General features: G+C 60.3%; 58 protein-coding genes (1 of these 58 cut by a window edge). 30 read left to right on the forward strand and 28 right to left on the reverse strand.

Annotation, left to right across the window (positions count from 1 at the left end):
• Window positions 1–289: 289 nt before the first annotated feature.
• The gene (gene rho / locus C8N35_RS06495) at window positions 290–1,555 is read left to right on the forward strand and encodes a transcription termination factor Rho (protein ID WP_107988721.1); all 1,266 of its coding nucleotides are present in this window, start codon (window positions 290–292) and stop codon (window positions 1,553–1,555) included.
• Between the two features lie 156 nt (window positions 1,556–1,711).
• Window positions 1,712–2,338: a GNAT family N-acetyltransferase gene (locus C8N35_RS06500; RefSeq protein ID WP_107988722.1), complete on the forward strand. Its 627-nt coding sequence runs from the start codon at window positions 1,712–1,714 to the stop codon at window positions 2,336–2,338.
• Between the two features lie 31 nt (window positions 2,339–2,369).
• Here C8N35_RS06500 and C8N35_RS06505 read toward each other — a convergent pair whose 3' ends face one another.
• Entirely contained in the window at window positions 2,370–4,382 is a 2,013-nt protein-coding gene (locus C8N35_RS06505; RefSeq protein ID WP_107988723.1) for a thioredoxin domain-containing protein, read from the reverse strand.
• Window positions 4,383–4,527: 145 nt separating this feature from the next.
• Here C8N35_RS06505 and mnmE point away from each other — a divergent pair, with 145 nt between their 5' ends.
• The 5 genes from mnmE to C8N35_RS06530 all read left to right on the forward strand — a co-directional run bounded on the left by mnmE (window position 4,528) and on the right by C8N35_RS06530 (window position 10,595).
• Complete coding sequence (mnmE, locus tag C8N35_RS06510; protein WP_107988724.1) at window positions 4,528–5,865, forward strand: tRNA uridine-5-carboxymethylaminomethyl(34) synthesis GTPase MnmE; 1,338 nt, start codon at window positions 4,528–4,530, stop codon at window positions 5,863–5,865.
• Between the two features lie 272 nt (window positions 5,866–6,137).
• Window positions 6,138–8,027 (forward strand): tRNA uridine-5-carboxymethylaminomethyl(34) synthesis enzyme MnmG, encoded by a 1,890-nt coding sequence (gene mnmG, locus C8N35_RS06515; protein ID WP_107988725.1) that lies wholly within the window; start codon window positions 6,138–6,140, stop codon window positions 8,025–8,027.
• 4 nt (window positions 8,028–8,031) lie between these two features.
• The gene (locus C8N35_RS06520) at window positions 8,032–8,676 is read left to right on the forward strand and encodes a 16S rRNA (guanine(527)-N(7))-methyltransferase RsmG (RefSeq protein WP_107988726.1); all 645 of its coding nucleotides are present in this window, start codon (window positions 8,032–8,034) and stop codon (window positions 8,674–8,676) included.
• A gap of 26 nt (window positions 8,677–8,702) precedes the next feature.
• Window positions 8,703–9,521: a ParA family protein gene (locus tag C8N35_RS06525; RefSeq protein WP_107988727.1), complete on the forward strand. Its 819-nt coding sequence runs from the start codon at window positions 8,703–8,705 to the stop codon at window positions 9,519–9,521.
• Window positions 9,522–9,671: 150 nt separating this feature from the next.
• Window positions 9,672–10,595: a ParB/RepB/Spo0J family partition protein gene (locus C8N35_RS06530; RefSeq protein WP_210203397.1), complete on the forward strand. Its 924-nt coding sequence runs from the start codon at window positions 9,672–9,674 to the stop codon at window positions 10,593–10,595.
• 156 nt (window positions 10,596–10,751) lie between these two features.
• Here C8N35_RS06530 and C8N35_RS06535 read toward each other — a convergent pair whose 3' ends face one another.
• The 6 genes from C8N35_RS06535 to C8N35_RS06560 form a co-directional block, all read right to left on the reverse strand.
• The gene (locus C8N35_RS06535; protein WP_107988729.1) at window positions 10,752–11,333 is read right to left on the reverse strand and encodes an NAD(P)H-dependent oxidoreductase; all 582 of its coding nucleotides are present in this window, start codon (window positions 11,331–11,333) and stop codon (window positions 10,752–10,754) included.
• Between the two features lie 4 nt (window positions 11,334–11,337).
• The gene (locus tag C8N35_RS06540) at window positions 11,338–12,744 is read right to left on the reverse strand and encodes an FAD-binding oxidoreductase (protein ID WP_107988730.1); all 1,407 of its coding nucleotides are present in this window, start codon (window positions 12,742–12,744) and stop codon (window positions 11,338–11,340) included.
• Window positions 12,741–14,090, reverse strand: a complete 1,350-nt coding sequence (locus C8N35_RS06545; RefSeq protein ID WP_245926681.1) for a cytosine deaminase — start codon at window positions 14,088–14,090, stop codon at window positions 12,741–12,743. Before C8N35_RS06545 ends, C8N35_RS06540 begins: the two co-directional genes overlap by 4 nt.
• Before the next feature lies 1 nt (window position 14,091).
• A complete protein-coding gene (locus C8N35_RS06550) occupies window positions 14,092–14,958 on the reverse strand; it encodes an ABC transporter permease (RefSeq protein ID WP_107989129.1) in 867 nt (288 codons plus the stop codon).
• Between the two features lie 2 nt (window positions 14,959–14,960).
• Window positions 14,961–15,683, reverse strand: a complete 723-nt coding sequence (locus C8N35_RS06555; RefSeq protein WP_107989130.1) for an ATP-binding cassette domain-containing protein — start codon at window positions 15,681–15,683, stop codon at window positions 14,961–14,963.
• 276 nt (window positions 15,684–15,959) lie between these two features.
• Window positions 15,960–16,964, reverse strand: coding sequence for an ABC transporter substrate-binding protein (locus tag C8N35_RS06560; protein ID WP_107988731.1), 1,005 nt, complete (start codon window positions 16,962–16,964; stop codon window positions 15,960–15,962).
• Window positions 16,965–17,379: 415 nt separating this feature from the next.
• On the opposite strand from C8N35_RS06560, the gene C8N35_RS06565 reads away from it, so the two are divergent.
• The 3 genes from C8N35_RS06565 to C8N35_RS06575 are packed head-to-tail and all read left to right on the forward strand — an operon-like array spanning window position 17,380 to window position 19,959.
• Window positions 17,380–17,769: a RidA family protein gene (locus tag C8N35_RS06565; protein WP_107988732.1), complete on the forward strand. Its 390-nt coding sequence runs from the start codon at window positions 17,380–17,382 to the stop codon at window positions 17,767–17,769.
• Window positions 17,770–17,813: 44 nt separating this feature from the next.
• On the forward strand, window positions 17,814–19,151 hold the full coding sequence (locus C8N35_RS06570; protein ID WP_107988733.1) for an 8-oxoguanine deaminase: 1,338 nt from the start codon (window positions 17,814–17,816) through the stop codon (window positions 19,149–19,151).
• A gap of 49 nt (window positions 19,152–19,200) precedes the next feature.
• A complete protein-coding gene (locus tag C8N35_RS06575; RefSeq protein WP_107988734.1) occupies window positions 19,201–19,959 on the forward strand; it encodes a sulfite exporter TauE/SafE family protein in 759 nt (252 codons plus the stop codon).
• 41 nt (window positions 19,960–20,000) lie between these two features.
• Here C8N35_RS06575 and chrA read toward each other — a convergent pair whose 3' ends face one another.
• A complete protein-coding gene (gene chrA, locus C8N35_RS06580; protein ID WP_107988735.1) occupies window positions 20,001–21,200 on the reverse strand; it encodes a chromate efflux transporter in 1,200 nt (399 codons plus the stop codon).
• 83 nt (window positions 21,201–21,283) lie between these two features.
• A complete protein-coding gene (locus C8N35_RS06585; RefSeq protein ID WP_107988736.1) occupies window positions 21,284–21,898 on the reverse strand; it encodes a putative metalloprotease CJM1_0395 family protein in 615 nt (204 codons plus the stop codon).
• Window positions 21,899–22,118: 220 nt separating this feature from the next.
• Here C8N35_RS06585 and C8N35_RS23585 point away from each other — a divergent pair, with 220 nt between their 5' ends.
• The 3 genes from C8N35_RS23585 to C8N35_RS06590 all read left to right on the forward strand — a co-directional run bounded on the left by C8N35_RS23585 (window position 22,119) and on the right by C8N35_RS06590 (window position 23,543).
• Window positions 22,119–22,361, forward strand: a complete 243-nt coding sequence (locus C8N35_RS23585; RefSeq protein ID WP_146177353.1) for a hypothetical protein — start codon at window positions 22,119–22,121, stop codon at window positions 22,359–22,361.
• A complete protein-coding gene (locus C8N35_RS23590) occupies window positions 22,358–22,540 on the forward strand; it encodes a hypothetical protein (RefSeq protein WP_146177354.1) in 183 nt (60 codons plus the stop codon). The genes C8N35_RS23585 and C8N35_RS23590 overlap by 4 nt, the downstream gene beginning before the upstream one ends.
• A gap of 202 nt (window positions 22,541–22,742) precedes the next feature.
• Complete coding sequence (locus C8N35_RS06590) at window positions 22,743–23,543, forward strand: creatininase family protein (protein ID WP_107988737.1); 801 nt, start codon at window positions 22,743–22,745, stop codon at window positions 23,541–23,543.
• Window positions 23,544–23,577: 34 nt separating this feature from the next.
• Here the strand turns inward: C8N35_RS06590 and C8N35_RS06595 are convergent, their stop codons facing one another.
• The gene (locus tag C8N35_RS06595) at window positions 23,578–24,657 is read right to left on the reverse strand and encodes a Leu/Phe/Val dehydrogenase (protein WP_107988738.1); all 1,080 of its coding nucleotides are present in this window, start codon (window positions 24,655–24,657) and stop codon (window positions 23,578–23,580) included.
• Between the two features lie 468 nt (window positions 24,658–25,125).
• Here C8N35_RS06595 and C8N35_RS06600 point away from each other — a divergent pair, with 468 nt between their 5' ends.
• The 3 genes from C8N35_RS06600 (at window position 25,126) to C8N35_RS06610 (ending at window position 27,709) form a co-directional block, all read left to right on the forward strand.
• A complete protein-coding gene (locus C8N35_RS06600) occupies window positions 25,126–25,800 on the forward strand; it encodes a DUF1007 family protein (RefSeq protein WP_107988739.1) in 675 nt (224 codons plus the stop codon).
• A gap of 41 nt (window positions 25,801–25,841) precedes the next feature.
• Entirely contained in the window at window positions 25,842–26,852 is a 1,011-nt protein-coding gene (locus C8N35_RS06605) for a nickel/cobalt transporter (protein ID WP_107988740.1), read from the forward strand.
• A gap of 197 nt (window positions 26,853–27,049) precedes the next feature.
• Window positions 27,050–27,709 carry a carbonic anhydrase gene (locus C8N35_RS06610; protein WP_107989131.1) on the forward strand — a complete coding sequence of 220 codons (660 nt, stop codon included), beginning with the start codon at window positions 27,050–27,052 and terminating at the stop codon, window positions 27,707–27,709.
• Window positions 27,710–27,737: 28 nt separating this feature from the next.
• Here the strand turns inward: C8N35_RS06610 and pqqE are convergent, their stop codons facing one another.
• The 6 genes from pqqE to C8N35_RS06640 all read right to left on the reverse strand — a co-directional run bounded on the left by pqqE (window position 27,738) and on the right by C8N35_RS06640 (window position 32,262).
• Window positions 27,738–28,820, reverse strand: a complete 1,083-nt coding sequence (gene pqqE / locus C8N35_RS06615) for a pyrroloquinoline quinone biosynthesis protein PqqE (RefSeq protein ID WP_107988741.1) — start codon at window positions 28,818–28,820, stop codon at window positions 27,738–27,740.
• Window positions 28,817–29,140, reverse strand: a complete 324-nt coding sequence (gene pqqD, locus C8N35_RS24165) for a pyrroloquinoline quinone biosynthesis peptide chaperone PqqD (RefSeq protein WP_107988742.1) — start codon at window positions 29,138–29,140, stop codon at window positions 28,817–28,819. Before pqqD ends, pqqE begins: the two co-directional genes overlap by 4 nt.
• Before the next feature lie 3 nt (window positions 29,141–29,143).
• A complete protein-coding gene (gene pqqC, locus C8N35_RS06625; RefSeq protein ID WP_107988743.1) occupies window positions 29,144–29,980 on the reverse strand; it encodes a pyrroloquinoline-quinone synthase PqqC in 837 nt (278 codons plus the stop codon).
• Complete coding sequence (gene pqqB, locus C8N35_RS06630; RefSeq protein ID WP_107988744.1) at window positions 29,977–30,918, reverse strand: pyrroloquinoline quinone biosynthesis protein PqqB; 942 nt, start codon at window positions 30,916–30,918, stop codon at window positions 29,977–29,979. The genes pqqC and pqqB overlap by 4 nt, the downstream gene beginning before the upstream one ends.
• 16 nt (window positions 30,919–30,934) lie before the next feature.
• Complete coding sequence (gene pqqA, locus C8N35_RS06635; protein ID WP_107988745.1) at window positions 30,935–31,036, reverse strand: pyrroloquinoline quinone precursor peptide PqqA; 102 nt, start codon at window positions 31,034–31,036, stop codon at window positions 30,935–30,937.
• Between the two features lie 194 nt (window positions 31,037–31,230).
• Window positions 31,231–32,262, reverse strand: coding sequence for an aspartate-semialdehyde dehydrogenase (locus C8N35_RS06640; RefSeq protein WP_107988746.1), 1,032 nt, complete (start codon window positions 32,260–32,262; stop codon window positions 31,231–31,233).
• 506 nt (window positions 32,263–32,768) lie between these two features.
• Here C8N35_RS06640 and C8N35_RS06645 point away from each other — a divergent pair.
• Window positions 32,769–34,748 carry a methyl-accepting chemotaxis protein gene (locus C8N35_RS06645; protein WP_107988747.1) on the forward strand — a complete coding sequence of 660 codons (1,980 nt, stop codon included), beginning with the start codon at window positions 32,769–32,771 and terminating at the stop codon, window positions 34,746–34,748.
• A 14-nt stretch (window positions 34,749–34,762) separates the two neighbouring features.
• Here the strand turns inward: C8N35_RS06645 and C8N35_RS06650 are convergent, their stop codons facing one another.
• The 6 genes from C8N35_RS06650 to ftsE form a co-directional block, all read right to left on the reverse strand.
• Entirely contained in the window at window positions 34,763–35,179 is a 417-nt protein-coding gene (locus C8N35_RS06650) for a hypothetical protein (RefSeq protein WP_107988748.1), read from the reverse strand.
• Between the two features lie 113 nt (window positions 35,180–35,292).
• On the reverse strand, window positions 35,293–35,670 hold the full coding sequence (locus tag C8N35_RS06655) for a hypothetical protein (RefSeq protein WP_107988749.1): 378 nt from the start codon (window positions 35,668–35,670) through the stop codon (window positions 35,293–35,295).
• A gap of 183 nt (window positions 35,671–35,853) precedes the next feature.
• Window positions 35,854–36,633, reverse strand: coding sequence for a lysophospholipid acyltransferase family protein (locus C8N35_RS06660; protein ID WP_107988750.1), 780 nt, complete (start codon window positions 36,631–36,633; stop codon window positions 35,854–35,856).
• A gap of 50 nt (window positions 36,634–36,683) precedes the next feature.
• A complete protein-coding gene (locus tag C8N35_RS06665) occupies window positions 36,684–37,421 on the reverse strand; it encodes a YdcF family protein (protein ID WP_210203399.1) in 738 nt (245 codons plus the stop codon).
• A 171-nt stretch (window positions 37,422–37,592) separates the two neighbouring features.
• Window positions 37,593–38,720 carry an ABC transporter permease gene (locus tag C8N35_RS06670; RefSeq protein ID WP_210203400.1) on the reverse strand — a complete coding sequence of 376 codons (1,128 nt, stop codon included), beginning with the start codon at window positions 38,718–38,720 and terminating at the stop codon, window positions 37,593–37,595.
• Between the two features lie 8 nt (window positions 38,721–38,728).
• Window positions 38,729–39,388 (reverse strand): cell division ATP-binding protein FtsE, encoded by a 660-nt coding sequence (ftsE, locus tag C8N35_RS06675; RefSeq protein ID WP_107988751.1) that lies wholly within the window; start codon window positions 39,386–39,388, stop codon window positions 38,729–38,731.
• Window positions 39,389–39,733: 345 nt separating this feature from the next.
• Between ftsE and C8N35_RS06680 the strand changes: the two genes are divergently transcribed.
• From C8N35_RS06680 to C8N35_RS06690, 3 genes are all read left to right on the forward strand, one after another.
• Window positions 39,734–40,693, forward strand: coding sequence for a zinc-ribbon domain-containing protein (locus C8N35_RS06680; RefSeq protein ID WP_107988752.1), 960 nt, complete (start codon window positions 39,734–39,736; stop codon window positions 40,691–40,693).
• A 15-nt stretch (window positions 40,694–40,708) separates the two neighbouring features.
• Window positions 40,709–41,251, forward strand: coding sequence for a hypoxanthine phosphoribosyltransferase (gene hpt, locus C8N35_RS06685; protein ID WP_107988753.1), 543 nt, complete (start codon window positions 40,709–40,711; stop codon window positions 41,249–41,251).
• A 157-nt stretch (window positions 41,252–41,408) separates the two neighbouring features.
• Window positions 41,409–41,807: a response regulator gene (locus C8N35_RS06690; RefSeq protein WP_107988754.1), complete on the forward strand. Its 399-nt coding sequence runs from the start codon at window positions 41,409–41,411 to the stop codon at window positions 41,805–41,807.
• A gap of 25 nt (window positions 41,808–41,832) precedes the next feature.
• Here the strand turns inward: C8N35_RS06690 and C8N35_RS06695 are convergent, their stop codons facing one another.
• A complete protein-coding gene (locus C8N35_RS06695; RefSeq protein WP_107988755.1) occupies window positions 41,833–42,807 on the reverse strand; it encodes an NADPH:quinone oxidoreductase family protein in 975 nt (324 codons plus the stop codon).
• 156 nt (window positions 42,808–42,963) lie between these two features.
• Between C8N35_RS06695 and C8N35_RS06700 the strand changes: the two genes are divergently transcribed.
• The 6 genes from C8N35_RS06700 to C8N35_RS06725 all read left to right on the forward strand — a co-directional run bounded on the left by C8N35_RS06700 (window position 42,964) and on the right by C8N35_RS06725 (window position 47,875).
• The gene (locus tag C8N35_RS06700) at window positions 42,964–43,515 is read left to right on the forward strand and encodes an RNA methyltransferase (RefSeq protein ID WP_107988756.1); all 552 of its coding nucleotides are present in this window, start codon (window positions 42,964–42,966) and stop codon (window positions 43,513–43,515) included.
• Window positions 43,516–43,712: 197 nt separating this feature from the next.
• Window positions 43,713–44,222: an invasion associated locus B family protein gene (locus tag C8N35_RS06705; RefSeq protein ID WP_211200023.1), complete on the forward strand. Its 510-nt coding sequence runs from the start codon at window positions 43,713–43,715 to the stop codon at window positions 44,220–44,222.
• A 163-nt stretch (window positions 44,223–44,385) separates the two neighbouring features.
• Window positions 44,386–45,666, forward strand: coding sequence for a dual-specificity RNA methyltransferase RlmN (gene rlmN / locus C8N35_RS06710; RefSeq protein ID WP_107988757.1), 1,281 nt, complete (start codon window positions 44,386–44,388; stop codon window positions 45,664–45,666).
• A 10-nt stretch (window positions 45,667–45,676) separates the two neighbouring features.
• Window positions 45,677–46,192, forward strand: a complete 516-nt coding sequence (locus C8N35_RS06715; protein WP_107988758.1) for a hypothetical protein — start codon at window positions 45,677–45,679, stop codon at window positions 46,190–46,192.
• A 98-nt stretch (window positions 46,193–46,290) separates the two neighbouring features.
• Window positions 46,291–47,268: a WD40 repeat domain-containing protein gene (locus tag C8N35_RS06720; RefSeq protein WP_107988759.1), complete on the forward strand. Its 978-nt coding sequence runs from the start codon at window positions 46,291–46,293 to the stop codon at window positions 47,266–47,268.
• 79 nt (window positions 47,269–47,347) lie between these two features.
• A complete protein-coding gene (locus C8N35_RS06725; RefSeq protein ID WP_107988760.1) occupies window positions 47,348–47,875 on the forward strand; it encodes a DUF2937 family protein in 528 nt (175 codons plus the stop codon).
• A 38-nt stretch (window positions 47,876–47,913) separates the two neighbouring features.
• Here the strand turns inward: C8N35_RS06725 and C8N35_RS06730 are convergent, their stop codons facing one another.
• A complete protein-coding gene (locus tag C8N35_RS06730) occupies window positions 47,914–48,468 on the reverse strand; it encodes a DUF2585 domain-containing protein (protein ID WP_107988761.1) in 555 nt (184 codons plus the stop codon).
• Between the two features lie 198 nt (window positions 48,469–48,666).
• Between C8N35_RS06730 and C8N35_RS06735 the strand changes: the two genes are divergently transcribed.
• A complete protein-coding gene (locus C8N35_RS06735; protein WP_107988762.1) occupies window positions 48,667–50,256 on the forward strand; it encodes a gamma-glutamyltransferase family protein in 1,590 nt (529 codons plus the stop codon).
• 5 nt (window positions 50,257–50,261) lie between these two features.
• On the opposite strand, the gene gluQRS is transcribed toward C8N35_RS06735, so the two are convergent.
• Entirely contained in the window at window positions 50,262–51,164 is a 903-nt protein-coding gene (gluQRS, locus tag C8N35_RS06740) for a tRNA glutamyl-Q(34) synthetase GluQRS (RefSeq protein ID WP_107988763.1), read from the reverse strand.
• Window positions 51,165–51,344: 180 nt separating this feature from the next.
• Here gluQRS and C8N35_RS06745 point away from each other — a divergent pair, with 180 nt between their 5' ends.
• Entirely contained in the window at window positions 51,345–51,917 is a 573-nt protein-coding gene (locus C8N35_RS06745) for a DNA-3-methyladenine glycosylase family protein (RefSeq protein WP_245926683.1), read from the forward strand.
• A gap of 39 nt (window positions 51,918–51,956) precedes the next feature.
• On the forward strand, window positions 51,957–52,349 hold the full coding sequence (locus tag C8N35_RS06750; RefSeq protein ID WP_107988765.1) for an MAPEG family protein: 393 nt from the start codon (window positions 51,957–51,959) through the stop codon (window positions 52,347–52,349).
• 52 nt (window positions 52,350–52,401) lie between these two features.
• Here the strand turns inward: C8N35_RS06750 and phbB are convergent, their stop codons facing one another.
• The gene (gene phbB, locus C8N35_RS06755; RefSeq protein ID WP_107988766.1) at window positions 52,402–53,130 is read right to left on the reverse strand and encodes an acetoacetyl-CoA reductase; all 729 of its coding nucleotides are present in this window, start codon (window positions 53,128–53,130) and stop codon (window positions 52,402–52,404) included.
• A 124-nt stretch (window positions 53,131–53,254) separates the two neighbouring features.
• Window positions 53,255–54,439: an acetyl-CoA C-acetyltransferase gene (locus tag C8N35_RS06760; RefSeq protein ID WP_107988767.1), complete on the reverse strand. Its 1,185-nt coding sequence runs from the start codon at window positions 54,437–54,439 to the stop codon at window positions 53,255–53,257.
• Window positions 54,440–54,882: 443 nt separating this feature from the next.
• Here C8N35_RS06760 and phaR point away from each other — a divergent pair, with 443 nt between their 5' ends.
• Window positions 54,883–55,497 carry a polyhydroxyalkanoate synthesis repressor PhaR gene (gene phaR / locus C8N35_RS06765; RefSeq protein ID WP_107988768.1) on the forward strand — a complete coding sequence of 205 codons (615 nt, stop codon included), beginning with the start codon at window positions 54,883–54,885 and terminating at the stop codon, window positions 55,495–55,497.
• 164 nt (window positions 55,498–55,661) lie between these two features.
• On the opposite strand, the gene C8N35_RS06770 is transcribed toward phaR, so the two are convergent.
• Window positions 55,662–55,757: the final stretch of a GlcG/HbpS family heme-binding protein gene (locus C8N35_RS06770; protein ID WP_107988769.1), read on the reverse strand. It continues 339 nt past the right edge of the window; only the last 96 of its 435 coding nucleotides appear in the window; its start codon lies beyond the right edge, outside the window; it ends in the stop codon at window positions 55,662–55,664.

Consider the following 55,757-nt stretch of genomic DNA (forward strand, 5'->3'; position numbering starts at 1 on the left):
TCGATTTTTAAATACCTGATTTAAAAAGGATATTTTATCGAATAGCTTCCTCACATGTTTTCATTGCGACGAATTGGCCGGTACGGGCTTGACCCCTTGTCGGTGCCACCAAAAGTGATTATGTTCGCGATACCCCACGACATGCAGACAGGCGTCCGGCGTTCTTGAACCGAGGCGCCAACGCGGCGGTTCAAAACCCGCGACAAGATCTGCTAACTCCCCATAACGCTTTCATCTTGCCGGCGTGTCCCATCCTCTGCTGGCTTAAATGCGGACCAAGATCCAGCCCATGCGGGAAATGAAACTTCAGGACCTCAAGTCCAAATCCCCCACCGAATTGCTCGCTTTTGCCGAGGAATTAGAAGTCGAAAATGCCAGTACCCTGCGGAAGCAGGAGCTGATGTTTGCGATTCTCAAGCAGCTCGCGACCCAGGACGTCATCATTATTGGCGAGGGTGTGGTCGAGGTTTTGCAAGACGGTTTCGGCTTTTTGCGCTCCCCGGACGCGAACTATCTGCCTGGACCGGACGATATCTACGTGTCGCCGTCACAAATCCGACGGTTCTCGTTGCGCACAGGCGATACGGTGGAAGGACAGATCCGGTCACCCAAAGACGGTGAGCGGTATTTCGCCCTGCTCAAGGTCAATTCGATCAATTTCGAAGATCCCGAAAAGACCCGGCACAAGATCCACTTCGACAATCTGACGCCGCTTTATCCGGAAGAACGGTTCCGGATGGAAGTGGAGAATCCGACGATCAAGGATCTGTCGCCTCGCGTCATCGATCTTGTCGCGCCGCTCGGCAAAGGCCAGCGCGCGCTGATCACGGCGCCGCCGCGCACGGGTAAGACGATGTTCCTGCAGAACATCGCGCGTGCCATCACAAACAATCATCCGGAATGCTATCTCATCGTTCTGCTGATTGATGAGCGTCCCGAAGAAGTCACCGACATGCAGCGAACGGTCGATGGCGAGGTCGTGTCGTCGACATTTGATGAGCCGGCAGCGCGTCACGTCCAGGTCGCGGAAATGGTGATCGAAAAGGCAAAGCGTCTTGTCGAGCACGGTCGCGATGTCGTTATCCTACTGGATTCTATCACGCGACTTGGGCGCGCCTACAACACGGTTGTTCCTTCTTCCGGCAAGGTGCTGACCGGTGGTGTGGACGCAAACGCCTTGCAGCGGCCGAAGCGTTTCTTTGGCGCCGCGCGCAATATCGAGGAAGGCGGCTCGCTCACGATCATCGCGACAGCACTCATCGATACCGGTTCTCGTATGGATGAGGTGATCTTCGAAGAGTTCAAGGGCACCGGCAATTCCGAAATCATCCTCGACCGCAAGGCCGCGGACAAGCGCGTCTTCCCGGCAATCGACATTCAGCGCTCCGGTACGCGCAAGGAAGAGCTGCTTGTTGCTCCGCAGGAGCTCAAGAAGATGTATGTGCTGCGCCGGATCCTCAATCCGATGGGGACGACGGATGCGATCGAGTTCCTGCTAGACAAGCTTCGGCAGACGAAGAGCAATCAGGAATTCTTCGACAGCATGAACACCTGACCTTTGAAGTGGTCTGATTGAGGGTCACGGTTTCGTCCAGGGACGATTCACGTGAAACGGAAATGCGAAACGCGCCGGATGGAAGCCCCGTCCGGCGCGTTTTTGTTTCACGTGAATCATTCGGTTCGGATCCGAACTGATCGTTGAGAGAGCATCATGATCGAAGACTGCCGCGGAGCCGACTTTCGTATCGAGACAGATCGTCTGGTCATTCGAGGCTGGAAACCGGATGACGGTAAACCCTTTGCCGAACTCAATGCTGATCCGAGGGTGATGACCTATTTCCCTCGCTGTCTGAAAGCAGAAGAGACCCTCGCGATGATCGGCAAGTTGCGCGAGAAGATCGCCGCGGATGGTTTCACCTTTATGCCTGTTGAGGAAAAGGGCAGCGGCCGCTTTGTCGGTATTGTTGGCCTCAACAGACCGGTGTTCCCGCAACCCGTTTCCATTGCGCCTTGCGTTGAAATCGGCTGGCGACTGACGCCTGCCACATGGGGACGGGGATATGCGACCGAGGCCGCGAGAGCCTGGCTCCGATTCGGTTTCGAAACTTTGCGGCTCGATGAGATCGTCGCATTTACCGTCGTCACAAACGAATGTTCCCGAGCGGTCATGCGCTGCCTTGGAATGACCGAACGAGGACATTTCGATCATCCTTCCGTGCCAGAGGATCGGTCAGACCTGAAAGTTCATGTTCTTTACAGGATGAAATCAGTGGACTGGAAGGGGGCTTCCAACGGCAAGGGGAAGGGGGCCGACGGCGATCGTCAGGATCCGATGTAAACGGGCCCTGCGAAGGAGGTGCCGCGGGGGGTCAACGTAGAAGTCTCAACAGAGGCTCGATCTCTGTGAGGGGAAGGGAGCACGTTTCGCCCTCGCACAGATAGGCAGTCGGCTTGCCGGGTTCGAGTTGTGTCTTTCCAGATGCAGGATGAGTTGGACCAAGCTCCTCGCTTTCCCCTGGTCGAAGCAGAACAAGGTTGAAGGATGTGGTCTGGCGCATGACGTTGGAGAATATTTCCGCTTCTGTATCGGCCAATATCACGAGCTGTCGTGCGTTGATCCGAAAATCGAAGGCATTAAGGAGACTGGTGCTCGCAAACGCGTTTTTAAGTATCTGACCGGTGAACGTCTCGAGGATTTCGTCCGCGCGATCCCGATAGGTCTCGTTCCCACTCAGATGCCAGAGCTCGATCAGATTGCACGCCATGATGCCATTGGCGTTCGGTACCGCATCGTCGGCGGCGCTTTTGGGGCGCACGATCAGGTCATCAGTATCGCTTGCGGTGAGAAAATAACCGCCTTCTTCTTTATCCCATTGATAATAATAAAATATTTCTTCAAAGGCTTGCGCTGTCGTCAGATATTCCCGTGTCTGGGTAACCCGATAGAGTTCCAATGACGCCTTGATAACGTTCGCGTAGTCGCTGGCGAGCCCAGGTGTTCCAAGCCGTCCCTGTCGCCAGGCATGCCCGAGCCGACCGTCTCGGGTCATCGATTCGGTTATGAAATGGAATGCTTCCTCGGCCTTCGAAAGCCAATCCCTTCTATCAAAAACTTCGGCGGCTCGAGCCAGGGCAGAAATCATGAGGCCATTCCAATCAGCGAGGATCTTGTCGTCGAGGTCCGGGCGTGGTCGGGCTTCTCGCGCGTCCAGCAGCTTTCCGCGCATATGAGCAAGGCGATCCTCGAGTTCCTGATCGAAGAGCGCTGTCGACCGAAGGCGGTTCAATATGACTTTGCCTTCCCAGTTACCGCTTTTGGAGACGTCATAGGCACTGGCAAACAGCTCATAGTCGACCGCTCCGAGGACACTTTCGATTTCGCGCGCATCCCAGACATAGAAGCGGCCTTCCTCTCCTTCGCTGTCAGCGTCCAGGGACGCGGCAAAGGCACCCTGTGGTGTCGTCATCTCCCTGGTGAGCCAACCGATGGTCTCCTCGATTCGGATACGGAACAGGTCGTTCCGGGTCGTCACATACGCTTCACTAAGGAGGTAGACGAGCTGCGCGTTGTCGTAGAGCATCTTTTCGAAATGCGGGGCGAGCCAGTGTTCATCAACCGAGTAGCGGGCAAACCCGCCTCCCAGATGATCGTAGATGCCTCCTGAACAAATGCGCTCCAATGTGGTGAGTACGATTTCGCGGAACCGGTCGTTGCCCGTTCTGGCTCCGGCGCGCCATAGCAGCTCGAGCAGAGAGCCCTGGGGGAATTTTGGCGCGCCGCTAATACCGCCGTTCAACGGATCCATGACGCTGAGCAATCGATTCGCCGCCGTATCGAGCAGCTCCGGCGTCAACTGTTCCGCGGACCTTGACGCTATGCTTGCCTCCCGGAGGACCTGCATGAGGGCTGAGGCATTCGACGTGACCTTGCCGCCTTCCTTGTCGTGAATTCTCGCGATCTGCCGGACAACGTCGATGAAGCCAGGTCGTCCCCATTTGGCCTGCTTGGGGAAATAGGTTCCCCCCCAGAACGGTTCGGCGCTAGGGGTGAGGAACATCGTCAGGGGCCAGCCTCCCTGTTGGCCCAATGCGTGGAGCGCATTCATATAGATCTGATCGACGTCAGGGCGTTCTTCCCGGTCTACCTTGATCGGGATGAAATGCTCGTTGATCACCGCGGCGGTCGCCTCATCCTCGAAGCTTTCATGAGCCATGACGTGGCACCAGTGACAAGCGGCATATCCAACCGACAACAGGATGGGCTTGTTCTGCGAACGGGCTTCGGCGAGGGAAGAGGCATTCCAGGCACGCCAGTGGACAGGGTTGTCCTTGTGCTGAAGGAGATAGGGACTGGTTTCGTTTGCGAGCTGGTTCCTCGACATGGCGGTGTTTTCAGACCCCTATCGTTGTTGGTCAGAGCATCAAGCGAACAGCTTGGGTTTCTCCTGAAATAGGGTTATCTCCGTGTCCTTCAACGCGGGATATGTCCAACGGCGTTCGGCTTGATCGAAGAAAGGAAGCTCGGCTGTGCAATGGGATCCGGAACGCGACACGATCTATGCGCTTTCAAGCGGTGGGTTGCCATCCGGTGTCGCGGTCGTAAGGCTGTCCGGCCCTCGTGTTCGATTCGTCGTCGAAACGCTATGCGGTGCCGTGCCGGAGGCGAGACGGACGAGCCTTCGGCGGCTTCGCGATCCCGTCGATGGAAGCGTTCTGGATGAGGCGCTGGTGATCGTATTCGAGGGGCCGGCAAGCTTTACGGGTGAGGACGCTGCCGAGTTCCATCTTCATGGCGGACGGGCGGTGGTAGCCGCGGTCTTGAGAGTCCTGGAGACATTCGATGGTGTCGCGGCCGCAGAGCCCGGAGCGTTCGCCCGGCGGGCCTTTGAGGCGGGACGCCTCGATCTGACGGAAGTGGAGGGGCTTGGGGACCTCGTCCAGGCCGAAACGGAGGCACAGCGACGGCAGGCATTGCGGCAGATGGGGGGTGAACTTGGAGCTCTCTACGATCATTGGCGAGCGACGCTTGTCAGATGCCGGGCGATGATCGAGGCGGAACTCGACTTCGCCGATGAGGATGATGTTCCGGGTACGGTCAGTGACTCGATTTGGGACGATGTGATTCGGATCCGAGACGAGATCACGAACCACCTTGAAGATAATCGGCGAGGAGAGCGCTTGCGGTCGGGACTTCAGGTGGTTCTTCTGGGTCCGCCGAATGCGGGCAAGTCGAGCCTGATGAACGCGCTGGCTCAAAGGGATGTGGCGATTGTTACGGAAGAAGCCGGGACGACAAGGGATCTCATTGAGGTCCACTTGGATCTCGCTGGGTTTCCGGTGACACTCGTGGATACGGCAGGGTTGCGCGGGGAGGGCGCGGGGAGGGTGGAGCGGGAGGGAATACGGCGGGCACTTGAACGCGCGAAGACAGCCGATCTCGTGCTGTGGCTTCAGGACGCGCGAGAGCCCACCAGATCGGATGTACCCGTGGCGTTGGGACAGCAAGGGGTGTGGCGGATCGCGACCAAGTGGGATCTCTATGATGGAAGCGCAAGGACCGACGAAATTCCCTCTTCTGTTGAGGTCATCGGGGGTCTTGATGGTCTGCTGGACGAGCTCGGAAGATTCGCGTCCGAGACAATCGGGCACGCGGAAGCGCCGGTGCTTACCCGGGCGCGTCACAGGGAGGGTCTGCGTCGGTGTCTCGATGGCCTTGGAAGATCTCTGGAGGGAGAAGCGAGGGGCCTTGAGCTGAGAGCGGAGGACTTGAGATTGGCGACTGATGGGCTCTCCCGGATTGTCGGGAAGACCGATGTCGAGGATCTGCTCGACGTTATTTTCCGGGATTTCTGTATCGGCAAATGATGGGGATGGCTTGTGGATTACGTCTGGATTGATGGGGATGTTTCACGTGAAACACAGTGAATCCGGTTTTGATTCGGACCCGGTTCAACCCCGACAGCCCTGGGGATAAACCGCTCCGCTCTCTGATCTCCGATATTGTCTCCTGGGGTAGCAAAAGCCCGGATATGCGCTGGTTCCTTTTGACCAGCACCGGGCCTTGCGCTATGTGAGGTCCTATCCAGTCTCCTTTTCAAACTATGAATAAGAACTCGTGCGCGAGGGGCGTGCAATCCATGGCGGCTTTTGATGTGATCGTTATCGGCGGCGGACATGCCGGTTGCGAGGCTGCCGCAGCCGCCGCACGCGTTGGTGCGCGTACGGCGTTGCTAACGCACTCTGCGGCGACCATTGGCGTGATGTCCTGCAATCCGGCAATCGGTGGCTTGGGAAAAGGTCATCTCGTTCGGGAGATCGATGCCCTGGATGGTTTGATGGGCCGCGTTGCGGATGCCGCCGGCATACAGTTTCGCATGCTCAACCGACGCAAGGGGCCTGCCGTACGTGGTCCTCGGGCTCAAGCCGACCGCAAGCTCTATCGAGAAGCAATGCAATTCACGATCGCTGCGACCGAAAATCTATCGGTCATCGAGGGTGAGGCCGACGATCTCGAGATCGTTGAAGGACGCGTTCGTGCCGTCCTTACGAAGGATGGACGTCGATTCGGATGCGGTTCGGTTGTTCTGACCACCGGCACCTTTCTGAAGGGCCTTATCCATATCGGGGACGTACAAATCCCTGCCGGCCGGGTGGGAGAACAACCGGCCATTGGCTTATCGAACACGCTTGCAGCGATCGGGTTCCGTCTCGGGCGGTTGAAGACCGGTACTCCCCCTCGACTTGACGGGCGCACAATCGATTGGACGCAGCTTTCCGAACAGCCTGGTGACGATGAACCGGTTCCGTTTTCGACTCTGACAGAGCGGATCGTGACACGGCAGGTCCCGTGTCATATCACACGAACCACACCGGCCGGGCATACGGTGATCCGCGACAATATCCATCGTTCGGCAATGTACTCAGGCAACATCACGTCGACCGGTCCGCGCTACTGTCCGTCTATCGAAGACAAGATCATGCGTTTCGGCGAGCGCGACGGACACCAGATTTTCCTCGAGCCAGAGGGACTGGATGACCCGACGGTCTATCCAAACGGAATATCCACCTCTTTGCCGGAAGAGGTCCAGTTGGCCTTCTTGAAGACAATTCCGGGATTGGCAAATGTCGACGTGATCCGGCCTGGCTACGCGATCGAATATGATCATGTGGACCCCCAGGAATTGCAGACCTCCCTGGAAACGAAGCGGGTCGAAGGACTTTTCCTTGCCGGACAGATCAATGGCACAACGGGATACGAGGAGGCGGGTGCGCAGGGACTTCTGGCGGGTGTGAACGCGGCACTTCGGGCGGGGGGCGGGGATACGCAAACGATTGGCCGAGCCGACGGATACATAGGCGTGATGGTCGATGATCTCGTCACCCGGGGTGTCAGCGAACCGTACCGGATGTTCACGTCCCGAGCGGAGTACCGGTTGACGTTGCGGGCGGACAATGCCGATCAGCGGCTGACGTCAATGGGGCTTTCATTGGGGTGTGTCGGGCGCGAACGTCGATTCGCTTTCGAAACGAAAATGAATGCTCTTGAGACAGCGCGGGCGCGGGTCTCGGAGCTTTCGTTATCTCCCGCAGAAGCGCGCCGGCACGGGCTCGAGATCAATCAGGACGGCGTGAGGCGCAGTGCTTTTGATCTTCTCTCGTACACCTCAATTGATGTTCCCAGGCTTGCGTCTATCTGGCCAGAGCTCGCGGTGATGCCTGCGGCAATCGCGGAGCAGATCAAGATCGACGCGACCTATTCGGTCTACCTCGATAGGCAGGATGCGGATATCGCCGCATTGCGTCGAGAAGAAGCACTGCCCATTCCGGCGAAATTCGACTATGCACAGCTCTCGGGCTTGTCGAACGAGCTCAGACAGAAACTCGAACGCGTCCGCCCGGCAACGCTGGCACAGGCGGGTCGGATCGATGGGATCACACCTGCGGCTCTCACGCTCATTCTGGCGCATATAAGGCGCGGGGAGGCGGCTGCGTCTACAGAAGGGACAAAGGCACGTGGTACAGCCTGAGACGATGCGTGACGGACCCGAGACGCTCGATGCCTATTTCCCTGTTTCACGTGAAACGCGGGATCGGCTGGTCATCTACGTGGATCTGGTTCGGCGCTGGCAGAAGGCGCAAAACCTCGTATCTCCGTCCACACTCCCGCACATCTGGTTGCGCCACGTGGCCGACAGCATGCAGATCCACCAGCTTGCTCCGGATATTCGACTCTGGATCGACTTTGGCGCCGGTGCCGGATTTCCCGGTCTTGTGACAGCAATCCTCCTTGCCGATGAGCCATCGGCGATGGTTCATCTGGTTGAAAGCAATCAACGCAAAGCGGCGTTCCTTCGAGCCGTCATTCGGGAAACAGACGCTGCGGCGTGCATTCACGCTGATCGAATCGAATCCGTTACGGACCATTGGGATGAAGCGAAGGACGGGGTGATCGAGGGTGTCTCGGCACGGGCGTTGGCGGATCTTGAGGCCTTGTGCGGCTTCGCGCGGCCGTTCGTGGCACGAGGCGCGCGTGGTTTTTTCCACAAAGGACGGGATTCGCGTTCAGAGATTGTTAAAGCATCTCACACCTGGAACCTGGATCTGGTAGAACATAGAAGTCTCATCGATCCGCAGAGTGCAATTCTCGAGATCCACCGGATCGACCCCTTTGTGTAAATGGTGAAGGCGAGGGCGTTGACCGCATGAGTGTGCTTCCAAAATCTCCGCGCGTGCTCTCGCTCGCAAATCAGAAGGGCGGCGTCGGAAAGACGACGACGGCAATCAATCTGGGAACCGCGCTCGCCGCCATCGGTGAGCGGGTCCTAGTGATTGATCTCGATCCTCAAGGCAATGCCTCGACAGGTCTTGGTATCGAACGTTCCCAACGGACCGTTTCAACCTATGAGGTGCTCTACGGTGAAGCGTCTCTGAAAGACGCCATCAGGGAGACGGCCGTGCCCCGCTTGTGGGCTGCGCCATCCACGATGGATCTGCTTGGGCTGGAACTGGAGATTGCGGATTCTCCTGACCGCGCGTTCCGGCTGCGCAAGGCGATTGCTGACTACGTAGCCGAGCACGATCAATCGGATTTCAGCTATATTCTGGTGGACTGTCCGCCTTCGCTCAATCTGTTGACGATCAATGCGCTCAGCGCCTCGCACTCCATTCTGGTGCCGCTGCAGTGCGAGTTCTTCGCGCTTGAAGGCCTCAGCCAGTTGCTCAGCACTGTCGAACAGGTCAAGCAGGCGCTCAACCCGGAACTGAGCATCCACGGTATCGTGCTGACCATGTATGACAGCCGCAACAACCTGTCGACGCAGGTGGTCGCCGATGTGCGGGAGACTATGGGCGAAGCGGTCTACGATACGGTTATCCCGCGCAACGTGCGCGTGTCCGAGGCCCCGTCCTATGGCAAGCCTGTTTTGCTCTACGACCTGAAGTGTCCGGGTAGTCAGGCCTATCTGCGGTTGGCTTCCGAAATTATTCAGCGAGAACGGAAAATTCGGAAGGCCGCGGCCTGATGCGTGCTTTGCCGGGGATCTATCCGAACCCGAAACCGGCTATTTGAAGATACGGCGTTTGCCGATACCGGTCCGATTCGGAACCGAACCAAAACATGAAAAGCGAACGACAGCCAAAAGCTGCGTCCTAGGTAAGCGGGAACTATGGCCATGGCGGATGAAGCCGGTGGTGCACGAAACAAGAGACTGGGGCGCGGACTTGCCGCGTTGATCGGCGATGTGGGAAGCGAGGCGCCGAGCAGCAGCGATGTGGAAGAAGGCGCGGGCGCACATCGCTATGGCATCCGCAAGATTCCGATCGAGCACATTCGTCCCAATCCGCGGAACCCGCGCAAGACATTCAGCGAGGACGATCTTTCCGACCTGATAGAGTCGGTGCGCGAAAAAGGCGTCGTTCAACCGATACTTGTGCGCCCTTCGGCAGCGGACAAGGGGACGTTTGAGCTCATCGCCGGCGAGCGGCGGTGGCGTGCGGCGCAGAAGGCGGGCCTGCATGATTTGCCCGCGCTGGTGCGTGACGTCACCGATCAGGAGGCGCTGGAACTCGCGATCATTGAGAACGTACAGCGCGCGGATCTCAATCCGATCGAAGAGGCGTTGGGCTACGACCAGCTGGTCGCGGAATTCAACTACAGTCAGGTGGCGCTCGCCAAAGTCATCGGCAAGAGCCGTTCGCATGTGGCGAACACGATGCGTCTGCTGAAGCTGCCGAACGCGGTCAAGGACTATCTGGCGGAAGGCCTGCTTACCGCAGGGCATGCGCGCGCTTTGATCACGGTTGATGATCCCGCAGCGCTTGCGGAGATCATCGTGGAGAAAGGCCTGAGCGTTCGCGATGCGGAGAAGCTTGCCCAGGATCCCGAGGCGCTCAAGAAGGCCAAGGGTGGGGCTGCGAAGCAAAAGGCACCGAAACCTGCGGATACGGTCGCGCTTGAGCGCCGTCTTTCCGACGGGCTCGGTCTCGCGGTCGCGATCAACCACAAGCCGAATGCGGATTCGGGCGAGTTGAAGATAAAGTACAAGTCGCTGGAACAGCTCGATCAGGTTTGTCGGCTTCTAGGAATTAGTAACTAATTGATTTAATTAAAAATTCCCATCTCAAGGGGCAGGGGAGCTGAATTTCGCCTCTGGTGAAAGAGAGCGGGCGGCCGGATTTCCTGTAGTACTGTCCGGCGGGGCGTTGCCGCCGCCCGACAAGTGTCCGAGATCCGGATTTTGGGGGCCACGCGGTCAGAATCGAGTCATTTTCGCTTCGACTTTTTTCAGGAAGGTCCTGCGGTCTTCATCCGTGGCCCGGTTCATGTCATAGAGTGCGAGATAGGTGACAGGCGCGAATGGCTTGATCACCGCTCGCAGCACCCGCATGACGCTCTTGCGTGGTGGATCTCCGGCGAGAAACGCCCGCATCCGGGTGCCGCCATAATGCGTCACGGCGGCCATCTTGGTGATGTTGTGGAGGCTCGGGACGACCTTGCCGCCCTCCATCTTGAACGACACGCCCGGCAGGAAAACCCGGTCCAGAAAGCCCTTCAGCATTGCGGGGAAGCCGAAATTCCACACCGGGTAGCACAGCACCAGCGCTTCCGCCCATTCCAGTCGCCTAACGTAGTCCGCGACGTTGGCGCGATTTCGATCCGGATCGTGATAGTCAATGCGTTCCTGGCGGGTGAGCGCCGGCTCAAACCCTTCCGCGTACAGGTCGCAATCGTCGACGTCATGACCCGAGGCCTTGAGCGTCCGCACCACCGCCTCGTGCAGGGATGCATTGAAGCTGGTTTCGACCGGATGTGAATAGAGAACGAGAATACGCACGCGGCTACCTCAAACCCTGGAAGAGAAACGGTCCATCAGCCGAGAAATCGAAATCGGGATCGTCCCAGGCGATCATCTTTCCGGGGTTGAGCAGACCCTTTGGATCAGACTCCCGCTTGAACGCGAGCTGCTGCTCGTCGGTCTGCTTCATGCCACCTTCTTCAAGCGTGTAACGATGCGGATTGAATACGGGGCAACCAGCTTCCTCGTGCAATCGGATGATCTCCTCGAGGCGTTCGTCGCTGGTGTAGCGGACCACAGGAAGACCGAAGCAGGTGACGTTGCCATCGAAGCGGACAAACTCCAGATGGCCGGGCAACTCGTCGCCGAAGAGCTTCGTCATCGCGTCGACCTTCTTCATCTGGTCAGGATACGGGTAGAGGATCTGAAGATAGGTGATGGTCGAATCCACGCGCAGGCCACGCAAGGTCGTGTGGTTCCACGACAATTCGAAGACTGGCGGCAGCCCCTTCTTCTCGTCGGCTTCTGCCGTATCCGCGCGGTAGACGAGGTCGGCTTTCCGGTGCTCGGCAAAGGCCGCCAAAGCCGGCATGGCGAAAGGCGCGACCATCATCACGCAGACGGATTGGTCAGGCCGCAGATACTTGCGGTGGCGAAGGAAATAGTCATGGGGAATTGGGGCCGAAATCACGCCCAGCTCCTTGAGCAGGATGCCGTCCTGCATCCCCAGCGCATCTGCAAAACGTGCCGCATCCATGAACGTGTCGAAACCGGCGATCACATCCACCCAGTCATAGGCGGCGGTAAGCGGCATCTCAACTTCGGTGATGACGCCGTTGGTGCCATAGGCATGCAGCACCTTGGCAAGATCCGCACCCGTCATGTCGAGAATGCGCGGCTCCGCTTCCATGGTGATCACGCGGGCGGAGATAACGTTGCCCAGATCGCGAAGACCGCCCCAGCGGATGGAGCCGATGCCGCCGGATCCTCCCGCGATAAAGCCCCCGATTGTGGCGGTCCGATAGGTGGAGGGATGGAGCCTGAGTTCCTGTCCACCCGGCCGTGTCGCGTCATCAATTGCCGATATCAGCGCTCCGGCCTCGCAGACCACCCGGCCGGGGCCGATTTCCTTGATCTTGTTGAGTTCTGCCAGATTGAGCACGACGCCGCCGGCCAGTGGCATTGCCTGGCCGTAATTGCCTGTGCCGGCACCACGTACGGTTACGGGCACGTCGTGTTCAAAACAGGCCTTGAGCACCCGAATGACCTCGTCTTCGGTCCTGGGCGTAACGACCAGATCGCCCGTGACCCGATCGAGCTGCTTCTTGAGAACCGGCGAATACCAGAAAAAGTCGCGGCTTTTCTGTTTGACGATGGCGGGGTTGTCTTCGATCGACAGGTCTTGCAGGGCCTTGCGGACCGGCTCGAGGCCGGGATTTACGTCGGTCATGAAACTTCTCCCATAAGAGCGTCGAGTTCTCGGTAATCGGGCAGGATGCGTGGAATAAGCCGGCCGTTACGGAAAACGTCGCGCGGTGCGGATGGGCGCGCCATGATTTCGAACAAATCCCGACCTCGAAACGCAATGAAGTCCGCTCCCCCCCCGACGCGAAGGCGCCCCTTGTCGGGATGGCGCAGAACATCGGCCGGCGTCGTGGTTACGGACCGGATCCAGTCCGACGCCGGATGATCGAGATGCGCGATGCGGGTCGCTTGCGTGAAGACTTCGACCATGTCGAGATCGCCATAGGCATAGAACGGGTCGCGCGTATTGTCCGAAGCGACCATGACGCGAACGCCGCGCCGTTTCAGTTCGTGCAAGAGCGTTATGCCTCGCCAACGCGGCGTATCCGGCGTTTCGCCAGGGTTGCGTCGTCCCTGAAGGTACATGTTGCACATGGGCAGCGAAACCACGGCGATCCCGGCCCGTGCAACAAGGTCCATGGTGCGGTCGGCCTCAGCCTCGTCCTGGCAGGCGAGGGAACAACAATGGCCGCAAAGGATGTTACCGGAATATCTGTTGCGCAGAGCTGCTTCGGCGATCCGCGCAAGGCTCCTTGCGTCCGGGCTGGAGGTTTCGTCCACGTGGAAGTCGAGATCGAGGCCGCGTTCATCCGCCGCCTGCATGATCGTATCGAGATGCTCGTCCAGCCGCGGGACCATGTAGGTCACGGCGCCGAGAACGCCGTCCGTCGCTTTGATGCGGTTGGCAATGCGTTGAAGAAAACCGTCGTCACTGTCCAGGCGATCTATGCCAAAGAGGCAGGATCCGTGCAGCGAGAGGCGGTCAGACCAGTCTTCGATAACCTCGCACAGGACCGGCCATGTGATTTCATCCTGCGGGGGGAGGCTGTCGATATGGGTGCGGATCAGCGAGGTTCCGTGCGCATAGGCGCAACGAAGCGCAAAATCCATACGAGCGCGCACGTCTTCGGCCGACCAGTTGGCGATGCGGTCTTGGGACACTGTCTGAAGGGCGCTGGGGAAGGTTCCGTCAGCGTTGGCGTGCCGCGGCCAGATGTGCCCCTTGTCGAGATGCACGTGGCTATCGACAAGGGTTGGCAGGATCATGCCGGCGTCGAGATCGACGACGGTCGCGGGATCCGCGCCCAGGGCGTTGTTCCGGGGGCGTGAGGGATCGATACGGGTGATGGTGGCTCCATCGATCCGTATATCGACGCGGGCCAGGCCTCGGTCATCCGGCTTGAGCCCGGCGCCTTCCACCAACACCGGTAGAACCGTGGCGTTGGCCAGAAGGTAGCTTTCGGCGCCGTCCAGAACGGCGAACTCTGTCACGTCAATTTTCCCTTTTCAGAGCACTTTCGTGCCACTTGCGGAGCAGCAGATAGGAAATGGTGTTTGTGGTGAGGAAGATGGCCACGCCGGTAAGGGAGAGCAGGAAGAGCGCGGCGAAGAGGCGGGGGATGTTGAGCCGGAATTGAGATTCCAGAAGGCGGAAGGCGAGCCCTGATCCGGCACCGGCCGAGCCGGCTGCAAATTCCGCGACCACGGCGGCGATGAGAGCAAGACCGCCGGCGATCTTGAGGCCGGCCAGGAAATAGGGCAGTGCGTTCGGCATCTTCAGGTAGACCAATGTCTGCCAGCGGCTGGCGCCATAAAGCTCGAAGAGATTCAGAAGATTGTGATCCGTCGATTTGAGCCCCTGCACGGTGTTGGAAAGGATTGGAAAGAAGGCGACGATCCACGCGCAAATGAGCAGCGCGGCCTGTGTTGAGGGGGCATAAATGAGGATCAGCGGGGCGATCGCGACGATCGGGGTAACCTGCAGGATGACCGCATAAGGATAGAGAGCGCGTTCCGCGATGCGGGACTGGGCCATCAGAACCGCAAGGGCGACACCACCTACAAGCGCTATGGTGAGCGCGGTGAACGTGATCTTGAGCGTGACAAGAAGTGCGGGCGCGAGGATTGGCCAGTCCGTGTAAAGCGCAACAGCCACGCGCATCGGGCTTGGCAGAATGTAGTGCGGCACGTCGAAGGCCCAGACATAGAGCGACCAGGCGGTTATCAGCAGAACCAGCATCATCAGCGGGATAGCCATCCGCCCAGCGACGGAAATCCATCGTGCCGCTTCTGGAAGGGATTTGGTCGCTTTCCGGTTCTTTTCACCGGAAAGCGAATGTTGGTTATCGACGGTGGCCATGGTCATGCCGGTTCACTCACCTCCATAGCGCTGTGCAGGGCCTGGGACGCCTGGCGGCAGTAGTCGTTGTAGGTATCGGAGGTCCGGAATTCCTCTTCGCGAGGGTAGGGTGCATCAACGGCGATGTCCTGAACGACGCGGCCGGGTCGCGCCGCCATGACGATGATCCGGTTGGAGAGATAGACGCTCTCGAAGACGGAATGCGTGACGAAGATGACCGTCCAGCCGAACTTTTCCCACAGATGCAGGAGATCGTTGTTGAGTTTGAACCGGGTGATTTCATCAAGTGCTGCAAAGGGTTCGTCCATCAGCAGCAACTTCGGCTTGGTGACGAGGGCGCGAGCGATCGAAACCCGCATCTTCATGCCGCCGGACAATTCGCGCGGATAGCTTCCGGCGGAGCTCTCAAGACCAACCATTTGCAGCGCGTCCATCACGTCTTCCCGTGCTGCGGTCCTGGAAAGGCCCTTGAGCCGCAGTGGCAGGTAGACGTTGGAAAAGACGCTTGCCCAAGGCATCAGCGTCGGCTCCTGAAAGACGAAGCTGATATCCTGATTGGGACCGCCGGTTCCGCTTTTGTCATCGACCGGCGATCGTACCGGCCACGCGAGCGAGCCGGAGGAAGCATCGCCCAGACCGGCGATGATGCGAAGCGCGGTCGACTTGCCACAACCCGATGGCCCCAGAAGGCTGACAAAGTCCCCTCGCGAAATGTCGAGGGACATGTCGCGCAGGGCGACCGTGCCGTTTGCGAAGGTTTTCGAGACGTTCTTGAGGGACACCAGCGCAGGAGCTTTCGCAACCGTGCCGGTCGCCTGTCCTAGTGCGTCATTTCTGTCAGTTGGCGAGGTTTTCAATTTTTCGGTCCGTTTAGCGCCAGGAGAGCCGGCGGCGGCCACGATGATGCATGCTGCGGTTCGGATCGGGCGGAGCCTCGGCTGACTTTGTCAAGCTTCCGCCGCAACGCCCGAAGGAACGATCCTGGAGTGGGGGCCTGGCGGCTACTTCTTCAAGTCCATGCCGACGCCCTTGCAGACAAAATCGGTCGTGTAGATCTTGCTCACGTCGAGATCGGCCTTCACCACGCCAGCATCGACCATCTGGTCATAGAAGGCTGTTACGCGGGCTGCCTTCATGCAGCCGATCCCACTCTCCAGGGCCTCGCCGGATTCAACCAGTCCGAACTCCTTCATCGTCTTGATGGAGAACGCGATCTGACCATCGGTCATTTCCGGATTGTCTTTCTTGATCGCGGCGTTGGCGGCTTCGTTGTCGCCGTAAAGGTAATTGTACCATCCGATGATCGAGGCATCGACGAAGCGCTGGACGAGATCCTTGTTGTCTTCCACGAAACCGACCTTGGCTTCGATTGTGGTCGAATAGGTTTCAAAACCAGCATCCGCGAGCAGGAAGAGCTTTGGCTTGAAACCCCCTTCCGTCTCGATCGCATAGGGCTCGGATGTGACGTAACCCTGCTGGGCCGATTGCTCGTCGGCGATGAAAGGTGCGGGATTGAAGGTGTAGGGCTTGTACTGCGCGTCGGAGAAACCCTCGAACGCCTTCTTCATCCACTGAAAGTATGAGGAATAGCCGTCCTTGCCCATGAAGATGGTCGGAAGTTTCGCGAGATCCTCGAACGTTTCCAGCCCCTGATCGGGATGGGCGATGAGGACCTGCGGATCCTTTTGAAAGATTGCGGCGACCTCGATCAGCGGAATACCCTGTTCCACGGCCGAGAAGGAACCGAGCAGGTTGCCGTTCATGTAGAAATCGATCTTGTCGGCCATCAGCAGAGCGCGGTTCGCGGCCTGCGGGCCTCCCTGAACGATTTCGACCTTGAGGCCGTACTTCTCGTAAGTACCGTCCACGACGGCCTGGTAGAAACCTCCATGCTCCGCCTGGGCGAGCCAGTTGGTTCCAAACTTGACTTCATCAAGCGCCAGGGCCGGGGCCGTCGCGGCCAGCGCACCCGACAGTGTCAGTACCGCTATTCCAAGTCCGACCATACGTTTCATGGTGAAATCCCCCTGTTGACCCTGCGGGTCCCTCCATTCTGCCTCCGACCTCAATCTGATCGGCGCATCCCGACGAAAATCGCAAGAGCCATGCCAGAAGCCCTCCATAGCATCGGCTTCTTCCGCGAGTTTATTTGCCAAAACAATGATTGGCTCGATTTGCGCCCCGCTGTTCCTCCTCTGTTGCTTGCCTTGCGGAACGTTCCTGTCCAATGCGCACTTACGTTACCGCAGCCTCATTGCCTAAAAAAGCAGCTCTTTGAGATCGTTTCGAAGGCGCAGTCTGTGCCAAAGGTCGATCGCCTTGAATGGCGGTGATCCGTCTGCGAGCGATATTTCCGCATCAAGGCGATTTTCATAGTTGTCTCAGTGAGCTAGGCTGCGAACCTACACGGAGGCCATCGCCATGTTGAGGCATCTCGTTCCCGAGCAGATCCGCACGCCCTTTGCCCGTTATAGCCACGGGGTGGAAATCCCCGTTGGAAGCCGGCTGCTCGTCTGCTCAGGCCAGCTTGGGATCGCAGCGGACGATGCGATCCCGGATGGGGCGGAGGCGCAGTCGAAGCTCTGTTTCGAGGCGATCCGCGCCTTGTTGCGGGAAGCGGGGATGGATGTCAGCGACATCGTGCGCCTCAACGCCTATGTTACCGCTCGCGAACACATGGCGGGATACATGGCCGCCAGAGACGCCTTCATCGGAACTCCACCGCCGGCGTCGACGCTTATGATCGTTTGCGGCTTCACCCGTGAAGAGTTTGTGGTCGAAATCGAGGCGCTGGCAGCAAAGGTCGCGTAGTTTTAACGAAACGCGGGATTGTTGGAACATATAAAGAGGTTTGAATGCGTCTGTGGATCAAGGACCCCATCGCCATCCTTGCGGAAAACGCGGAACGCGGTGTCGTGACCGAGGACGGCGCCATCGTCGAGCTCGTGGGAAGAGGGGCCGAACCTGCCGCATATGACGAGATCTTCGATGCATCGCGCCATGTGATCATCCCGGGCCTCGTCAACACGCATCACCACTTCTTCCAGACGCTGACGCGCGCGCACCCTTCCGCGATCAACAAGGAATTGTTTCCTTGGTTGAAGGCGCTCTATCCGATCTGGACCAAGAACGTCACACCGGAGACCTTCCGGCTCGGCACGCGCCTGGCGTTGACTGAACTCATGATGTCCGGTTGCACGACGGCCGCCGATCACCACTATCTCTTCCCGGCCGGACTTGAGGGGGCGATGGACATCCAGGTGGAGGAGGCTCAGCGTCTCGGTATCCGGATGACCGTGTCGCGCGGATCGATGAACCTGTCGGAAAAGGATGGCGGCCTGCCGCCTGACGGCGCGGTGCAGGACGAGGATACGATCCTCGCGGATTGCGAGCGTGTTCTGCAGAAGTACCACGACCCTTCGGAAGGCTCCTTCATCCAGGTCGCCCTGTCTCCGTGTGCGCCATTCACCGTGACCAGACACCTCATGAAGGAAAGTGTCGGCCTGGCGGAAAAATACGACTGTCGGCTGCATACGCATCTGGGCGAAACGCTTGATGAGAACGCCTATTGCGAACACCACTTCCAGTGTCGTCCGGTCGACTATCTGGAGGAGGTTGGCTGGCTGAACGAACGCGTCTGGCTCGCGCACGGCATTCATTTCAACGATGCGGAAGTGAAGAAGCTCGGTCACCATTGTGTCGGCGTCTGCCATTGCCCGACGTCCAACATGGTGCTCGCCTCCGGTCAGTGCCGGACGAAGGAATTGGAAGCCGCCGGTAGTCCGGTCGGTCTTGGTGTCGACGGGTCTGCGTCGAACGACAATTCCAACCTTATGGAGGGCGTTCGTCACGCGCTGATGATCAACCGGCTCACCTACGACGCGACTGTCAGTCATTTCGATGCCCTTCGCTGGGCCACCGAAGGCTCCGCGCGGTGTCTCGGTCGTGATGATATCGGGAAGATCGCAGTCGGAAAGCAGGCGGATATGGCGTTCTACACGCTCGACGAGTTGCGCTTTTCCGGTGGTGGTGATCCCCTCGCCACGCTCGTGCTCTGCGGTGCGCACTCGGCCGACCGCGTGATGATTGCCGGCGACTGGAAAGTGGAAGACGCGGTGCCGGTACATATGGACATCGAACGGTTGAGGCGCGAACACGGCGAAGCGGCGAAGCGGTTTCTGGAATCCATCTAGAGAATTCGCCGCATCGTCTCGACTTTCCCCTGATTCAGTGAGCCCGCCTGTGCTGTCCGATCCTTCGCTTGCCGTCATCGCCTTCGGCGTCTTCCTGTTTGCCGGGCTTATCAAGGGAACGATCGGACTTGGTCTTCCGACGATCTCGCTGGGGCTTCTGACGGCGTTCATCGGCTTGCCGCAGGCCATGGCGTTGATGCTGGTGCCGGCCTTTCTCACGAATGTCTGGCAGGCTTTCGCAGGCGGCCATGCGCGTCAGGTGCTGCACCGGGTCTGGCCGTTCCTGCTTGCGGCGACCGTGACCGTTCCCATCGGAGCAAGCGCACTGACCCTGGTCGATCTCGACCTGCTGACGGCGCTGCTGGGTGTGCTTCTCATCTCCTACAGTTCGGTCAATCTCGCGGGCATTCGCCTGAGCGTGCCGTCTCACCGCGAAGGATGGGTCGGGGTCGTTCTCGGGCTGATCAACGGCGTCTTCTCCGGCATGACCGGCTCCTATTCGGTGCCGGGCGTGATGTTCCTTCAAGGGATCGGCCTGCCTCGCGAGCAGCTCATCCAGGCGATGGGTATGCTCTATCTCGGGTCCACGATTGCGCTTGCGGCCGCTTTGGGCGGAAGTGGGCTTGTATCCGTCTCTCTGGGCGTGGGATCCGTTCTCGCTGTTGTGCCTGCACTCACCGGTGTCTTCATCGGGCAGAAACTGCGCCGCCGGCTCTCCGAGGTGCAGTTTCGACGGATCTTCTTCGTCGCTCTGCTTTTGCTTGGCGTCTATGTTTTCGCGGAATCGGTTGCAAGCCATCTCGCGTGACCACGGGCGGCGGCAGCGTTTTTGCGTGGATTTGCTTCTGCTCAGAAGACGCCGGAAAAATGGAGCGCGGTGCTGCTCGCCAGCATGGCCGCGACGACACGGCCGGACCCCTGCTTGAGAACCGTGAGGAGAAGGAAGGCTCCCCCCGCAAGAACAAGATCGAGTGGAGAAAGGATGCTCGAGGTCCAGATCGGATCGTAGAACGCCGCTGCAAGAAGGCCGACGACACCTGCATTCACGCCCTTCAAGATACCTCGCACGTGGCCTGACGCGCGCATTGCCTGCCAGAAGGGCAGTGCGCCGTAGACGAGCAGAAAGCCGGGCAGGAAGATTGCAAGGAGTGCCACCATGGCTGCCACGGGCGGGCTCACGCCGAGTGGCATCAAGGCACCAAGATAGGCGGAAAAGGCGAAAAGAGGGCCCGGCAGGGCCTGCGCTGCGCCGTAACCCGCCAGAAAATCACTCCCGCCGACAAGCCCGGTTTCCACGGTCGTCGCCTGGAGCAGGGGCAGGACGACATGGCCACCGCCAAAGACCAGTGCGCCGGCCTGGTAGAAGATATCGGCAAGCCGCAGCACGCCGTTATTCGTTGCAGAACTCAGCTGGGGCAACGCGAAAAGCAGTGTTGCGAACAGCAGAAGAGCGAGCACCGCAGCGCGGTTATGGTTCAAGGTTGCGGTGATGGCGGGCCGTGTCTCCTCAGCATCGCGGCAGGCGAGCAAACCGACCAGGCCGGCGAGCAGCATTGCTGCGAGTTGTACCAGAGAGCCAGGCGAGAGCAGGACAAGCGCCATGGCGAAGAACGCAATGGCGGCGCGAGGGGCATCGGGACACAGGTTTCGCGCCATGCCCTGGACCGCTTGGGCGACGACGGCCACGGCCACGAGCTTGAGTCCATGCACGAGGGCACCGCCGAGACCGTCTTCGAGCAGTACGCTCCCATATGCAACACCCAGCATGATTGCCGCCGAGGGCAAGGTAAATCCGAGAAAGGCGGCGACGGCCCCCCGTAAACCGCCTCGCATCAGCCCGATGGCGAAACCCGTCTGGCTGGACGCGGGACCGGGAAGAAACTGGCTGAGCGCGACAAGATCCGCGTAGGTTTGATCATCGATCCAGCGACGCCGATCGACGAACTCCCGGCGATAATAGCCAAGATGGGCGATCGGGCCGCCAAAAGAGGTGAGCCCGAGGCGCAGGAAAATCAGGAAGATACTGAATGCCGAATCACGTCTTGTCATGATGACGAAACGATATCGGCTCCTTGTTGCGCGGTCACGACAACGCCGCCGCCGGGGGCCCATCAGCATTTGAGGCGGACCGCTTACGCGGGCGGCGGCGCGAGAATCTGACTGGCCTCCGCATAGGCGCGTTGAGCGGAGAAGTTCGCATCGGCGTTCGTTTCGCCCGAGGCGCGAGGTGTGTCTGCGCCGCCTCCCGCTTCATTGGCGCCGCTACCCAGCTCCTCGGCCTGCAACTTGATCAGCTCGGCCTGCGCTTGTGCTCGCATCTCACGTGCGGCGGCGGCAACGCGCATGTCCTGGGGCGATGGGTCTGCGGGCGCGAGGGCGGCGCGCACGATCTGATCCGCCTTCGCCATGGTGGCGTCGGGTGTCTGAGCGGGCGAGACGTCGATGGCGACTTCGCCGCCAACCGCGTATGTCCGCCCGTCAGGCCCGCGTTCGGTTTCGAAGCTGGGAGATCCGGAGAGCGTTCCGCCGGCGGAAGCATGTGCCTGTTCGTGCGCTCTGACCTCAGCATCCCTCTTCTTCAGTTCGCTTACGCGCTGCTGTTCTTCCTCTGTGAGTTCAGTCGCAGTGGCGCCGTTCCCTTTTTCGTCAACAGGCAAATTTCGTCCACTGGCGGGCGAGGGCTGTCCACCAGTGAACCTGTCCGGCGCCGCCAATGCGGCGGCATAGGGTCCGATCGCTGCGACCATGAAGCCCCGCCATAAGCGCGTATCAGGATAAGAGCTAACCCAGCGTAATTATGGTCTCATTGGCGCTTTTCGAACATTGGCAGAGTTACGGAGAAGTGAAAATTGGACGCGCGACGAGCTGTCACTGCGGCAAAGTAGCTTGCCGGCCGCCATTGCCATCAAATTGCGTGACGTCCAAATTACCTTTTCTCTCACGCGGAAAAATACAGCAGGAATTACGATGTTCGACTATGACGCCGAACGACTGGCCCGGGTGGGGGGCAAATATGAGAGTGCACGTTTTTCATTCGGAGGCTGGATGGGCCTGCCGCACGCATTGCGCCCCGTGGGAAAGGGCCTGAATGCGGTCGTGGCGCGGCAGATGGGCCGATGTGTGTGCCGTGGCGGTGCCATTGGCTCGCATGCGGTTCAACTGACGCATTTTGGATTTTCCGGGGCAAGAGACTCGGGAGGCTCGCAATGATGACTTTTCACGAGAAGTACGCTTATTCCCTGATGCATACACGTCCCAGCAAACCCTTGCCGAAGCGTCGTTTCCGGTTCTGGTCCCCTCGCTTGAGCTGGATCGCCGGCCTGTGGGCGGCAGGAGGCCTGACGGTTGCCGCCGTGACATTTCTGGTGCGGTCCTGGTTCGGCAATTGATGGCCAAGGTGGTGTGGGGGGAGGTGTGATCTGCCGGATAGCGATGGGAGTATCCCGGCCTTTCTCCGACCCCACTCCCGAAGGCATCTGTCTCGCCAACGCGTTGATGCAGAGTGTTTTTCTCGCTCTGGCGGTTTCTCGCGAACGGAAAGCGATTTAGGGTGTGCATATGAATGCACACCCTACCGCCCGGAGTGACCCCATGCTTCCTCGACATTTCTGGCACGAAATGACAACCGTCGATTTCGTGGAAGGTGATACTTCATCCTGGATTGCCGTGCTTCCGGTGGCGGCAATCGAGCAGCATGGGCCGCATTTGCCAGTGGCGACCGATACGGCAATCGCCAACGGTCAGATCGCGCGCGTTCTGGAACTGCTTCCGCAGGACTTGCCAGCGACCTTCCTGCCGGTGCAGGCGGTTGGGAAGTCGAACGAGCACATTTCCTCTCCCGGCACACTGACGGCGAATTGGGACACGCTGACAAACTTGTGGCTCGAGATCGGTGATAGCGTTCATCGCGCCGGTATCCGTAAGCTCATCATTGTGAACTCGCACGGTGGCAACGTGCCAATCATCGATATCGTGGCGCGTGAGTTGCGCGTCCGTTACGACATGCTTGTCGTCGCAACCGCGTGGTCTCGCTTCGGTCAGCCGGACGGTGTCTTTCCCTCCGAAGAATTTACCTATGGCATCCACGGAGGCGACGTTGAGACGTCGATCATGATGCACTTGCATCCCGATCTCATAAGGCGCGACAGGCTTGAGGATTTCAAATCCAACCAACTGAATTTCATACAGGAATTCAAACATCTGCGTGGTCACGGGCCGGTGCAGTTCGGATGGAAGGCACAGGACCTGGGCGCGAAAGGCGCATTGGGCAATGCGGCTGCGGCTACGGCGGAAAAGGGGTTCGCATCGCTCGACCATGCCGCTCATGCCTTCGTGGAGTTGCTGGAAGACGTTCACCGGTTTGATCCCGACCGCTTGTGGCGGCCGGGTTGAGCGGCGGGGATGACGCGAGAGCTTCGGGCCGCGATCAAACGGCGGAGGACAGGCGTTCCTGCGCGAGCTTGTCGGCGATGGTCTGCGTCGGCAGGTTTTCCGTCTGCGCGCGTTCGAAGATGCGCGTCAGGGTCTGGCCGATCGCGATTGTCTTCTCGCGAACCAGCGTATCCTTATCACCAGGACCGGCCAGCGCGATGGAGATGATACCGCCGGCATTGATGGCGTAGTCGGGTGCATAAAGGATACCGGCATCGAGCAGCCGCTTGCCGTCCTGATCGCTCGCAAGCTGATTATTGGCGGCGCCCGCCACGATGCCGGCCCTGATTTCCGGGATCGTGACGGAGTTGAGACCGGCCCCAAGCGCACAGGGACAGAATATGTCTGCATCCGTCTTGTGAGCGGCATTCGGATCGACGGGTCGGGCGCTGAAAGTCTCGATGGCGCGGGCGACAGAACGGTCGTTGATATCGGAAACGACCAGCCGTGCTCCGGCCTCGTACAGATACCGTGCGACGCCGAACCCGACATTGCCGAGCCCTTGTACCGAGACCGTCAGACCGGAAAGGTCGTCGTGCTTCAGACGGAACCGCACGGCAGCCTTGATGCCCTCAAAGACACCCAGTGCCGTATAGGGTGACGGGTCGCCGAGGCCCGTTTTGGCGGTGCCCAGCGCAAAGGCGGTTCTGCGGGCCACGACATCCATGTCCGCGGTTGAGATCCCGACGTCTTCGGCCGTTCGATAGCGTCCCGCGAGACGCTCCACCTGGGTGCCGAAGGCCTCCAGCAACGCTTCCGTCTTGTCCTTTTGCGCGTCGGCGATGATGACGGCCTTGCCGCCGCCGAAGTCCAGGCCGGCGAGTGCGTTCTTGTATGTCATGCCGCGCGAAAGGCGCAATGCGTCCGTGAGAGCGGCGTCGCCGCTTTCATATCGCCACATCCGGCAGCCGCCGGCGGCCGGTCCCAATCGCGTGTCGTGGATGGCGATGATCGTTTTCAAGCCGCTCGCCGCGTCATGACCGAACACGATCTGTTCGTGCCCCCGGAATTCGGGATGGTCAAATACGTCAATAGGATCGTCTTCTCCGACCCTGTGCGGGGTAGAAATGTTCATTTTCGTCCTCGTTCCCAGAATTTTGCGCCCGGGCGTTCATTTGCGAGAGGCGGTATGGAACCGCCGCGCCCCGTTTTTTCCAACCTGTTGCGGTTGATGACTGGAAGATCGCCCCGTTATCGAGGCGTTTTTCTATTGAGAATAATGAACGTTAAGAACGGAAATTTCAGGTTCGTTTTGACAGCTTGGAGCAATAATCCGTCAATTATCTCCCGTCCATTTTCATTGTATCGAAAATTTATTCCTTGCCCCCTCCGGGGTGATATAACCTGAAGCCATTGAATACCCGGCGGAACAATCGTTCGGGGATGATCTCCGATGGCTTTCGCTAGCGGGTGCAGGGCGGGTGTTGCGAGATCCCGGAAAGTCAGTAGCCAGGTCTTGCTTTTGCCGCGTTCACGCCGCAGGAAGAGGGGGTCAGTGTGGTAGCCGCAACGTTATTCGGCCCAATCTGCAAGAGATCTCATCATGCGGTGTAGCCACCAAGGAATTGCCATCAAGACTATCGTCCTTGGCGTGTCCGCCTGGATTCTCGGCGCGTTGCCCGCAGCGTCGCATCCGCACGTGTTCGTGGAGGCGCGCAGCGAGCTCGTCTTCGACAAGGAAGCCAGACTTGTCAGCATCCGTCATGTCTGGCGCTTCGATCCGGCGTTCACCGCCTTTGCGGTGCAAGGACTGGATGCGAACGGAGATGGTGTACTCACGCACGACGAATTGCAGCCACTTGCCAAGGTGAACGTTGAATCCCTGAAGGAATACGACTTTTTCACCTATTTGAGCGTGGCTCGGAAAGATCAGAAATTCGTCGATCCGTCCGAGTACTGGCTAGATTTTTCCGATGGTCGGCTGACGCTTTTCTACACATTGCCACTTGCGAAACCGGTTGCGGTGGCCGGAAAGAAGACCATTCTCGAGGTCTATGATCCGAGCTATTTCGTCGACTTCTCCATGACCAAGCAAGATCCTTTCGTCCTGAGCGATGCGCCGGCAGGATGTGGATTAAGCACTCATTTCGCCGGAAAGCCCGATCCGGCGCTGGCTGCGGAGTTGGCGCAGATACCGGCCGATGTGCGCGATCTGCCTTCCCAGTTCATGACGGAGACGTCAACATGGAGCAACGAGGCGATCTTGAATTGCCCATGAGCCGATCTTGCACGAAGAGCAGATTGCAACAAGGCGCATGCATGGCTCTGGTCCTGACTGCCTTGGTCATGTCAGCGGAAATCGCGCGGGCCGCAAACTCCCCCTTCGGCGTAGGTCTGCCGGAACCTTCAACCGTTCCCGGAGGCTGGTTTGCCGGCTTTTTCGGTTGGATCGCGAGGAACCAGGCGAACTTCTACAGGTCTCTTACCGCCTCATTGCAGGACCTCAAGACCGACGGGCATGCGGGATGGTGGCTCGCCGGGCTCTCCTTTGCCTACGGTGTCTTCCATGCCGCAGGACCTGGTCACGGCAAGGCGGTGATCTCGACTTATGTTCTTGCCAACCGGCAAACGGTGAAAAAGGCGGTGGTTCTTTCCTTCGCCTCGGCAATGGCTCAGGCGATGACGGCTGTCCTGCTGATCGGCATTGCCGCGGTTGTTCTCAACATGACCTCGATCGCCATCACGAAGACCACCGCGATCTTCGAGGTCGGTTCGTATGCGATGATCACGGCGCTCGGTGCCTGGATGATCTGGACCAAGGCATTTCGGGGCCTCCTGCGAGTGCCGGCCTTTGCCGAACCTGGTCATGACCACCATCACGATCACCAACATGGACATGGCCATCACGGGCACGACCATCACGGGCACGATCATAGTGATGCTCATGGGGCGTGCGGGGGCTGTGGTCATGCCCATGCGCCTGATCCGATCATGTTGGAAAAGCCGATTACCCTGGCGCGCGCTTGGTCGGTGATCCTCGCGGTCGGCCTCAGGCCATGCACCGGTGCGCTTATCGTTTTGGTATTTGCGTTGTCTCAGGGGCTTGTCCTGGCCGGTATCGCTTCCACCTTTGTCATGGCGCTCGGAACCGGGTTGACCGTTTCGGCACTAGCGGTTTTCGCCGTTACGGCCCGGGGCCTTGCGATGCGCTTTGCGGGTGAGGCCAGTCCTCTTGGCCATCGGTTGCACCGGATGGTGGAGATCGGCGGCTCGGTGCTGGTTTTCGCACTGGGCCTCATCCTCCTCATCGCAACTCTCGGTTGGGGGTGAGCGCATTTGCATAAGCTGACTATGGTCAGATGCGGCGCAAGACGATAGAGGACGGACGAGAGGATCTTCTGGGCCTGCGCGTTGTCTCATGCGGCCCGTCGAATGGGGTGATGTCGATGAGCGAAACCAAGAATACCGTCAACAAACCTTCCGCATCCTCCGATGGACGCCATGAGGTGGGGACTGGCCAAGCGCAGATGACTTTTCCTGCAGATCTCCTCAGCGGCTATTCCCGATATCGGAACAAGAGTTTCCTCCCCAACAAGCGCGCGCTTGAGGATCTCGCTATCTACGGTCAGAAGCCGAAAGTGCTGGTGATCGGCTGTTGTGATTCACGTGTAACCCCCGAGGGCATCTTCGATGTTGGGCCGGGTGAGCTTTTCGTGGTGCGCAATGTCGCCAATCTGGTGCCGCCCTACGAGGAGCACGGCGACTATCACGGGACGAGCGCGGCGTTGGAATTCGCTGTTCATGGTCTGAAGGTGGAGCATATCGTCGTGCTTGGCCATGCCCGGTGCGGCGGCATCGCCGCGTTTCGTGCCGAGGACGCAGAGCCGCTCTCTCCGGGTAATTTCATCGGCAAGTGGATCACGCTGCTGCAGCCGGCCGCGCGAACACTTGCCTGCAATCCGGTCGATCATGGGCTGGAGCCGCAGATGGCGATGGAATTCGCCGGTATTCGGCAGTCGCTGAAAAACCTCAGAACTTTTCCGTGGGTTGAAGATCTGGAAACGAAAAACCGGCTCGCGCTGCACGGCGCCTGGTTTGACATTCGCAGTGGTCAACTCAAGCTGATGGATCCAGAAACGGCGCTATTTCACGACGCGGAAACCAATCAGGTTGTGGTGGGCGTCTGATCGGGCCGCGCCCCGTACGATATGTCGCTCAGATCTTTTCGACGGCGCGCGTAATTGCCCGGTGCCGGATTTCTCCCGGCTCCGGCATCTGGCGCAAGGCGCCGTGAAGGGGGGAGTGGATACAGCTCGGATCCGTCGCTGCAGCATCGCCCGTTATGGCAAAGGCCTGACATCTGCACCCGCCGAAATCGACGTCCTTGCGCGCGCATGAGCGGCACGGCTCCGGCATCCACTCGGTGTCGCGGAAGCGATTGAAGCTGTCCGATATCTCCCAAATCTCGCGCAGCGGACGCTCTGTCACACGATCAAAGTCGAGGCCGGCGATTGTCTGTGCCGCGTGGCAGGGCAGCATCATCCCATCCGGTGTTAGAACGAACGCATCGGCCGCCCAGCCGCCCATGCACGGCTTGGGATAGTCCGCGTAGTAGTCCGGCGTGACGAAATCGATGTTGAGACGACCGACGAGGTCTTCGCGAACCCGCTCCACATAGTCCACCTGTCGCATCACTGAATCATAGTCGGGCAACAGATGGGCGCGGTTCAGGTAGGCCCAGCCGTAATACTGGACATTCGCGATCTCCAGACGTTCCGCGTCGAGTTCCAGCGCGAGCGCGACGAAATTCGGAACTTCTCCGATATTGAGGCGATGAATGGGTGCGTTGATCGTCAGCGGCAGGCCCGCCTCGCGTGCCCAGGCGGCGACTGCGCGTTTCTTTTCATGTGCCCCGCGATAACGGCCGACAAGCTCGGTCGTTTCCCGTCGAGCGCCCTGGAAGCTCACCTGGATGTGCTCGAGCCCGGCCTCGCGCAAGGTCGCGATCCGGTCGCGTGTCAGCGTGACGGCGGCGGTGATCAGGTTGGTGTAGACGCCGTGGTCTGAAAGACAGGAGACGAGCGCTTCCAGATCCCGTCGCAGTGTCGGTTCGCCGCCGGAAAGGTGGACCTGGCGCACGCCGAGGTCCGCAGCCTCGACAAAGGCTGTTTGCCATTGGGATGTGGCGAGTTCGCGGTCAGCCTTCATCAGATCAAGCGGATTGGAGCAGTAGCCGCACTGGAGCGGGCAGCGGTGGGTCAACTCCACGAGCATGCCAAGGGGAGGCTGAACCGTCATGAGCGGGCCTTCGAAACGCGATGATCCGTATTCACGTTAATCAGCAGGCGGTCGCTCCAGTCCTGGAGAAAGGCCAAAATGTCGGTTTCGATTTCCTCGACGGGTGCAGCATAGGTGCGGGCAAGTTCAGCGGCGATTTCGGCGACGCTCGACGTGCCGTCGCAGAGCCTGAGGATCGCGGCAGAAATTTCATCCGGCCACAGAACCTTCTCAGGTGCAAGTACGATCGGCGTGCCGCGCAGATCATCGAACCGCAGCCGAACATGTCTCGGCAGACATGGCCGGCATTGCGGCGTGATCGTTATGCGCTCGGGACGCATCGCTCAGCGTTCCTCCGGCCGGAAAGCACCGGGTGGAATGCGCTGGGGTGCGCCATAGGCGTGGTCCAGGGCATCCAGCATGGCCCAGAGCATGTCGCACTTGGCAATGAGTGCGTTGACCGCGTCTGCCTGGCGTTGCGGCGTATCGGCGTGGCGGGTCACGTAGGCGAGGGCGAAATCCGCATCGCGCGGCGCCTGGGTGAGGCGTGGGGTAAAATAGGCGAGTGTCTCCTCGGTGATGTAGTCGTAACGGGCGAGCATTGCCGGTACGCGTTGGGCAATCGCCGCTCCAGAGAACATCTCCGTCAACGAAGAGGCGACCGCGACCAGCATCGAGTGCCTGGTGACAAGGTCGATATAGGAGGCAACCGCATAGCGGGTCGCGGGCAGGGCATAGCGGGTCGAGACCACCATTTGCGTGCCGAGCCCAAGGCCTTCGGCCAACTTGATCCACCGTCGGATGCCGCCTTCGGAACCCGCGTCATCACCGTCGTGGTCAACGATGCGCTTGCGCCATTCGCGACGGAAGGCGGGATCGTCCGAACGCGCCAGAATGAGCGCGTCCTTTTTCGGGATGACAGCCTGGTAGCAGTAGCGATTGAGGGCCCATGCCTGCATCTGGGCGAACGAGAGCTCGCCGACGTTCATGCGCTGATGGAACGGGTGCAGCACATGGTAGCGCGCGGCCCCTACGCTTCGCAGAACCTGTTCCAGTTCCTGCGGCGACAGAGGGCGGTCGCGGCTGTTTGGGGGAAGGAACTCGCGGGCGGGGCCTGGGTCGTACGCCGCGCCATCGGGTTCGGGCAAAACGCAGTTCCAAGCTTCGGCGAGGGCGGTCATAGCTCGATCTCCATCCCGTCGTATCCGATCTCCCATCCTGCTTGCCTGACCGCGCATTCTGCGGCCGAGCCCGGTTCGAGGATCGGGTTTGTCGTATTGATATGGACGTAAATCCGACGCCCGACCGCAACGCCACGAAGCGCATTGAGTGAACCGCTTGCGCCGGAAATCGACATATGGCCCATGCGCGCGCCGGTCTTCTCGCCGACGCCTGCCAATCGCATTTCATCATCCTCGAAGACGGTGCCGTCGAACATGAGACAGCTGGCATCTCGTATCCGCTGGGACAAGTCGTCGCTTATCCGGGCGCAGCCGGGGACGTAGAGCAAGGTCTTGCCGCCCGCGCCGTTCGTCGCCGAGGGCCGGATGGCCACGCCGATCGTATCTCCCGATTCGGACCCGAAACCTTTTTTGCCCGTATCTTCCAGAAACAGCGCGATTTTCCCCGGGACTGGAAAAGTCTCCACCTTCATTCCGAGCAGGCCATCGGGGCCAGCAAGCTCGGTCGTGCCGCCCAGGGGCAGTTCGCGGCGGACGACGATCGCGGGATCGAGAACGCGGAAGATACTGTTTGCCTCAAGCGTCTCCAGGACGCGCGCCGTCGCGTAAAGGGTAAATGGCTGGCGTTCGCGCAGCGAAAGCAGACCCGCGATGTGGTCGACATCGGCGTTTGTCAGCACGACGGCAGCTATCGGTGTCTGGCGCGGCTCGCCGTCCGGGTCGGGTTGCAGGACAGTATTGGCAGCGATCTGGCTGCGGATGTCCGGCGATGCGTTGAAGACGGCCCAGCTCTTGCCGTCCGCACTGGTGGCGATGCTCGATTGCGTTCGAGCGAGAAGACCGGGCCGGCCTTGGCGAACGGCCCGGCTCAACGCCGCGTTGCAGTTCCATTGCGGAAATCCGCCGCCTGCGGCGGAGCCGAGAACCCGGGCTTTCACGGCTCTTCGTCCGCTCTTATTTCTTGCGGCCGCAAGTGCCGATTTCGGCGGGCATGTAGCGTGTGACCTCAAAACCGGCTTCGACGCTTGTCATGGTCGGCTTTTTCCAAGTCTTCATTTCGCTTCCTCCTGTTTGGCTGCGAAAGGCAGCAAGTCAGAGCCTAGCGAAGACAAGGGCGGGAAAAATAGTACTTTGGTGCCAGTCGAGCTTACCGTAAGCCAGACTGGCACCAAGATATTGAAAATACGAAAGCAAAAAACAGACCTTACAGTAACGCCGATAGACGCTTGCAATCGGCCACTGCAAGAGTATCAGGCCGCGTTCTGCTTTTTCAGCAGGCCGCGATTGACCAGAACTTCCGCGATCTGAACGGCGTTGAGCGCGGCGCCCTTGCGCAGGTTGTCCGAGACAACCCAGAGATTCAGGCCGTTTTCAACGGTTGCGTCCTCGCGGATGCGCGAAATGTAGGTCGCGTCCTCGCCGGTCGCCTCGTAAGGCGTGACGTAGCCGCCGTCCTCCTGCTTGTCGACGACAAGGCAGCCGGGAGCCTCACGCAGGATCTCGCGCGCCTCGGAGGCGCTCAGGGGCTTCTCGAACTCCAGGTTGACCGCCTCGGCATGGCTGACGAAAACCGGCACCCGCACCGCCGTACAGGTCAACTTGATCGCAGGATCGAGGATCTTCTTGGTTTCGGCCAGGACTTTCCATTCCTCCTTGGTGTAGCCGTCTTCCATGAAGACGTCGATGTGCGGGATCACGTTAAAGGCGATCCGCTTGGTGAACTTGCTGGGTTCGATCGGGTCATTGACGAAGATTGCGCGGGTCTGGTCGAAAAGTTCGTCCATCGCATCCTTGCCGGCGCCGGAAACCGACTGATAGGTGGAGACGACGACGCGCTTGATAGTGGCGGCGTCGTGGAGAGGCTTCAGGGCGACGACCAGCTGTGCGGTGGAGCAGTTCGGGTTGGCGATGATGTTCTTCTTGTTGAAGCCGACGATCGCGTCCGCATTCACTTCCGGAACGATCAGCGGTACGTCGGCGTCGTAGCGCCAGGCTGACGAATTGTCGATGACGACACAACCTTGGGCGCCAATCTTCGGGGCCCATTCCTTGGCAACGGAGCCGCCGGCGGACATCAGACAGATATCCGTGCCCTTGAAATCGTAGTTCTCCAGCGCCTTGACCTTCAAGGTCTTGTCGCCAAAGGAGACTTCCGTGCCCTGCGAGCGTCGGGAGGCGAGGGCGACGACTTCGTCTACATCGAACTGGCGCTCGGCGAGAATAGCCAGAATTTCGCGTCCGACGTTGCCTGTCGCGCCGACTACGGCGACCTTGTAACCCATGCTGATGCGTCCTTCCTGAGATTTGATAGGAACCGTCAGATCTTGCGGTTCCGATGCCGTTTTCTCTCCCCTGAAAGCCGCGACCCGACAGGTCGGCCGGCTCATCTCGCCCCTCGACCCCGGGGAGCGCGGGACGAGCGGCACCGTCAGACGGTCGTCGTGGCGGTCGTTTTCGTCGTTTTGGAGAGGGCAACACGGAGGCCGCCGCGCGCAGCGCGGCAGGTAATGTCGATCGCAGAGTGGGCGTCGGGGCGCAGCATCATCATTGCGAAATGAACCGTGTTTCCTGTGGCGTTCTCATGACCGCAATCCCGCGAAAAGTCAACTGCACCATTTGCCCTGCTGGCATTTGTGAGGGTGCTTGGACCGACTGCTCGTTAGTATTATAGTTTAGATGTATTTCACTAGCAAAGTAAATTGGTTGTTTAATTTTCTAATATAAGGTATTTTTTCATTTATCTATCTCATATCTATTCCGTGAAAAATGAGATGGGCAGTGACTTGGTATGTTTTATTCGATCTTCTCGCGTGTTTCCGACATAAAGATTGGCACGCGTGTGCATGCGCTTGCGACACTCTCCGTCATCGCAGCCATCGTCTTGGTTGCCGTTTATTTTGCGGGAGACCGACTGGTGGCGCGTGAGGTGTCGAGGCAACTCGAATTCGCTCATCTTGCTCAACTCTCCCAGGAGCTTCGAACCGGAACACTGCAAATGCGGCGCAGGGAAAAGGACTTTCTTCTGCGTAAGGACATGAAATATGCCGAAGCCTACCAGGATGAGGTCTCTGCGGTCAGAAAGACGATCGGCGATATCGCCGCGCTTCCTGTGGCGGTTTCCATCGAGGCTCAACTCAAGGCGCTCGACGCCGGCATCGAAAGACTGAATAACCAATTCGGGTTGGTCTCTGAAAGTTACACGAAGCTTGGGCTGAATGAGGACGAAGGCTTGCAGGGTCGGCTGCGTGCTGCCGTTCATGCGGTTGAGCAGGCCATTGATACGGCCAATCTCGATGTGCTCACCGTCAAGATGCTGATGATGCGGCGGCACGAAAAGGATTTCATGCTGCGCGGCAACGACAAGTATATCAGCCGCATAGATGAGCGTAGGCGCGAGTTTGACGCCCTGTTGAAGACGGCGCCGCTGCCCGATCCGGTGAAGACGGAATTGACCCGTCAGATGGACGAATATCAGAGCGGCTTCCACGAATATGCAGAAACTTCCAAGAAACTTGAGGCCAATATTGAGGTCCTTAGTACGATCTTTGGCGCCTTGAGGCCGGATTTCGATGTTGTCTTTGCAGCTGCGGCCGCAGGGAGCCAGGCGGCAGAAGCCGAACTGACCAAAACGCGGGGGTGGACCCGGCAAATGTTCGTATACTCCGCCGTGTCGGTCTTTCTGATGGCTTGCGCCCTGGGCTATGTGATCGGTCGGAGCATTACCGGGCCGGTGCGTGGCCTGACATCCGCCATGCGCGTGCTCGCGGACGGGGATACGTCGGTAGACGTTCCAAATACCGCGAATTCCAACGAGATCGGCGACATGGCGCGCGCGGTTGAAGTCTTCAAGGCCAACGCCGTCAGAAACAGGGAACTTGTCGCCGAACAAGCGCTGCAGGACGAGCGTGCGCGCGCGCAGAAGCGATCACTGATGCAAAATCTCGCAGATTCCTTCAGTGAAAGCGTCAGACAGATCGTTGGTACGGTCTCCTCTGCATCGACCCAGCTCAATGGCATGGCCACCCAGGTTTACGGCTCTTCGCAGAATACCAATGAGCAAGCCAATTCGGTCGCCGCAGCCGCCGAGCAGGTGGCGGCCAACGTTCAAACGGTGGCAAGCGCCACGGAGGAAATGTCGGTATCGGTCGCCGAAATCAATAGGCAGGTCGCCCGCGCTTCGAGCGTTTCCGGCCGTGCCGCAGCGGCGGTCGGCAAGACGACGGAACAGATGCAGGCGCTTGCCGCAATGACGGACCGGATTGGAGAAGTGGTGTCGATGATTTCCGACATTGCATCCCAAACCAACCTGTTGGCGCTGAATGCGACGATTGAATCCGCACGTGCAGGAGAAGTCGGAAAGGGCTTTGCGGTCGTGGCGGGTGAGGTCAAGCAGCTCGCCGGTCAGACATCAAGCGCGACGGAGAATATCGCGAAGCTGATTGAGGAAATTCAACAGGGAACAAATGCGGCGGCGTCGGGGATCGGCGAAATCGGTTCGGTCATAGATGAACTGGAGACGCTCTCCGGTGCGATAGCGGCCGCAATGGAAGAGCAGGGCGCGACCACCCAGGAAGTTGCGCGCAACATTTCCGAAGCGGCCGCCGGTACCCAATCGGTTTCCAGCAATATCGTGATCGTCTCGGAGGCTTCGCGGGATACAAACGCGGCTTCAACCCAGGTGCAGTCCTCCGCAGAGGAACTCTCGACGCAAGCCGAGCGCCTGCGCGGCGAGGTTGATCGCTTTCTTGAGACAATCCGCGCTGCCTGACGATGGCGGCGCGCCTACTGGGCTCGCCTGTAAACGGCGGTGTCGATCGGACTGGTGTCGTCGGGCAGATGAACGGTCTGAGTTATGGTCATCGTCCGACCGTCGTCGGAAATCTTGCGAGCCGCTGTCATCAATGCGGCGCCGCCTCGGCGCGCCTCGGAAACGAGAGCACCGTCAGGACGGAAATAGAGCACCATCGCATCGACAAGACCGCTCTCTTCGAGTTTTACCGGCTTGCCGTCCGGCACTCCCTTGAGTTCGGCTTCTGTCGTTTCTCCCTTGGCATCCAGCGCCAGCATGTGAAATACGAGCCGTTGCCCTTCCGTGTCGATCCGGCAGCTTCCCGCCTGAGGAGGCGCGCTCTGCTCGAAGTCGCTAGCCTCGACATCGAGAATCCAGGTGCCAAGAAAGGGTTCTATCGGATCGGACATGAGATTGGCTCCGGGCTGAAGACGCGGTTGTGATCGTCGCATGGGCGGACGGCACCGCTTAACCCAGGCAGGCCTTGAACGAAACCTCTAATGCGTTGGAGAAGGCAGCCTGATCATTCAGCCGCGGCGCGTGGCGGGCGGCGTGGTATCACTGTTTCCACCTCGTTGCGCAGATCGCGTATGACCTGCCGGCGGCTGTCGGCATCGCGCGCCAAAAGATGGACAAGGGTATGGAGGCGGTGCGGTTTGCGGCCGAGCGACGAACCGTGCAGAAAGCCCTGGGCATCGACCTCGCCGATCCAGAAGATACGGTCATGACGGGGGCTGGCGGCGGTCATCACGGCAACCGCGCCGGGATAATCGCGCAGGCCGTCCTCCGGAACCGAGGTGAAAAGATACCTCTTGCCGGAAGCTCCATGAAGATAGGTGTAGGTTTCGACCAGCCCCAGTGCCTCGGCGGCACGCGGAGCATCGTGTTCGATGCGACCCATGGTTCCCATCATGTCCCCGAAAAGAGAACAAATTATGAACGCGTGAAGGTGGTCGTCAAGCGTTATCCACTAGTTGACCACAACATGTCCACATTACTTGGGATCTGGGCAGAGCGAAGGCAAGGCCGGGAATCGTGATTAGAATCACGCTTTTGCGCGTTACCGCCTGGCGTGCGGTTTCTTTCAGTGCTTTCCACGTTCGGCAATGCGCGCGGCGATGGCGCGCGCGCCCGGTGGCGGGTTGTCCGCCTTCGCGGCCTCCAGAAGGAGAGTGTCGGTCGCTTCTTCCAGCGATCCTTGCAACGCAGAGACGAAATTCTCGCCCGGCAGACCGGGAGCGATAGGTGGCCGTATGTCAATGACCACGGTCCCGGGATAGCGCTTGAAGGTGCGTCGAGGCCAGAACAGGCCAGAGTTGAGCGCAACGGGCAATACCGGGCATTTCAGTTCGCGATAGATATGGACGATGCCGAACTTGTAATTGGGTTCGGCGCCGGCCGGACGCCGGGTCCCCTCCGGGAATATGAGGATCTGCCGCCCTTCGGCGATCGCCTCGCGCGCGTCGGCGGTCATGGCACGCAGCGCCGCCGACCGCTTGCCGCGGTTAACCGGGATCATCTTCATCTTCATCGTGTACCAGCCAAAGATAGGCAGCCACGTCAGCTCGCGCTTGAGGATGAAGGTGGGGTCGGGGAAAAGGGTGAGGAGGGCGAAGGTTTCCCAAACCGACTGGTGCTTCGCCGCCACGATGAACCCGCCATCGGGAATGTTCTCGCGGCCACGGACCTCGATCTTGATGCCCGCGATCACGCGCAGCATCCACAGGCTGGCACGGGCCCATAGCACGATCAATGGCCAGCCAACCCTGCGCGGCAGAAAGAACGCCGGAGCGTAAACGACCAGCGCGACGACGATGTAGAGATAGAAGCAGATATTGAACAGCGCGGAGCGCAATAGCACCATTGGAAGCGGTCTCGGGCTGGGCCAGGTATCCCGTCGCTACGGGGCCGGCATCAAGGCTTGGCGGTCGATGCCGACGTGGCGGACATATCGCTGCGTGCCGGCGGTTCGACACCTGCGCGCAGCCACGCGACGATATACTTCACATACTCTCGCATGAGAAGCTTCATGGTCTCAGGCTTCAAATACCAGTGCGGGAGGTTGAGGTCGGCGGCGAAGACGGGGTAGGGCAGAAAACGCATGTGCGGCATGGCCGAGCGCAATTCCAGAATGCCCCTGGGCATGTGGTAGGCGCTGGTCACGACGATCAAAGACTTGTAGCCGTGCTTTTCCGCCCATTTGCGGCTTTCGGTGGCGTTGCCGATCGTGTCCTTGGCGCGCCGGTCCAGATCGACGCAGCAGTCGAAGATGTCCTTGCCGCTTTCGGTGAGTTTCATGATCTGGCGCGGAGTCGTGGCGGGATGCACGCCGGAGATCAGCAATCGCCTGGCGCGGCCTGCCTCCAGAAGTTCGAGAGCCCCCGATACGCGCTCCCTGCCGCCGGTCAACACGACAATACCGTCGGCGGTCACCTTGGGATCCGCGACGAATGAAGCAACGTGAATGGCGAACAGGATGTATCCGCCGGCAAACAGGCCAACCGCCGTCCCCGCCAGTGCCACAAGGGCAAAAGCGATTTTCCGGCCACGCTTGTGCCGGCGATCTGTTGCGTTGAGCTTGGACATGTCCGGGGGCGAGAGCAGCGTTTCATCTCCACGTGAACGGAGCTCGGTCTGGGTGATTCCGATCATGCTAACAATATCTGGCCCAGACGGGGCGAATCTGCGGCAAGAAGACCTGCAACAGCGCTCCAGTCCACGCTGCCGGACAATCTTGTCTCGACGCAACCCGGGCTACTGTCGGCGAGATCCCGGCATCCCGGGGGCCCCCGTACAAATGATCAAGCCTGAGCGTGTATCATTCTATTCCATGTGCATCAGATGATTGTGCACCGCGATGCGTGAGGTCAAGGCGGTTAGCAACGCCACAAGGACGACGACACCGGCAACCCCCAGATAACCGGTGAGGCCGATATCGGCGCCGCCGACCAGCGCCGCCACCTGATCGGCCCCGGCAAATCCCGTGTCGCGGGCCGTCATGAGATTGAAGACAAGGAAAGTCGCCGCAGCCGCGCCACCGCCTGCGAACCCGCCCTTCAGGCCGAGCCAAAGGAAGTGACGCTCGAATTCCCGAGCGATGAAACTGTTCTCCGCGCCAACCAGATGAAGAACTTCCACGACTTCGCGATTGCCGGCCATGGCGGCACGGGTCGCGAAGACAACGCTCAGCATCATCGCGGTCAGCATCAGGATCAGGATAACGATGCCGCCGTAGACGACGGCGCCGGCCATCGAGGCGAGGCGCTCGGTCCAGACCGAATGGTCGTCCAGGCTTCCCCCCTTGATGTCGGAGGCAACCGCGTCGCGCAGGCCGCGAAAATCGACGATCTCGGGCTTGGTGAGTTCCACGACGACAAGCCGTGGAACCGGAAGCGACTTGAGGTCAAGCCCCGAACCGAGCCACGGTTGCAAAAGAGCGCGGGTTTCCTGGTCGGACAGTGCGCGCACCTCGCCCACTCCCTGAAATTCCTGGGCAAGCGCGATCGCCTTGTCGATTTCACGCACCATGTCGACGCCGTCTATCGGCTTGATCTGGATCGTCACCTCGCGCACCAGATCGTTCTGCCAGTCATGCGCGGCATCGCTGACCAGCGTTACGCCACCGACGGTCAGGCAGGCGAGAAACGCCATAATGGCGACGACGAGCGTCAATGCGCGGCCCGCGACCGATTGTTGCGGAACGATAGCCGCTGGAGGCCGGATGCCTGGCCGGCCCGTCTTGCCCTGGCCACGCCTCACTGGCTTCTTGCGCTTCGTGCCAGTCGGGCTCGGCCGACCCTTTCTGCCTTCATCCATACCGCGCGTTCCGGTGTCGCCGGACCCATGCGGGCTCGACTTGGTTGCGGTGGGGCCAGGCTCGCGCGCGGCGCGGGCATCGTCGCGGCCGGCCGGCGTGGGCTTTTGAGGCTGTCTGGTCGGTGCCTTGCTCATACGCGGCATCATTCGTAAATGGTCAGGCGGCCATCGGCCAGCACGAGGCGGCGGGCGTCGATCTGCTCCATCAAGGAGAAGTCGTGGGTGGCGATGATCACCGATGTCCCCAGCCGGTTGAGTTCGATGAAGAGCCGCAACAAGCGGCGTGCCAGCGGCGGATCGACATTGCCAGTGGGTTCGTCGGCGAGCAGCACTTCCGGTTTCGTGATGAGCGCGCGGGCGATGGCGGCACGTTGCTTCTCCCCGCCCGACAAGACCTGAGGCTGAACGTGCATGCGTTCTCCAAGCCCCACCCATTTCAGCAATTCTATCACATCCGCGCGATATTGGGCTTCTTCCCGTCCCAGAACGCGCAATGGAAGCGCCACGTTCTCATAGGTCGTCAGGTGATCCAGAAGACGAAAATCCTGAAACACGACCCCGATGCGGCGACGAACGGCAGGCAGCTCGCGTTGCGAGATGGTGGCCGTGTCCTTGCCAAACGCCTTGATCAGACCGCGGGTGGGCTTGAGCGCCATGAACAGGAGGCGCATCAGGCTTGTCTTGCCCGCACCGGAAGGGCCCGTCAGGAATTGAAAGGACTGTGGCTCGATCCTGAAACTGATGTCGCGCAAGACCTCGGGTCCCATCCCGTAACGTAGTCCCACGTTCTCGAACCGGATCATGAGCGCGTCCCTTCTGACATCGCGGCGCCGCAGGCGCGCGTGACAGCAGGCCGCGAGACTACTGATATGGGGAATTCACAAAGGAACGCGACGTCATACATGCTATTGTTCGCCAGACGGGGTTCTCGGGCTTTCACAGTTCACAAGCGTGTGGTCGTTCGTGCCGGAAAAATCATCAACAAGCAAATTCCGTGCGGGCAACCCGGTTAACGTTTCATTAAAGATATCCGCGTCCCCTGTCGTGCGCGATTTCGCATACCGGGCACGTCGTGGCTCCGGCGGCGGGAAGTTGCGTGAAACGCCTGAAATCGGGCGCCCCAACGCGGATGCGGGAGTGATTCGGACGTGAAGATCGTCTGTCCGAACTGCAGCACAACCTACGAGGTCGGAGCAACCAACATTGCGCCGGGCGGTCGGGATGTGCGCTGTTCTCGCTGCGGCAACACCTGGCGTATCGATCCTGAAACAATCCTCGATGACCAGGATGAAGACGCTGAATCCTGGAACAGTGAAGACCAGGGTGCCGTCTCCCTCGATCCCGAAGCGGACGCTCGCGACGACGACGGAGACCGTACCGAAAGCGACGACGACGGCGAACAGGAAGAACTCGACAACGATCCCAACTGGGCTTTTGCCGGCGCGGAGGAAGAGGCGGAGGAGGATCTTGCTTCTGATACGGCTGCCGAGGAGGACGATTGGGAAAGCGCGATCGCGGCGAACCCGGTCCTTGAGGGTGAACGGGACGGGGAGGACGACGAGGAACCGATCGATGGCGCCGAGTCGGAGATTGGAGGGGAGCCCAGGGCGCGGGGACGCAGGAAGGGACCGCGCGCGGAAGCACGCTACCGGGTCTCGCCGCAAATGCGCGCGGCCATGGGTCTCGTTCTGTTTGCCGGTTCGATCGTCCTTTCGGTGGCCATGATCATGCTTCGAGAACCGGTCGTGCGTGCTGCTCCGAATCTCGCAGACCTTTATGCCTCCGTCGGTCTCGACGTGAATTTGCGCGGACTGGAGTTCCGCGATCTGCGCACCTTCCGCGAATACGAGAAGGGGGCGCCCATGCTCATAGTGGAAGGCACTGTCGAAAATATCCGTAATACGTCCGCGCATGTCCCGGCAATCCGGCTGGCGCTGAGAAGCAGCGATGCGCAGGAGATCTACGCCTGGACGGTGGAACCGCGGCAGCTCTGGCTGCGCGCCGGCCAGACCTTGCGTTTCAGCACGAGGTTGGCCTCTCCGCCCGATATTGCTTCCGACGTTCTTCTTCGTTTCACCGACCGCACCAAGCGCCAGACAGATATCTGAGAACCGAACCCGCACATGACGACCAATCAAGAAATCGCGGTCCTTTATGACGAGGACGCCATTGCCGAACGAGTGGATGCCATCGCGCACGCCATAGCGGCTGCAAAACCACAACGTTTGCTCGTCGTCGCCGTTCTCAAGGGAAGCTTCGTGTTCGCAGCCGACCTGATTCGTGCGATGCATCGGGCCGGTCTCGCCCCGGAGATGGAGTTCATCCATCTGTCGAGTTATGGTGCCGGAACCAAGTCTTCCGGCACGGTCGAGATCCTTCGCGATATCGAAAGCGACGTGTCGGGTCGTGACGTTCTTCTGGTTGACGATATCCTTGAGTCCGGACGCACGCTTTCCTACGCACGGGACCTTATCGCCTCGCGCGGGGCGATGTCAGTCGCCATCGCGGCGCTTCTCGACAAGCCTGGCCATCGGGTGGCCGATCTCCAGGCGGACTATGTCGGGTTCACCTGCCCCGACAAGTTCGTTGTCGGCTACGGAATGGATGCGGCACATGCCTTCCGGCAGCTTCCATATATCGGCTGTCTGGCGGAGGCTGAGCAGTAAGCCTCAAAATTGCCTTGACTGGCGCCGATCCTTTCGAATCGGCGCAATAACACGATGGAAAGAAATACTGGGGCATTCTGTTTCGCGTGAACGGATAACAGTAGCTCCAGACGTTCCGACGCCGGCCAGGATCGGCGTACCGGACAGGAGGTTGAGGATGGCACGGATACTGGTGACCGAGGACGACGATGCGGTCCGCTCCTTCGTGAAGCGGGCACTCGAACTCGACGGCCATACGGTGGAAATTGCCGAAGACGGCGCACAGGCCGTCGACGTCATCAAGCAGGCCGGTGGCGACTTCGATCTGCTGCTTTCCGACATCAAGATGCCGGTGATGGACGGGATCGCGCTGGCGCTTGTCGTCGCCCGCGACTGGCCATCATTGCGCATTCTGTTGATGACCGGATTCGCCGATCAACGCGAACGAGCTCACAATCTCGAAGCTCTGGTCCATGACGTGGTGACCAAGCCATTTTCGCTGGCAGACATCCGCCGCGCCGTTTCGCTGGCTCTGGCTGGCGTGATTGATGATGATCGCAGCAAACTCTACGCCTGATATCTAAGCTCCGTGACGGTCTGTCTCACGGTTCGATGATGACCTTGCCGCGCGCTCGGCGCTCTGCGAGCTCGCCCAATGCCTGTGCCGTTTGTTCGAGCGGATAGACGGCATGGATATGGGGCTTGAGCTTGCCATCCGCGACCCAGTCCAGAAGCTGGGTTACGTCTGCCCAGTGTTCCTCCGGTTCGCGCACGATCGCTTCGCCCCAGAAGACACCGCGAACGTCACACCCCTTCAAGAGAACAAGATTGAGCGGAATTTTCGGGATCGCCCCCGATGCGAAACCGATGACGAGATAACGCCCGCGCCAGGCGGTCGCTCTCAGCGCCTGTTCGGCATAGTCACCGCCAACCGGGTCATAAACCACATCGACGCCGTTTCCATCCGTCAACGCCTTGAGCCTGAGCTTCAGGTCTTCCTCGGCGTAGTTGACCGTTTCCCTCGCGCCGAAGCGCCTGGCGAATTCGAGCTTTTCCGATGAGGAAGCGCAGGCGATGACGCGGGCGCCCAGAAGCGTTGCGATTTCAACCGCCGCCTGACCGACGCCCCCTGAAGCTCCCAGCACGGCGACTGTTTCGCCGTCGCGCAATTGCGCTCGTCCGCGCAGCGCATGCAGCGTCGTTCCGTAGGTGACGAGGATCCCGGCCGCGACCTGGAACGAGACGCCCTGCGGCATAGCAATGACGTCGTCCTGGCTGACGACGACCTTTTCGCGGCAGCCGCCGAAGCGGGTATAGGCAACGACCCGGTCCCCCGGGCTCACGCGCGTGACGCCATCGCCGACCGCAATGACCACCCCGGCCAGTTCCGCGCCGGGCGAAAACGGCATTTCGGGTCGGACCTGGTAACGTCCCTCGATGATGAGCGTATCGAAGAAATTCAGCGCCGCCGCCCTGACCTCCACCAGAACCTCTCCCGGTCCTGCCCCGGGATCGGGGAGATTTTCGACGACAAGCGCTTCTGGCGGCCCGTAGGCCTTGCAGAGAACGGCCTTCATTTGTGTTTCAGCCCGTTATTCGGTAGATCCCCCTCCGCTGGTATCATGGGGCCGGCGATAATGGAAGATTTCGTTAACCATATCGGGCCGCCCAGAGGCCGCAAATGCCGGCCTGCCAATAGGGCACAATGCTGGATTGAACCGGGAAGTATTTGTATGCGCGGTTATTTCGCGATCGGAATTGAGGGTGTCTCCAAGGTAATGAACCTGGGAAACCTGATACGCACCGCGCATGGGTTCGGGGCCGCCTTCGTCTTTACGGTTGATGCGGACAAGCGTCTCGGGCGTGTGCCGCCGTCCGACACGTCACGTACGCCCGATCACACGCCGTATTATGCGTGGAAATCGATCGAGGACATGCAGCTTCCCGGTGGTTGCAAACTGGTCGGGATCGAATTGACGGACGATGCTGTCGACCTGCCGAGTTTCGGGCATCCGCTCAAGGCGGCGTATGTTCTGGGGCCGGAGCGCGGATCGCTTTCTCCCGAAATGCTCGCGCAATGCGACCACGTGATCCGCATCCCGACCGGTTTCTGCATCAATGTGGCGACCGCGGGGGCGATCGTCATGTATGACAGGGTGCGGACCATGGGACGTTTCGCCGAACGTCCGCTTGTCGGCGGTGCTCCGCGCGCGGAGTTGGTGGAGCATGTTCACGGTGGTCCGATCACGCGCACCGGCAAGAAGCGACGGACGCTCGACGGCTGAGTTGCTCGAAAGTCACACTCTTGCCAGAATTCTCGGGCCAGCGTGGCGCGAACCCACCGAAACGGTCCGTACCTCCGGCGAGGAGGGCCAAAGAAAAGGTCAACCCTTTCGTAACCCAAGTTCGGGTAACCTTTGATTGAGGTTTACGACCGATGAAATCGGCCGGCCCGATTTTAATCAAGATAAGCGGTTTGGAGATGATGCAAGCACGTATGCTGGCTACGGCCATTCTGGCCCTCGCTCTCTCGGGCGCTGCCGCGAACGCGCAGTCCCCCTCCCTCCTGAGCACGTTCAACGACTGGGCCGCATATGCCCATGCGGGACAGAAGGGCAAGGTCTGCTACGCCCTGTCGAAACCCACCGACATGCAGCCCGCAGACCGCAACCACGGTGAAGTCTTCTTCTTCGTTTCGACGCGGCCTGGTGAGAATGTCCGCGACGAACCGAGCTTCCTGGTCGGGTATCCGTTCAAGGAAGGATCGTCCGTAGCGGTGGATATCGACGGCACCAAGTTCGCAATGTTCACCAAGGGCGACGGTTCCTGGGTGGAGAACGCCGCGGAGGAGCAGCGTCTGGTAACGGCCATGAAGGCCGGTCATTCGATGAAGCTCTCCGGCGTGTCGTCACGCAATACCAACACCTCCTACACAGTGTCCCTGTCGGGGGTGACGGCGGCCATCAACGCTGCGGACAAGGCCTGCCAGTAGGCTGGCCGAACAGCGCGTTCGTGGGGTGCGGGACTCGCATCCGCGGCAAAAAACGATATATAGAGAAAACCGGCTCGGGGCGGTGACGGACAGTCGCCGCCCCTTTGCCATGCGGCCGATTCACCACGTATCCAACAAGTAGCGGATTTCAAAGAGAGAACCGATGGCGGTATCCCTCGATCTGACCCAGACGCGACCAGCTGGCAGGACCATAACGGCGCGACCGCCCGTTGTTGCATCCGCAGGCGCGAAACCCTCGCTTCTCGGCATGTCGCGGCGCGAACTGGCTGAGGCGGTCTTGAGTATTGGCGTGCCGGACAAGCAGGTCCGCATGCGCGTCTCCCAGCTCTGGCACTGGATCTACGTGCGTGGCTTCACCGATTTCGACCGGATGACGAATGTGTCGAAGGAGCTGCGCCAAAGGCTCGATGACGCCTTCACGCTGGCGCGTCCGGAATTGGTGCTGGAACAGATCTCGGTCGACGGTACGCGCAAGTGGCTGATGCGCTTTCCTTCCCGGGGCGCCGGCAAGCCGGTGGAGATCGAAACCGTCTACATCCCCGAAGAGGGGCGCGGCACGCTGTGTATCTCCTCCCAGGTCGGCTGCACGCTCACCTGCTCCTTCTGTCACACCGGCACACAGAAGCTGGTGCGCAATCTGACATCGGAAGAGATCATCGCCCAGATCATGGTCGCGCGCGATCGGCTAGGCGATTTCCCAGAAGCCGACACGCCTCAAGGCGCGATCGTGCCGGGTGAGGGGCGCCTGATATCAAATGTCGTCATGATGGGCATGGGCGAACCCCTCTACAATTTCGAGGAAGTGAAGAAGGCGCTCCTGATCGCCTCCGACGGCGAGGGGCTGAGCCTTTCGAAGCGGCGGATCACGCTTTCGACCTCCGGTGTGGTGCCGATGATCGAAAAGGCAGGCAGCGAAATCGGCTGCATGCTGGCGATTTCTCTTCATGCTGTACGCGACGAACTGCGCAACGAACTCGTGCCCATCAACAAGAAGTATCCGCTGAAGGAGCTTCTCGATGCGTGCCGGGCTTATCCGGGCCTGTCCAACGCCAAGCGCATCACGTTCGAGTACGTCATGCTGAAGGGCGTCAACGATTCGCTTGCCGACGCCAAGGAGCTGGTGAAGCTCCTGAAGGGCATTCCGGCCAAGATCAATCTCATTCCGTTCAATCCCTGGCCGGGGTCTCCCTACGATTGTTCCGATTGGGAGCAGATCGAGATTTTCGCCGATTATGTGAACCGGGCGGGCTACGCCTCGCCAATCCGCACGCCACGCGGCCGTGACATCTTCGCAGCCTGCGGCCAGCTGAAGAGCGAGTCGGAACGGCTGAAACGGAGCGAGCGTGAAAAGCTGGAGGCCGCACAGGTAACGGCGGGCGAACAACCAGTCGAGCCCTCTCCGGCTGCTCCGGCCGGAAGCTGACGGCGGCTGCATGGACGCTTTCCACGTCTTCGGCAGGCTCTTCGCCATTGTTTTTGCCTTTTGCCTAGCTTCGGTTGCGGCAAGCTTCTTCCTTGCCTTCGCCGTACCGGGCTGGGTGCCGGCGGCTTGGGTCTTCGATCATTGGCAGGTCGGCCACGATCTTTTCGTCTATGACTACCAGGCGTCGGGCCAGTTCGCCGATCTCGCCGATATGGTCACCCGTCTCGTCGTTGCGACTGTCGGCGCGAGCATCATTGGCGGACTGGCCTTCGTACCCGCAGCGCTCGCGATCCTGGTGGCCGAAATCCTCAGGCTTCGTTCCATCCTCTACCATGTGCTTGTGGGCGGTTTGATCGCGATAGCGCTTCTGGTCGCCACCCGGGTGCCAGAGGCCGGTTCCACGCGACTGCCGCCGGACTGGAACCTCTTTCTCGCCGCCGGCTTTGTCGGGGGCTTCGTTTATTGGCTGATCGCAGGCCGTGGTTCCGGTATCGCAAAACCGAGTGCGTCAGGCCCCGACGCATAATCCGACGAGATCGCCGCAGCGGTTCTGCCGGCTTGCTCTAATCCGCAGAGACTGCTAGCCCGATTTTACCCCTTTTTCCGACATCGTTCCGATCAGCCATGCCCACAATCGCACCCCAGTCTTTCTCCGCTTTCGTTGTTTCCGCCGGCTTTCTTGGCGATATCGCCTATTTCGCGCTTGGAGACGGCGCTGTTCACCTGATCGGGCCGGAGCCGAAGGTTGTCCAGGCGCACAAGGGATCTGTCCTTGCCGCCAGTCTCGCACGCGAAGGGCAGAGCCTGGTCACGTCCGGGGATGACGGCCGCGTGGTGCGGATCGCCGCCGACGGAACGCTGGACGTTCTGGCCGAGCTGCCTCGCAAATGGATCGATATCCTCGCCACGGGGCCCGATGGCGCGATTGCCTTCGCCAGCGGACGGGCCGCGTGGACCCGCGATCGCAACGGGGTGGAAAAGGAATTCGCCATCGAAAGGGCTGTGGGCGGACTGGCCTTCGCGCCGAAGGGGATGCGGCTCGCCATGGCGCGCTACGGCGGGGCCACGCTCTATTGGGTCAATACAGCCGGCACGCCGGTGGAGCTGACTTGGGCCGGCGCTCACAATGCCGTGATCTGGTCGCCGGACGGAAAGTATGTCGTGACCTCGATGCAGGAGAATGCCCTGCACGGCTGGCGGCTTTCCGACGGCCAGGACATGCGCATGACCGGCTATCCGACCAAGGTGAAGTCGATGTCCTGGACTGCACGGGGCAAGTATCTGGCAACGTCGGGTGCTGCGGCTGCGATCCTGTGGCCTTTCGCGGGCAAGTCCGGGCCGATGGGGCAGGAGCCGCTGCAGCTTGGTGCGCGCGGCGAAGACGCGTTGGTCACCATGGTTGCATGCCATCCCGAGGAAGAGGCAATCGCGATAGGCTATCAGGACGGACTGGTGCTCGTCAGCCGTTTCCAGGATGGGGCGGAGCGTGTTTTGCGCCGTCCGGGCGAGGGGGCGATTTCCGCGCTTTCGTGGAGCGCGGAAGGGATGAAGCTCGCCTTTGGAACCGAGGAGGGGGCCGGCGGCGTTATCGCCTTGCCCTGAGAAAGATTGGCAATGCCCTGAAAGAGACACGCCTCAACGGGTCTTGAAAGGTGGCGAGGGCAGGCCGGGGAGGGGCCTCATGATCGTTCGCACCGTTACACTGGCTATTGCGCTCGTGATGGGGACACTTACGTCCCAGTTTCCTGAATTCGCCCAGCAGTACCGCCAGAGACTGGCCGGTGCGATCGACGCACTTGGCGAAGTCGTCGCCGATTTCCGCCGAGATGCCGAGGCCGAGAACCTCTCTCCTCAGGAGGCAATTGCCCGGCTCGAATCGAGTGGAGACAGTTTTGCGCGGCGGCGGGCCGCAAGCATGGAGCGGACCATAACGCGGCTCGACCGCCTCATCGCCCAATGGCGTGCGATGGAACGGGGCGGTCCCTTTGCGCGCCTGAACGCCTTGGTCGGGGAGGCGGATCCCGATCTCGTGCGGGCCACCGCGAGCGATTTCGAGCCGGCTGTCCCGGTTACCATTGAGGGTCTTGTTTCGGCGCTCGTGGGACTGCTTGTCGGTCTATTTGGTACGCGCGCAACCGTTGCTGGCAGCCGGGGCATCCGCAAGCGCATGAGGCGTCGCCGCGCCTTGAGAAGCACGAATGTGCCTTAGCGCGGGGCCCATGAATGAGAGCGGCATGGGGCCAAGCCCTAGCCAGCCTGCCATGTCCGGATCGCGTCGACGGGATGGACGAGCATGATCACGTTCAACGTGAGATTGTCCCGGATCACCCACAATGCCAGCAGTTCCAGAACGATAGCGATGGCAACGGAGAACCACACCGGCATGCGGGCGGCGAACAGGAAACCGATCAGCATGAAAAGAATGTCGCAGACCGAGTTGAGCACGCTGTCGCCGGTATAGCCGACCGCGATGGTGGCCTCGCGGTAGCGATCGATGATCCACGGGCTGTTCTCCACGATCTCCCATGCGGCTTCGATAACGAGTGCTATCAGAGCCCTGCTCCCGAGCGGACGGGAGCGCAGCAAGAGCCACAGTGCTGCGTAGAACAGAAGGCCGTGAATGAAGTGGGACGGCGAGTACCAGTCGGCGATGTGCTGAGAATTGCCGGCAAGATCCGCAGGCGGTGACCACAGACGCACATAACCGCATTCGCAAATGGGGATCCGGCCCATGGCGAGCAGGATAATGGCGGTGGCGGCCATGATGGCAATGCCTGCGATCCAGTAGTTGCGAGCCGTCATGAATCGTTTCCCGTAAAATCGGCCTGAAGCCGTCACCCTGGCCCGTGCCTGCTATCATATCGGTGCCCGAGCAATGCATGCTTTACGGCTAAGATGCTATTCCCGATTTCGGGTTTCACCGGATGACGTAGCTGGTGCATAGATGGAACCCGCCAACGACTGACGCTTCAGGCCCAGGCTGCGTACCCGGAGATTTTCATGGAGACGATCACTTCGACCGCCGGCATGGTGGTCGCGCCACATAAGGCTGCCGCGAAAGCCGGCGCCGAAGTGCTTCGCGCCGGCGGAACGGCGGTCGACGCCATGATAGCGGCTGCCGCCACGATCGCGGTGGTCTATCCGCATATGAACGCCATCGGCGGCGACGGCTTCTGGCTGATCGCGCCGAAGGGCCGGGACCCCTGGTATATCGATGCGTGCGGTCCGGCCGGTCGAAACGCCTCCATCGAGGCTTACCGCAACGCAGAGTGCGAGACTGTTCCCACCCGGGGGCCGCTTTCCGCACTCACCGTTCCTGGTACGGTCGGCGGATGGGCCAAGGCCTACGAGATCGCCATGCATCTGGGCGGTGGATTGCCCGTCGGCGAATTGCTCGCCGATGCGCGGCGGCGTGCGCGCGAAGGTATAGTGGTGTCGCGCAGTCAGGCCGCGTTGACAGCCGAAAAGCTTGCGGAACTCGAAAACCAGCCCGGGTTCGCGGGGATCTACCTCTCGGACGGAAAACCTCCTGCGGAGGGCGCCGGCCTGCGTCAGGAGCGCCTTTCCGATACGCTCGATCATCTTGGCCATGCGGGGTTCGACGATTTCTACCGGGGCGACGTAGCGGCGACGCTGGCCAATGATCTGGAGGCGTTCGGCTCGCCGGTCACGCGGGCCGACCTGAAGGATTTCGAGGCGCGTGTGCGCTCTCCGCTCCAGACGCGGATCAAGACCGGGCAGCTGTTCAATTCCGCTCCGCCCACCCAGGGTCTCGCCTCTCTCATCATTCTTGGTCTCTACGATCGGCTCGATGTGAGCCGGGCCGAGAGTTTTGATCATATCCATGGTCTGGTCGAGGCGACCAAACGGGCCTTTCTCGTGCGAGACCGGGTCGTGACCGATCCTGCGCACATGGAGGTGAATCCTGCCGATTTCCTCGGGGCGGACTGGCTTGATCGCGAAGTGGGCAAGATCGAGCGCCGCCGAGCCGCGCCCTGGCCGGAGCCGGCGAGCGAAGGCGATACGGTCTGGCTCGGAGCCATCGACGCGGCGGGCAATGCGGTCTCGTTCATCCAGTCGATCTACTGGGAGTTCGGGTCGGGCTGCGTGTCGCCGCACACCGGAATTCTCATGCAGAATCGCGGTGCAAGCTTTTCTCTCGATCCGGATGCGTTGAACCCGCTGCAGCCGGGGCGGCGACCGTTCCACACACTCAATCCGGCACTGGCGCGCCTCGATGACGGGCGGACCGTGGTCTACGGCACCATGGGTGGCGAAGGCCAGCCGCAGACCCAGGCCGCGATCTTCTCCCGAGCCATCATGCACGGACAGGACATCAGCGTGGCCATTGATGCGCCGCGCTGGCTGCTTGGCCGTACCTGGGGCGACGAGACGACATCGTTGCGTGTCGAAAGCCGTTTTGATCCCGATCTGGTAACGGCGCTGGAACGGGCGGGACATGAGGTCGTGGTGATGAAGGACGCGTATTCGGACACGATGGGTCATGCGGGCATGATCGTTCGCGGTGCCGACGGGCAATTGCTCGGGGCGCATGATCCGCGGGCCGACGGGGGCGCCGTGGCAGGTTGAGATTCTCAACCGCCAAGGATCAGGTCGCTCAGTCCTCCGTCCGCGAAACCGACCATAAGCCGAATATCGGACGGTGTTGCTCCCCTTTCCCGCAGTTCGGCGATGCTGGTGGAGGCGACCGACTTGGAGAGCTTGCGTCCCGCGGGATCGAGGACAAGTCGGTGATGGTGATAGGCGGGCACCGGCAGGCCGAGAAGCTCCTGAAGCAGACGGTGGATGGCCGTGGCATTGTAGAGATCGCGGCCGCGGACGACTTCGCTGATGCCCTGCAGCGCGTCATCGACGACGACGGAGAGATGATAGCTCGTCGGCGTTTCCTTGCGCGCGAGAACCACGTCGCCCCAGGCAAGTGGATCCGAAACGATTTCCTCCCCGTGGCCGCTCCCCGTTTCGTGCCAGCGGGGAGCCTCGCCGAGGTGTGCGAGGGCGGCAGCCGTATCGAGCCGCATTGCCTGCGGTTCCCGGCCAAGCCTGCGTCTTATTTCGGCGGGCTCCAGAATCGCCTCATCGCCGGGAAAGAGCGGGCCTCCATCCGGGTCACGCGGCCACGGCTTCCCCGTGGCCGCGGCCTTTGCAGCCGCCTCGCGGATCTCGCGACGGCTCGCCACGCTGCGGCGGATGAGGTTCATCTCGTCGAGCCGTCTCAACGCTTCGCCATAGGCATCGAAATGCTCCGATTGCCGGCGAACAGGCTCTTTCCATTCAAGTCCCAGCCAGGAAAGATCGCGGCAGATCGCATCCTCGTATTCCGTGCGGCAGCGGGTGGTATCGATATCCTCCATGCGAAGCAGCAGGCGTCCCTCAGCACGTTCGGCGTGCGCCTGATTGAGCAGGGCGGAATAGGCATGGCCCAGATGCAGAAGGCCGTTGGGCGAGGGAGCGAAACGCAAGATCGGGCGCTTGGTCATTGAGGGTCCGAATGGAATCATGGTCCAGAGGGATGGCGCGTGGTCCGGCGTGTACGATCGCTACATGGGATATCACAACGCCGCCGGGAACCGGATCGCAGAAAGGTCGCCGTGAAAACGATAGCCACCGAAGCGGATATCAGGAAGGGGCTTGATGCCCTGCTTGCGATCGATGCGCGGTTGAAACCGATCGCGGATGTGGCCGGCCCACTGCCTCTGCGCCGCCGCCCGGCCGATCTGAAAGGGTTGGCCCACATTGTGGTGGGCCAACAAGTCTCGATCGCAAGCGCGGCCGCTATCTTTTCGCGGCTGGAGGCGCTGGTCGATCCATTCGACGCCGCAACGCTTTCCGCGCATGATGATACCGCCCTTGCCGTGGCCGGGCTTTCACGGCCGAAGATCCGCACTCTGCGAGCCATCTGCGCGGCAATGGACGACGGGCTCGATCTTGCTGGTCTCGCGGATGCTTCCGCGACCGAGGCTCACTCCCGGCTCTGCGCAATTCCCGGCATCGGGCCATGGTCGGCCGACATATTTTTGCTGTTTTGCGCAGGACATGCGGACATCTTCCCCACCGGCGATCTGGCCTTGCGCGAGGCGTTGCGCGTCGCCTTCGGACTTGATACGCGGCCTGCGATAAAGGAAGTTGCCGTTATGGCCCTGGCTTGGCAGCCATGGCGTGGTATCGCTGCGCGGCTTTTCTGGGCCTATTACAGAACCTTGCGCAAGGGCAGAGACGTGTTCCCGATTTGAGTCCTCGCGCTTGAGCCCGGCGCGGGATTGAGAGGAAGAATGATGTCGCTACCCGTCACAACCTGGCTTGTCGCAGGCCTTGCGGTTCTTTTTCTGGTTCTGACAGCTCGCGTCATTCAATTTCGCATCGCAGGCAAGGTATCGCTTGGCGATGGCGGTGACCCGATTCTTCACCGCGTCATTCGTGCCCAGGGCAATCTGGTCGAAACGGCACCATTCTTCATCCTGCTCGTATTTCTCGCCGAGTTGCAAAGCCCCGCCACGTGGCTGCTTGGCGTGCTGTCCGGGCTCTTCCTTGTCGGACGCGTGATGCACGGATTTTGTCTGGCATTTCTGAAGTCGAACATGCCGCTTCGTACCGGCGGCATGCTCCTGACCCTCCTGCCGATGGCGGCGATGATTGTCGTCGATCTGGCAATCGTCCTGCGCTAGAAAATATAATGGCGCTGATCTGCAACTGTGCCAGCTAATCGGGAATGTATACCTAGCCGTTGGCGATGTACTGGGCACCGTTGATCGTGAGGACGGCGCCAGTCATGAAGGCGGCGGCGTCGGAGGCAAGGTAGACCGAAAGCCCGCCGATCTCTTCCGGGTGACCGAGGCGCCCGGCGGGAATTGTGGAGATGATGCTCTCCAGCACCTTTTCCGGCATCGCGGCAACCATGTCCGTGTTAATGTAGCCAGGGCAGATGGCGTTGACGGTTATCCCCTTGCGGGCGTTCTCCTGCGCCAGCGCCTTGGTGAAGCCGATCACACCGGCCTTGGCGGCGGAGTAGTTCGCCTGCCCCATCTGACCCTTCTGGCCATTGATCGAGGAAATGTTGATGACACGTCCGTGGCCGCGTTCGCGCATGCCTTCGATCACCGGCCGGGTCATGGCGAACATGCTATCCAGATTGGTGGACAGAACCTCGCGCCACTGTTCCCATGTCATCTTGTGGAACATGCCGTCACGGGTGATGCCGGCATTGTTGACGAGAACATCGACAGGCCCGAGGTCTGCCTCGACCCTGGCAATGCCCTCGACGCATTCCTCGGGATGCGACACATCCCATTTGTAGACATGGATTCCCGTCTCGGCCTTGAACGCCTCGGCCTTTTCCACGTTGCCATGATACGTTGCGGCAACAGTGTATCCTGCATCCTTCAACGCACGCGAAATCGCTTCCCCGATACCACGCGTGCCACCGGTGACCACTGCAACTGAACTCATGATTTCCCCCTGACCTAGTCCTCACCGCGCGCGCCTTATCGATGCGATCGCGCTTACTCTCCCAGCCGAAGACACAGCCTAAATAAAAGGGCGGGATGTGATCACCCCGCCCTTGGTCTTAGTGTCAGGCACTTTCCAGGCACATGGCGATACCCATTCCGCCGCCAATGCAAAGGGTCGCAAGGCCCTTCTTGGCTTTGCGTCGTTTCATTTCGTGCAGGAGAGTGACGAGAATACGCGTGCCGGAGGCGCCGATGGGATGACCGATGGCGATCGCCCCGCCGTTCACGTTGACGATGTCGGGGTTCCAGCCCATGTCCTTGTTGACCGCGCATGCCTGTGCCGCGAAGGCCTCGTTGGCCTCCACGAGGTCCAGGTCATCTACTGACCAGCCGGCCTTCTCGAGAGCCTTGCGCGATGCCGGGATCGGACCGGAACCCATCACCTTCGGGTCGACGCCGGCGGTTGCCCACGAGGCGATGCGCGCAAGCGGTGTCAGTCCGCGCTTTTGCGCTTCCGACGCGCTCATCAGAACCACGGCGGCCGCACCATCATTGATGCCCGAAGCGTTGCCTGCTGTAACCGTCCCTTCCTTGTCGAAGGCGGGCCGGAGTTTGGCGAGGCCTTCGATCGTCACGCCGTGTCGGATGTATTCGTCATCTTCGACGATACGCTCCGCCTTGCGTTCCTTGATCGTGACGGGGACGATCTCGTCCTTGAACCTGCCGGCTTTCTGGGCCGCTTCGGCCTTGTTCTGCGAGGCTACGGCAAGTTCGTCCTGCTGGGCGCGAGTGATCTGCCACTGGCTGGCGACGTTCTCCGCGGTGGTGCCCATGTGATAGCCGTTGAAGGCATCCCACAGGCCGTCCTTGATCATCGTGTCGACCATCTTGAAGTCGCCCATCTTGTAGCCGCCGCGCATGTAGGCGCAGTGCGGTGAGAGCGACATGGATTCCTGTCCGCCGGCGACGACGATCGAGGCGTCTCCGTTGGCGATCTGCTGCATGCCGAGCGCGACGGTACGCAGCCCCGAACCACAGACCTGATTGATGATGAGCGCGGTGGCACTATCGGGAATGCCGGCGGCGATCGCCGCCTGGCGGGCCGGGTTCTGGCCCTGGCCGGCGGTCAGTACCTGGCCGAAGATGACCTCGTCCACATCACTCGCCTCGACGCTTGCCCGTGAAAGGGCTTCGCGAATGGCGACCGTGCCGAGCTCATGCGCAGGGGTATTGCCGAAGGCGCCGTTGAAGGCGCCAACCGGCGTGCGCGTTGCGCTGACGATGACGATATCCGTACTTGCGTCCATGGAATCTCTCCGCTTTGGGCATTCCTCGCCGCGACGGCCGGGACAATGTGGTTCCGGGCGATGGGCGGGATGCTATTGTCAGGAATACTGCCCTTACGATGTCCGAAGTCAACCGCTCGTCTGGCAGGGGCGACGAAAGGGGAGACGAAAAGCCGATAATCGGGGCAAGTGCCCACCGCTTTCGCAGCAGCGAGAAAAAGCGGTGGTGAATCCGAGGACGTTTGGCATATCGTGGTGTCACAGGGGGAGACAGGATGGATGCCCGGCGAAAGAGCGGCGTCTGTCCCGTGCCTAGAGCATATTGGCGTCGGAACGAGACGGGTCGGCGACAATGATCATGCTCCTGTGAATACTCGGGAGCGAGTTCGTGTCTTTCGGATTCTTTCAGTTCGCGGGACATCCGCTCCGGCATTCAACGTGCGCGCAACAACGCGGTAGGCAATATGGCTAAGAAAGACGGACCGACCACGATCAAGAAGTACGCCAATCGTCGGCTCTACAATACGGGCACCAGCACCTATGTCACGCTGGAGGACCTTGCACTGATGGTGAAGAGCGGCGACGACTTCCAGGTCTTTGACGCCAAATCGGGCGAGGACATTACCCGTTCGGTGCTCACGCAGATCATTTTCGAGCAGGAAGCGAAAGGGCAGAATCTGCTGCCTGTCACATTCCTGCGGCAACTTATCCGTTTCTACGGCGATCAGATACAGACCCTTGTGCCCAGCTATCTGGAATACTCCATGGCATCGCTCACAAAGGAGCAGAACAAGCTTCGCGAGCAGATGTCCCAGACTTTCGGAACATCGGCCTTCGACATGATGGAGGAGCAGGTGCGCCGTAACACAGAAATATTCGAGCGTGCCATGCACATGTTCATGCCGTTTCCGGGCGGTGCCGATGCTGCAAGGGAGGGTGAGCCTGCGGGCGAAGCCGCCGCGACATCAGGCACCAAGGATGCGGGGCGAGCCGAGGAAAAGGGCGATCTGAATGCCCTGAAGCAGCAACTCGCCGACATGCAGAAAAAGATCGACGATCTGGCCAAGCCGAAAGGCTGACATGTGCCAGGCGGCTCCGGCCGCCTCCGGCTTTGGCACAGCACTGTGCAGCCGGATTCCGGGGCATCGCAAGCGCGTCCGCTCGCGTTGCCCCGGCCCTGACGGGATCCAGCATCGTATCTGCGTTTAAGCCGTTTCGCTTGAACGCTAACGGTTTTTGCGCGTCAGGCTCCGGTGTCGGCGACAAGGCCGGCGGCATGGATGCCGGCGACGGCACATGCCTCGTCGTTGTCGGAGGTGTCGCCTGTGATGCCGACGGC

Origin of the sequence: Breoghania corrubedonensis (genome assembly GCF_003053845.1) — a bacterium.
GTDB lineage: Bacteria > Pseudomonadota > Alphaproteobacteria > Rhizobiales > Stappiaceae > Breoghania > Breoghania corrubedonensis.

Coding starts and splice junctions, on each gene's coding strand:
- rho (WP_107988721.1), top strand. CDS start 290: ATGCGGGAAATGAAACTTCAGGACCTCAAGTCCAAATCCCCCACCGAA.
- C8N35_RS06500 (WP_107988722.1), top strand. CDS start 1,712: ATGATCGAAGACTGCCGCGGAGCCGACTTTCGTATCGAGACAGATCGT.
- C8N35_RS06505 (WP_107988723.1), bottom strand. CDS start 4,382: ATGTCGAGGAACCAGCTCGCAAACGAAACCAGTCCCTATCTCCTTCAG.
- mnmG (WP_107988725.1), top strand. CDS start 6,138: ATGGCGGCTTTTGATGTGATCGTTATCGGCGGCGGACATGCCGGTTGC.
- C8N35_RS06520 (WP_107988726.1), top strand. CDS start 8,032: ATGCGTGACGGACCCGAGACGCTCGATGCCTATTTCCCTGTTTCACGT.
- C8N35_RS06525 (WP_107988727.1), top strand. CDS start 8,703: ATGAGTGTGCTTCCAAAATCTCCGCGCGTGCTCTCGCTCGCAAATCAG.
- C8N35_RS06530 (WP_210203397.1), top strand. CDS start 9,672: ATGGCGGATGAAGCCGGTGGTGCACGAAACAAGAGACTGGGGCGCGGA.
- C8N35_RS06540 (WP_107988730.1), bottom strand. CDS start 12,744: ATGACCGACGTAAATCCCGGCCTCGAGCCGGTCCGCAAGGCCCTGCAA.
- C8N35_RS06550 (WP_107989129.1), bottom strand. CDS start 14,958: ATGGCCACCGTCGATAACCAACATTCGCTTTCCGGTGAAAAGAACCGG.
- C8N35_RS06555 (WP_107989130.1), bottom strand. CDS start 15,683: ATGTCCCTCGACATTTCGCGAGGGGACTTTGTCAGCCTTCTGGGGCCA.
- C8N35_RS06560 (WP_107988731.1), bottom strand. CDS start 16,964: ATGGTCGGACTTGGAATAGCGGTACTGACACTGTCGGGTGCGCTGGCC.
- C8N35_RS06565 (WP_107988732.1), top strand. CDS start 17,380: ATGTTGAGGCATCTCGTTCCCGAGCAGATCCGCACGCCCTTTGCCCGT.
- C8N35_RS06570 (WP_107988733.1), top strand. CDS start 17,814: ATGCGTCTGTGGATCAAGGACCCCATCGCCATCCTTGCGGAAAACGCG.
- chrA (WP_107988735.1), bottom strand. CDS start 21,200: ATGACAAGACGTGATTCGGCATTCAGTATCTTCCTGATTTTCCTGCGC.
- C8N35_RS06585 (WP_107988736.1), bottom strand. CDS start 21,898: ATGGTCGCAGCGATCGGACCCTATGCCGCCGCATTGGCGGCGCCGGAC.
- C8N35_RS23585 (WP_146177353.1), top strand. CDS start 22,119: ATGTTCGACTATGACGCCGAACGACTGGCCCGGGTGGGGGGCAAATAT.
- C8N35_RS23590 (WP_146177354.1), top strand. CDS start 22,358: ATGATGACTTTTCACGAGAAGTACGCTTATTCCCTGATGCATACACGT.
- C8N35_RS06590 (WP_107988737.1), top strand. CDS start 22,743: ATGCTTCCTCGACATTTCTGGCACGAAATGACAACCGTCGATTTCGTG.
- C8N35_RS06595 (WP_107988738.1), bottom strand. CDS start 24,657: ATGAACATTTCTACCCCGCACAGGGTCGGAGAAGACGATCCTATTGAC.
- C8N35_RS06600 (WP_107988739.1), top strand. CDS start 25,126: ATGCGGTGTAGCCACCAAGGAATTGCCATCAAGACTATCGTCCTTGGC.
- C8N35_RS06605 (WP_107988740.1), top strand. CDS start 25,842: ATGGCTCTGGTCCTGACTGCCTTGGTCATGTCAGCGGAAATCGCGCGG.
- C8N35_RS06610 (WP_107989131.1), top strand. CDS start 27,050: ATGACTTTTCCTGCAGATCTCCTCAGCGGCTATTCCCGATATCGGAAC.
- pqqE (WP_107988741.1), bottom strand. CDS start 28,820: ATGACGGTTCAGCCTCCCCTTGGCATGCTCGTGGAGTTGACCCACCGC.
- pqqD (WP_107988742.1), bottom strand. CDS start 29,140: ATGCGTCCCGAGCGCATAACGATCACGCCGCAATGCCGGCCATGTCTG.
- pqqC (WP_107988743.1), bottom strand. CDS start 29,980: ATGACCGCCCTCGCCGAAGCTTGGAACTGCGTTTTGCCCGAACCCGAT.
- pqqA (WP_107988745.1), bottom strand. CDS start 31,036: ATGAAGACTTGGAAAAAGCCGACCATGACAAGCGTCGAAGCCGGTTTT.
- C8N35_RS06640 (WP_107988746.1), bottom strand. CDS start 32,262: ATGGGTTACAAGGTCGCCGTAGTCGGCGCGACAGGCAACGTCGGACGC.
- C8N35_RS06645 (WP_107988747.1), top strand. CDS start 32,769: ATGTTTTATTCGATCTTCTCGCGTGTTTCCGACATAAAGATTGGCACG.
- C8N35_RS06650 (WP_107988748.1), bottom strand. CDS start 35,179: ATGTCCGATCCGATAGAACCCTTTCTTGGCACCTGGATTCTCGATGTC.
- C8N35_RS06655 (WP_107988749.1), bottom strand. CDS start 35,670: ATGGGTCGCATCGAACACGATGCTCCGCGTGCCGCCGAGGCACTGGGG.
- C8N35_RS06660 (WP_107988750.1), bottom strand. CDS start 36,633: ATGGTGCTATTGCGCTCCGCGCTGTTCAATATCTGCTTCTATCTCTAC.
- C8N35_RS06665 (WP_210203399.1), bottom strand. CDS start 37,421: ATGATCGGAATCACCCAGACCGAGCTCCGTTCACGTGGAGATGAAACG.
- C8N35_RS06670 (WP_210203400.1), bottom strand. CDS start 38,720: ATGAGCAAGGCACCGACCAGACAGCCTCAAAAGCCCACGCCGGCCGGC.
- ftsE (WP_107988751.1), bottom strand. CDS start 39,388: ATGATCCGGTTCGAGAACGTGGGACTACGTTACGGGATGGGACCCGAG.
- hpt (WP_107988753.1), top strand. CDS start 40,709: ATGACGACCAATCAAGAAATCGCGGTCCTTTATGACGAGGACGCCATT.
- C8N35_RS06690 (WP_107988754.1), top strand. CDS start 41,409: ATGGCACGGATACTGGTGACCGAGGACGACGATGCGGTCCGCTCCTTC.
- C8N35_RS06695 (WP_107988755.1), bottom strand. CDS start 42,807: ATGAAGGCCGTTCTCTGCAAGGCCTACGGGCCGCCAGAAGCGCTTGTC.
- C8N35_RS06700 (WP_107988756.1), top strand. CDS start 42,964: ATGCGCGGTTATTTCGCGATCGGAATTGAGGGTGTCTCCAAGGTAATG.
- C8N35_RS06705 (WP_211200023.1), top strand. CDS start 43,713: ATGATGCAAGCACGTATGCTGGCTACGGCCATTCTGGCCCTCGCTCTC.
- rlmN (WP_107988757.1), top strand. CDS start 44,386: ATGGCGGTATCCCTCGATCTGACCCAGACGCGACCAGCTGGCAGGACC.
- C8N35_RS06715 (WP_107988758.1), top strand. CDS start 45,677: ATGGACGCTTTCCACGTCTTCGGCAGGCTCTTCGCCATTGTTTTTGCC.
- C8N35_RS06720 (WP_107988759.1), top strand. CDS start 46,291: ATGCCCACAATCGCACCCCAGTCTTTCTCCGCTTTCGTTGTTTCCGCC.
- C8N35_RS06725 (WP_107988760.1), top strand. CDS start 47,348: ATGATCGTTCGCACCGTTACACTGGCTATTGCGCTCGTGATGGGGACA.
- C8N35_RS06730 (WP_107988761.1), bottom strand. CDS start 48,468: ATGACGGCTCGCAACTACTGGATCGCAGGCATTGCCATCATGGCCGCC.
- C8N35_RS06735 (WP_107988762.1), top strand. CDS start 48,667: ATGGAGACGATCACTTCGACCGCCGGCATGGTGGTCGCGCCACATAAG.
- gluQRS (WP_107988763.1), bottom strand. CDS start 51,164: ATGACCAAGCGCCCGATCTTGCGTTTCGCTCCCTCGCCCAACGGCCTT.
- C8N35_RS06750 (WP_107988765.1), top strand. CDS start 51,957: ATGATGTCGCTACCCGTCACAACCTGGCTTGTCGCAGGCCTTGCGGTT.
- phbB (WP_107988766.1), bottom strand. CDS start 53,130: ATGAGTTCAGTTGCAGTGGTCACCGGTGGCACGCGTGGTATCGGGGAA.
- C8N35_RS06760 (WP_107988767.1), bottom strand. CDS start 54,439: ATGGACGCAAGTACGGATATCGTCATCGTCAGCGCAACGCGCACGCCG.
- phaR (WP_107988768.1), top strand. CDS start 54,883: ATGGCTAAGAAAGACGGACCGACCACGATCAAGAAGTACGCCAATCGT.